This window comes from Corynebacterium sp. p3-SID1056, assembly GCF_025152525.1.
In the GTDB taxonomy this organism is placed as follows: domain Bacteria; phylum Actinomycetota; class Actinomycetes; order Mycobacteriales; family Mycobacteriaceae; genus Corynebacterium.
Genome location: NZ_JALXXL010000009.1, coordinates 1 through 55,147, shown reverse-complemented (window position 1 = coordinate 55,147; position 55,147 = coordinate 1). Strand labels below are relative to the sequence as shown.

The following is a 55,147-nucleotide window of genomic DNA, read 5'->3' as shown; positions in this document are numbered from 1 at the left end:
CCCATCACCGACCTGCTGCCGTACGTGGACGACCCGGAGGAGTTCGAGCGCGAGCTCCGCGCGTTGGACGTGCCTGCCGGTGAGGTCCGGCACCCTGCGGTGTTCGGGCCGCTCGGGCGCGACAAACCTCTGGTTGCCCACGAGGTCCGGTACCTGCAGTCCATCACAGATGCGCCGGTGAAGGTGTGCTTGCCGGGTCCTTACCTGCTGACCCGCACGATGTGGATGGAGTGCGTCTCTGACCGCGCGTATGCAAGCCGCGAGGAGATGGCCGCCGACATCGTGCGCGTGCTCCGCGAGGAGCTCCACGAGCTCTACTCCTTGGGCACGGCGCTCATCCAGATCGACGAGCCCGTGCTCACCGAGGTGGTCTACGGCCGCCACGACGGCGGCGGTCGCACGTTCATGTGCGGCGCGCTCGACGAGCTAGCCGGCAGTACAGACGACGAGCTCGCCTTCGCACAGTCGCTGCTTGCGCAGGTCACCGAGGGCTTTGACCCGGACCGGCTCGCGCTGCACGTCTGCCGCGGCAACTGGACGACGGACGAGTCGGCGGCGCTCGAGGGCGATTTCGCCCCCTTCGTCGACCTGTTCGCCGCGCTCAACGTGGGCACGCTCACGCTCGAGCTGGCCACGCCGCGCGCAGGCAGCCTGGATGCGCTGCGCGGGATCCGCGAGGACCAGCGGGTGTGCGTCGGGGTGCTGAACCAGAAGCAGCAGGCGCTCGAGCCGACCGAGGACGTTGTGGCGCGCATCGCCGCTGCCGTCGAGGCCTTCGGCAAAGACCGCGTGCTGCTCAGCACCGACTGTGGGTTCGCCACCTTCGCCGACAACCCGATCGTGGCCGACACCCTTGCGCAGCAGCAGCTCGCGCAGATCGTTGCCGCTCGCGATGCCTACCTGCAACAGGCAGGGGACGCGCAGTAGTGGGGGAGATGCAGCAACCGCCCGAGTCGCAGCACTATTGGAACGCAGAGGATATCGCGTGCGGTGATGTGCTCGTGCGGCTCTTCCTCCTCTTCCGCGACCAGCTCGGCGCGGGCGAGGTGCTCCACCTGCGCTCGGTCAACGAGGCCATCGACATCGATCTGCGGGCCTGGTGCGGGCTCACCGGCAACACGCTCTTGTACGCGGAGTCTCCGCACTACTACTTGCGTAAGCAGGATTAGGCCGCGCTCAAGCGTACTACCATTTCCCCGGGTAGAGTCGGGACTAAGTTCCCGACATCGTAAAGGATGGTTTCATGAGTACGCAGACCACCCCCGCGGAGATTCTGGTCGTCGGCTTTGGCATGGTGGGCCACCGCTTCGCCCAGGAACTCTCGCAGCGCCGCCCCGAGGCGCACATCACCATCATCAACCGCGAGACCGAAGACTACGCCTACGACCGCGTCCAGCTGTCGAGCTACGTGGGCAGCTGGGACCGCGAGGCACTCTACCTCGACACACTGCCGGACAATGTGACGGTGGTGCCGGGTCGCGCCGTGTCGATCAAGCCGGAGACGCAAGAGCTCGTGCTTGCCGACGGCCACGTGTTCTCCTACGAAGAACTCGTCCTCGCCACCGGCTCCCGCGCTTTCGTCCCGCGCTTGCCCGGCAACGACCTGCCGCAGGTGCACGTCTACCGCACGCTGGATGACATGGACGGCATCCGCGCCGCGATCGAGGGCGTGGTGGCCAAGCACGGCGAGGCGACCGCGGTCGTCATCGGCGGCGGCCTGCTCGGGCTGGAGGCTGCCGGTGCGGCCCAGCACATGGGCGCGAAAACGCACGTGGTGGAGATGGCACCGCGACTGATGCCGCTGCAGGTGGACGACGCCGGCGGCGAGATGCTTTCGCAGGCAATCCGCCAGATGGGCGTGGACGTGCACGTCGGCGCGACAAGCCGCTCCATTGCCCCTTCCACGGAGCGTGAAGGTGCCGTCGTTTTGGACCTGGGCGAGCAGGGCACGATTGAAACGGACCTGGTGATCTTTTCCGCCGGCATCCGCCCGCGCGACACGATGGGCCCGGACGCCGGCCTGGAGCTGGGCCCGCGTGGCGGATTCCTCACTGACCGGCAGTGCCGCACCTCCATCGACCACATCTCTGCAATCGGTGAGTGCGCTGCCGTTGACGGCAAGACGTACGGCCTGGTCGCGCCCGGCAACACCATGGCCGAGATCGTGGCCAAGCGCCTCGCAGGGGAGGAAGGCCCTGACTTCGAGGACCCGGACATGTCCACCAAGCTCAAGCTCATGGGTGTGGACGTGGCTTCCTTCGGCGACGCGTTTTCTACCGCCGCCGACCACAAGGAGCTGCACATCCAGGACCCGGTCTCTGGCGTGTACAAGAAGCTCATCCTGGACGCGGAAGGCAAGCGACTCATCGGCGGCATCCTCGTGGGCGAGGCCTCGAACTACTCGGTGCTGCGCCCCATGGTCGGCTCCGAGCTGCCGGGGGACCCGGTGAGCCTGATCGCGCCTGAGACCGGCACGGGCACCACAGCGATTGGCGCGGGCGACCTGCCAGACGCCACGCAGATTTGCTCGTGTAACAACGTGTCCAAGGGGGACCTGCGCGAGGCGATCGGGCAGGGCTGCCACTCTGTCGAAACACTGATGAGCGCCACTCGCGCGGGCACCTCCTGCGGGTCGTGCATCCCGCTGATGAAGGGCATCCTGGAGGCCGAGGGGATTGAGCAGTCCAAGGCGGTGTGCCCGCACTTTAGCCAGTCGCGCGCCGAGCTCTTCGAGATCGCCCGTTCCACTGGGATTACGGACTTCCCCACCTTCATCGAGCGCTTCGGCACCGGGGGCGGCTGCGAGGTATGCAAGCCGACCTTTGCCAACATCGTGGCCTCCATGCACACGGAAAACCACGTGCTGGAGGGGGAGACTGCGGGGCTGCAGGATACGAACGACCGCATGCTGGGCAACATGCAGAAGAACGGCACCTACTCCGTCATTCCGCGCCAGCCGGCCGGCAACGTCACCCCGGCGCAGCTGCAGGAGATGGGGCGCATTGCAGAGGACTTCGGCCTGTACCTGAAGATCACGGGCGCGCAGCGCATCGCCATGTTCGGCGCGCGCACGGAAGACCTGCCGGAGATCTGGCGTCGCCTGATCGACGTCGGCATGGAGTCCGGTCAGGCCTACGGCAAGTCGTTGCGCGCGGTGAAGTCCTGCGTGGGCACGGACTGGTGCCGCTTCGGGCAGCAGGACTCGGTGGCAATGGCCATCAACTTGGAGCTGCGCTACCGCGGTTTGCGTTCGCCGCACAAGCTGAAGATGGGCGTGTCCGGCTGCGCCCGCGAGTGCGCGGAGGCGCGCGGCAAGGACATCGGCGTGATCGCCACGGAACAGGGATGGAACCTGTATGTGGGCGGCAACGCGGGTGCCACGCCGCGGCAGGCGGAGCTTCTGGCCAAGGATCTCGACGACGCAACGCTGATCCGCTACATCGACCGCTACCTGGCCTTCTACATCCGCAATGCGGACCGGCTGCAGCGTACTGCTGCGTGGCAGGCTGACGTCGAGGGCGGGCTCGAGCACATCCGAGAGGTCGTGGTGGATGACTCCCTGGGCATCGCTGATGATTTGGAGGCCTTCATGGACCACCACGTGGCCAACTACTCCGACGAATGGCAGGACGTGCTCAATGACCCGGACAAGCTCAAGCGGTTTGTCTCCTTCATTAACGCGCCGGACACGCCGGACCCGACTGTGCAGTTTGAAGAGCACCCGCAGGGCGGCCGCAAGGTGCCGCTGATGACCCCGACCGTGGGCGCGGCGAAGTAGGAAGGAAGTTGAGAAAACAATGGCTGACACAGTAATTTGCGCACTCGAGGACCTCTCGGTGGGCGTCGGAGTGGCGGCGCTTCTGCCCGGTGCAACACAGGTGGCGATCTTCCGCCTGCACACCGCGGACGGCGAGCAGCTGTACGCGGTAGACAACGTGGACCCGTACACCGGTGCCGGCGTGATTTCGCGCGGCATCGTGGGGGAGGCCGAAGGGCGTCCCACTATCGCGTCGCCCCTGCTGAAGCAGAAGTTCTTCCTTGACGACGGCACATCGCTGCAGGGAGACGACCACGCCCTCGCCACCTACCAGGTGCGCCTGGAGGGTACCGGCGAGACGGCGAAAGTTGTCGTGTCCAATTAAGCGCGCGCGAACTCGGGGTATATGCCTGCCCCGTGTATCGTTGTCGTTATGTGTGGAATCGTTGGATATGTAGGTGACCCGGCGTCGGGCGAGCACGACGCGCTGGGCGTAATCATTGAGGGCCTGCGTCGTCTGGAATACCGTGGCTACGACTCGGCCGGTGTCGCAGTGATGGGGCAGGACTCCATTGAAAGCCGGAAGAAGGCCGGCAAGGTGGCGGACCTGGAGGCGGAGATTGCAAAGTCTCCGCTGCCGGACTCCCACCTTGGCATCGGCCACACCCGTTGGGCCACCCACGGTGGGCCGACCGATGAGAATGCGCATCCGCACGTGGTGGGCGGTGGCCGCCTCGCAGTGGTGCACAACGGCATCATCGAGAACTTCGCCACCCTGCGTAGCCAGCTGGAGGCCAAGGGCTACACCTTCATCTCCGATACCGACTCCGAGGTTGCAGCCACCCTGCTGCTCGACATCTACGACAACGAGGCCAACGGTGACCTGACCAAGGCGATGCAGCTGACCGCCAACCGCCTTGAGGGCGCGTTTACCCTGCTGGCTATCGAGGAGGATCACCCGGACCGTATCGTCGCGGCCCGCCTGAACTCCCCGCTGGTGATCGGCCTGGGCGAGGGCCGCAACTTCCTCGGCTCTGACGTCTCTGGCTTCATCGAGTTCACCCGCGACGCAGTCGAGGTTGATAACGGCCAGGTCATCACGCTGACCGCGAATGATTACCAGATCACCACCTTCGACGGCGAAAAGGCAGAGGGCAAGCCCTTCCGCGTTGAGTGGGACGTGACCGCCGCGGAGAAGGGCGGCTACAACTCCTTCATGGAAAAGGAGATCCACGACCAGCCGTCGGCAGTGCGCGACACGCTCTACGGCCGCTTCGACGAGCAGGGTGCGCTCACGCTGGACGAGCTGCGTATCGACGAGTCGACGCTGCGCTCCATCAACAAGATCATCATCGTGGCCTGCGGCACCGCCTCGTACGCCGGCCAGGTGGCTCGCTACGCCATCGAGCACTGGTGCCGCATCCCGACGGAGGTGGAGCTCGCCCACGAGTTCCGCTACCGCGACCCGATCGTGAACGAGCAGACGCTTGTCGTGGCAGTCTCCCAGTCCGGTGAGACCATGGACACGCTGATGGCGGTGCGTCACGCTCGCGAACAGGGCGCGAAGGTCATCGCGATCTGCAACACCGTTGGTTCCTCGATCCCGCGCGAGTCTGACGCAGTCCTCTACACGTACGCGGGCCCGGAGATCGCCGTGGCGTCCACCAAGGCGTTCATCTCCCAGATCGTCGCCTCCTACCTGCTCGCGCTGTACCTCTCGCAGGTACGCGGCAATAAGTACGCAGACGAGATCCGCAACGTGGTGGACGAGCTGCAGACCATGCCGGACAAGCTGCAGAAGGTCCTGGACAACGAGGACCAGGTCAAGCAGCTGGGCAAGGACCTCGCGAACTCAAAGTCGGTGCTGTTCCTGGGCCGCCACGTTGGCTTCCCGGTCGCGCTTGAGGGCGCGCTGAAGCTCAAGGAGGTCGCGTACCTGCACTCGGAGGGCTTCGCCGCCGGTGAGCTCAAGCACGGCCCGATTGCGCTGGTGGAGGAAGGTCAGCCGGTGTTCATCATCGTGCCTTCCAAGCACTCGCGCAATAACCTGCACGCCAAGGTGGTGTCCAACATCCAGGAGGTGCGCGCCCGTGGCGCCGTGACCATCGTGATCGCGGAGGACGGCGACGAGGACGTCACCGCCTACGCCAACGAGGTCATCCGCGTGCCCGAGTCCGCTGGTCTGTTGCAACCGATCCTGTCGACGGTGCCGCTGCAGATCTTCGCCTGCGCGGTGGCAGAGGCCCGCGGTCTGAACGTGGACCAGCCGCGTAACCTGGCGAAGTCCGTGACCGTGGAGTAACTCGCCGCAGGTTCTACTCGCCCCGCTGGAAGGCATGCACCTCTTCCAAGCGGGGCGTTTCTGCTCCGGTCCGCGAGACCGTGAGCGCCGCCGTCGACGTAGAAGGTGTAGGTGGCGGAGCCGTCGGCACCCAGGGTGATGGGCTCGCTGCCGGTGGGGCAGTTGGAAAGGTGCACGCCGGCGCCGAGCGCGGGTTGCAGCGGAGCGAGCGGATCTGCGGAGGTGGGGACAAGATCGACGAGCGCTTCGCCGTACACGGTAATCATGCTTCCCAAAGTAAACTCTTACACATGACGTACCGGCCGAAGTTCCACCTCACCCCGCCCCAGGGGCGCCTCAACGACCCGAACGGGCTGACCCTGATCGGCGACGAGCTCCACGTGTTTTACCAGCACGACCCAGCGTTTCCGCACACGCCGAAGCGCACGGGGTGGGGGCACGCGGTCACCCGCCTGGGCGATGGCCGTTTCTTTCACCTGCCGGACGCGCTGTACCCGGACTTTCCCTACGACGCGAACGGCTGTTACTCGGGTTCCTCGGTGGTGCACGAGGGGAAGATGCGCCTGTTTTACACCGGCAACCTGAAGGTGGACGGCCAGCGGGTGACCAGTCAGAACATCGTCGACGTGGAGGATGCGCAGGGCCCGCTGGGTGGTATCTACCGCCGGCGCGAGAACAACCCGGTGATCGAGGGCTTCCCGGAGGGGTTCACCGCGGACTTTCGCGATCCGCACGTGACACAGGCCCCGGACGGGTCGTGGCGGATGGTCATTGGCGCGCGCCGGGAAAACAACACGGGCGCGGTGGTGGTCTACACCTCCGACGACCTTGATACCTGGGAGCTTGCCGGACCCATCGAGTTCGTCGGCCTGGATTACAACACGGCCTCGGCGTACATGTGGGAGTGCCCGAACCTCGTGCGTATGGAGGACCAGTCCACCGGCGAGGTGCTCGATGTGCTGGTCTTCTGCCCGCAGTTTGTGGATTCGGACGAGTGTGGCTACGTCGTCGGCAAGCTCGACGGCTTGCGTTTCGAGGTGATCACCGGCTTTACCCCGCTCGATTACGGCCACCAGTTCTACGCCCCGCAGCTGATCCCCTTCGGCGCCGGTGCGCTCATGCTCGGCTGGATGGGCCTACCCGCGCGCGATGAGTCGCCCACGCTCGCCGCCGAGGGGTGGGTGCACCAGCTCACGCTGCCCCGCGAGCTCATGCTTGTCGACGCCACGTTGCACACCACCCTCCGCCTACCCAACAACCAGGACGAGATGGTGGTGTGGCACCGCGAGCTCGGGGACGCGCCGCTTGAGGCCGAACTCGTCGACGTGGAAGGCAACGTCGGCGCAACCGTGGCTTGGACGCCGCACGAGGGCGCGGAGCGTGGCACGCTTGCGCTGACCGTGGACGGGCTCGTGCGTTGGGCTGAGTGCGCGGCAGGCGAGCTGGTCTGCACGGCTGACGGTGCGGCGGTGGAGCTGACCGCGGGTGGCGGGGAAGTGGCGTTTTCCTCCGCCGTCTTCGCGCCAAACGGAAACGATTGGGCAACGTTTCGTTCCGTATAGTCCGGATTGGGGGAATTTTGTGTTTGGCATACGAAGGTATGGCCATCGCGTGGTTGACTGAGAGGTGACCTACTTTTCTCAGTTGAGCCGGGGTTGTCTGGCGGTGGTCACCTTCGTGCTCACCTTCGCGGCGGCCTACGGCCGACGCGCTGCGCGTCGTGTCCCGCTGACCGGCGAAGCAACGGCGCTTGCACCGCCCGCGAAGCTCTCCTTCGGTGAGCCGTGCTTTAACGTAGAGCCCAAGCCGGCGCCCGAGCCGGCCGAGCAAACCGCGGGAGTGCAAAAGGAGTAAGGCGTTATGGAACCGGTCAGCGCGCTGTTGTTGTTCGTGATGGCAATCATGGCGGGGGCAATCAACTCGGCAGTGGGCTCCGGTTCCTTGCTTACTCTGCCGGTGCTGATGGCGCTCGGGCTGCCGCCTGGGGTGGCGGTGCGTACCAACACCACCGGCATGGTTTTCGCCTCCTTCGGCTCGGTGCTGGGCTACCGCAAGGAGATCGCGCGGGAGCTGCCGTACCTCGCGCCTATGGTCGTCGTGACAATCCTGGCCTCGGCGACGGGCTCGCTTTTGCTGCTTGCCTCCCCATCGAGCACGCTCGACTTTGTCGTGCCGGTGTTGATCGTGGTGGCGCTGCTGATGGTGATCTTCCAGCCGAAACTCGCCGCGTGGCTGTCGCGGCGTTCAGCTGCCGCCACCGCGGAAGACGCGCCTGCGGCAGGCGCGCCGGTTGGGCAGGCATGGAAGCGCCCCCAGCTGATCGCGCCGATGGGGGCGGCGGCCATTTACGGGGGTTACTTCACCGCTGCCCAGGGCATTTTGTACATGGCGATCACGTCTGTGGCCACGGGGCGCTCGCTCAAAGACGTCAACCCCGTGAAGAACTTCCTCTCGCTGTTTGTCAATATCACCGCGGCCGTGGTCTACCTCGTGGCCTGGATTTGGTTTGACGCGGAGATTGTTTGGATTGGAGTGGCTATTGTCGCCGTGGGCGGCTTGATCGGCGGGGTAGGGGGCTCGCACATAGCAAAGCGCCTCCCAAACTCCGTGCTGCGCGGCATCATCGTCGTCGTTGCGCTGGCCGCGCTGGTAAGGCAGTTTGTGTAAGGCGCTCGGGATGCCAAGGGATTAGCCGGACTTGCGTGCCACCGATTGGCTGCCCTTAGGCGACACACCCTTGTTGAGCCAGGCGTAGACGCCGCCCATGAGCAGGCCGCCGCCGACGTAGTTGCCGAGCCACACGAACAGCCAGTTGGACAGGCCGTTGAACAGGGTGAAGCCCTCAAAGTGCTCCGGGCCAATACCGTAGCCGGAGAGGGAGAAAATGACGAAGGAAGCGATCGAGTGCTCGTAGCCCATGGCTGCGAAGGCCGGGATAACGAGGATGATGGCGAAGAGCTTCGCGGTGAAATCCTTACCGGCCTGCACGGCCATGAGGATGCCAATGTTGACCACGATGTTGGCGAAGATGCCCTCGAGGAAGAGGTGCTGCGGATCCTTAGCCAGCTTCACGCTGGTCAGCCCGGCGAGGAAGTTGTCGGGGTCGACCGCTTCAAAAGCGGTGGACTTGGTGATGAAGTAGGCGGTTAAGAGCACGCCGAGCAGGTTGAAGAGGGTGCACACCACAACGAGGGCGAAGCCGTTGAGCCAACCTAAGCGTTTGGTCACGGAGCCATAGGTGGAAAACATCATGTTGCCGGTGGCCAGTTCAGCGCCAAGCACGACCATGACGTAGAGGGCCGAGGCGAAGATCCCGGCGAAGACGAATTTGCCGAAGCCTGGTGCCTCAGCCTCGACTGCCGTGGCCGCTACGGCGGCAAACGCAGTAATGATCGTGAGGAACAAGCCGGCAAGCATGGAGCGTACGGCGAACTTGGGGAGTTCGTTGTTGAAGAGGTACGCCTTGAAGCCGATTGATTCGGCCAAAGTGCTGTCGAAGTTCATAGGTAGCACCATACGCGGAATTGTTAAGGAGTACCAATTCGATGTGGGTGATCTCCGCCACCGGATGGGCGCGGTACTGATTTGGTGTTTTGCCGCTCTACATGCTTTAATACTCCAGTTGTCTCTCGCTGGTCGGGCTTGCGGCGCGTTTCCGAGCTGAAAGCCCGAGACCCTTCGACCGTTACGTGGTTCGTCGATAAGCGAAGGCACAATGAGCACATGACCACGTGCGTACAGGACGGAAATCTGGCGCACATCGATCCAGGTCAGGAGACCAACTGTGATTCAGAAGGAATCGCGTCTGAAGGTCGCCGACAACACGGGCGCACGCGAAATTCTGTGCATCCGCGTCCTCGGCGGCTCTGTTCGACGCTTCGCCGGCATCGGCGACACGATCGTCGCCACCGTGAAGGAAGCTGCCCCGGGCGGCAACGTCAAGGAGGGCGAGGTTGTCAAGGCGGTCATCGTCCGCGCGACCAAGGAAACCCGTCGTCCGGACGGCTCCTACATCTCCTTCGGCGAGAACGCTGCCGTTCTGATTAAGAACGACACCGAGCCCCGCGGCACCCGCATCTTCGGCCCCGTTGCCCGCGAGCTGCGCGACAAGAAGTTCATGAAGATTGTTTCTCTCGCACCGGAGGTGATCTAACTAATGAAGATCAAGAAGGGCGACATGGTCCAGGTCATCGCCGGTAAGGACAAGGGCGCACAGGGCAAGGTCATCGAGGCCTACCCGAAGCGTGACAAGGTCCTCGTCGAGGGCGTGAACCGTGTGAAGAAGCACGTCGCAAACTCCTACAACGAGCGCGGCGCAGAATCCGGCGGCATCGTCACCCAGGAAGCACCGATCCACGTGTCCAACGTGATGCTCCTGGACTCCGACGGCACCCCGACTCGCGTCGGCTACCGCTTTGACGAGGACGGCAAGAAGGTCCGCGTTGCCAAGTCGAACGGGAAGGACATCTAGCATGAGCGAGAACTACACTCCGCGTCTGAAGACCCGCTACCAGGACGAGATCCGCACCAAGCTGAGCGACAAGTACGGCTACGACAATGTCATGCAGATCCCGGGTCTGACCAAGATTGTTGTCAACATGGGTGTTGGCGACGCTGCGCGTGACTCCAAGGTCATCAACGGCGCACTCGAGGACCTCACCGCGATCACCGGCCAGAAGCCGCAGATCCGTCGCGCAAAGAAGTCCATCGCTAACTTCAAGCTCCGTGAAGGCATGCCGATCGGTGCGAAGGTCACCCTGCGCGGCGACCGCATGTGGGAGTTCCTGGACCGTCTCCTGACGGTTGCACTCCCGCGTATTCGCGACTTCCGCGGCCTGAACGACAAGCAGTTCGACGGTGCAGGCAACTACACCTTCGGCCTGTCCGAGCAGACGATGTTCTACGAGATCGACATCGACAAGATCGACCGCCCGCGCGGTATGGACATCACCGTCGTCACCACTGCCACGAACGACGAGGAGGGTCGCGCACTGCTGACGCACCTCGGCTTCCCGTTCGCGGACAAGGACGGAAAGATGAAGCAGGCTTAAGTCTTCGCTTGAGCGCTCCACATCGGATGCCCCCCCGGTTCACTAGAAGAACCGGGGGCATTTTTCGCGTATGCGGACTACCTAGCTTTTCTGCGAGTCGGGCGGAAACGCGATATCGAGCAGTTCAATATCGGTGAGTGTTGCCGGGTTGTGCCACAATATGGATTCGATCCGCCCCTCCTCGTTGTAGAGCGTTACCCAGTGCTCGTAAAGGACAATTCCTGATCGCCCATCGTCGGCCCATGGTATGCCGAGGGCGTCGAGTTTTTCGGTAAACCTCGACGTGGGGATGTGGAACGGGACTCCGAGGAAACTTGCGTTGTTTTCCGGGCTGATCTCCAACTCAGTCACCACCCCGTCCTTTTCGGTTGCGCGGGCGGCAAACTTGTGTCCGCCGACGGTTACGCTCGCCCGGTATCCGTTTCCGAGGAATGCGTTCCAATTCATACGGTCGATGATGGGCTTCGGCTCAGGATTTCCCATCGCGTGTAATACGTCCGTGAAACTCAACGGGGCGTCGGTAGTGAAGTCGACGAGTGGCTCGTAGTTCGCCCGCTTTTCGGCAGGTTGAACAGGGGGTTTGGTGCGTGCTGCTGCCTCTGCTTCCAAGTTTGCGTCGTAGATGGCCCGTGCCGTGTTGACGTCTCCGACGATGGAGACCATTCCCGGCTCAGCGGCGACAGTGATGGTGGTTGCTTCTATGTCTGCGCGCTTGATCATCATGTCGGCCAATCGCGTGCTTACCGACGTCGCGCTCCCGCCCCTTACCTCCTCCGCCAGTGCCGGGGGAAGGAACTCCTCGAAGACAAACACGTTGCCCATGTCGTCGATCTCAGCGAAGTGGAGTGTTTCCCCGGTGACCCGGCTGCGTGCGGCGGCGAGCAGGCGAATGAAGTGGAGGTGGTCGTCTTTATCTGGCGACAATGCCACTCCTAACTGCTCCCAATACTTCACCGTGTTTGAAGCGAGATTTGCAACGGCATCCAATGCATTTGTGGCGATGAAATCAGACGGATCTGGGTCTTCGGGCCATGCATCATCTGCCGCCTTGTCGAGCTGCGCATAGCAATCGTCCATGCGCTCCTGGGCTGCTTGGGGAAGCGAGAAATACTTTGTCGCCTCATCGAACTCGATGCTGTTGATAATGGCGGTGACCTCCGGCCACCTTGCCGTGCAAGGGCGGGCGAAACCGTGGAGCAACACTTTCGCGGTCTGGAGGGCACCGAGGGCTCTAGTGGTGGCGGAACCGGCCTGTTGGAGCGCTTCGTCGTAAAACATCCCTGCCGTTGGCCTCCTCGGTTTCTTGCCAAGTGCGGCCCACCCTACCACCGGGTGTCTGGCACACGAGGGGTATTTTGCGCCCACCGTGCGGAGAGCATGAGGGCATCGGCGCAGGCTGTGAAAAATTTCGCATAGCGGATAGGCTAACTATATTGCATTTGCCCAGGTCGCCGTGAACCGGCAAAATTGCGTTGCGGGAAAATTCACGCCTTTCGAAACGCCTACCCCCGTGCGAAAGCGAGGCGCTGCGCAAAGCGCGCGTAGTCCTCGCGGATCTCGCCGAGCGGGGCGACCACGGTTTCCTCGGACGCGACGGCGATCTCTCGCCGCAGCGCCGCCTTCGTGCGCCTGCGCACCCCGGAACCGAGCACCCCGCCGAAGACCGCGCTGATCAGGCCGATCACCAGACCGGTGAGCAGGCCCGCCATGATGAGCAGGGTGGGAATGGGCCAGCCCTCGACATCCGGGACCAAGTCGCTGCCAAGCAGCGGGGTGAGAATCCCGGGGACGAACGCGACCACCAGGTACCACAGCACGCCGATGAGCGCGGCAACCAAGGCGAGCCACTGCACGACGGTCAGCAACGACCAGGCTTTGGAGGGCTGTGCAGGCACGCGGGTGCGCGCGATAGCCCGGTCGAGCGCCTCCGGGACCTGCTCGGCGGCCTGCCCTGCGCGGTCGGTCACCGCCGCTGCCCACTGGTGGGGCAGCCCCGCCGCGATCGCCTCGGCGTAGTCTCGCACGCCCCGGTTGGCCACGGCCTTGGACGCGGCGTCTAGCTCCGGCATGGAGGAGCGGTGAACCCCGACTTCGTCGGACTGGTCGCGCACGCCCATGCGCTTGAGCGGGTCCGGCCGGAAGCGGGTGATCCAGGAGGTCAGGAGCCACCCGGTGCGCTCGCGCAGTCGCTTGCGGTACGCGGCGGCGGCATTGTTGGCGAGCCGCTCGGCCCCGGCCGCTTCGGCGAGGATGGCGTCCATGTCTCGCTTGGCCTGCTTGTCCGGGCGCGTCTTCTTCTCCTGTTTTGCCAGCTGCTTGCCGGTGGCGGCAGGGAGCAAGTCCGCGGTCGCGGACTGGATGTCCGCCTCGATGCGTGCCGACTGCGCTGTGTGGGCCCGAGCGACGCGGGTGATGGCGGCGCGCAGGTCATCGATCCCGGCGTCCGTGCGGGTGGAGGTGGGGATGACGTGGGCGTTGGAGAGGCCGTCGTCAAGCAAAAGGCCCTTGAAGGATGCGCTGACGGTGGGGATGTCGTCGGGGGAGAGCAAGTCGGACTTGTTGAGCACGGCGAGCGTGACCGCGGCGTGGTCGGCGTGCGGGCGGATGAACTGCTCGTGGATGACGCTGTCGGCGTACTTTTCGGGGTCGGAGACCCAGACGAGCACGTCGACCTGGCCGGCGAGGCGCTCCGCGATCGCGCGGTTGGAAGCCTCGACCGAGTCGAAGTCGGGCAGGTCGAGCAGGATCAGCGGGCCCGCGCCCTTGGCAAACTCGCCGGGGCGGGTGCGGCGGTCCTCGACACCGAGCCAGTCGAGCAGCTCCTCGGACCCGGCAGGCTGCCAAATCGCGGCGAGTGGCGAGGATGTGGTGGGGCGGCGCGCGGCGGCCTTGCCCAGATCCTCGCCGACGATGGCGTTAAACAGGGAGGTCTTGCCGGAGCCGGTCGCGCCGAAGAAACCGACGACGGTGTGCTCGGCGGACAAGGCGCGGCGCTCGGCACCGGCGCGCGCGACCTGTTCCAATCGTTCGCGCTGAGCGGGGGAGAGGTAGCCGCGGCCGATTTCTGCGGCGTCTTTGAGCGCAGTGAGGCGCTCGCCAAGCGGGGGCTTAGTGCTCAACAGTGCCATTGGGCTCTCCTTCCGAACCTTCCGAACCTTCCGAACGCGGGCGGGTAAAGGAACCGCGCAGCTGGTCGAGCAGGCCGCGCAGCTTCGAATCAGATTCGGCCTCCGAGGGCTGCGCGGTCTCGCTGCGCGCGGGAACCGCCGGGGTAGCGGGAAGCGCTGGCAGCGTCTCGGGGAAGCGCGCGCGGGCCTGGGTGGTGGCCGCCTCCGCGAGGGTGCGCAGCTCGGCGGCGTCGGTGCCTGCGTGCAGCGGCGCCGTGATGTCCCGGTAGCGCTCGCGCTCGCTACCGAGCAGCGCTTCGAGGCGGGCGTCGAGATCCGTGCGCGCGTCTGCGGCCATGCGGCGGACCGTGTCCTCGCCGAAGATGGTTTCCAACAGCTTCTGCCCCACGACGGCGGAGCCGCCCGCGATCGCGACCTCCCCGCCGGTCAGGCCGGCGGTCGAAGCGAAGACCACGAGCATCAGCGCCACGGTGAGCACGTTGAGCCCGAAGGACATCACGCGGGCGCGTTGGCGCTTCTGGCCGGCGGTGTCTTGGATGCGTTCCAGCAGCGCCTGTTGCCACTTGCGCACGAGCGCGGCCGCGTCCTCGGAAATCGACTCGCTCGCCCGGGACAGCTGCGGCGCAGCGTGCGCGCGCAGCTCGGGGGCGACGGCACCCATGTGCGACCAGGACTTTGCGGCGGCGGTTTCGGCGGCGTCGACGATGACGGCGTGCAGCCCCGACTCGATCTCGGTTTCCACCTCGCGCAGTGGCGCGGGCTGGCCTGTAAAGAAGCTGCCCACCTTATCGACGGCCTGGGAGAACCAGCGCTCGATACCGCGGAAGGCATCCGAAGTGCCCACGACGTCCTGCCAGCGGTCCAGCACCTCGGTGCGCAGGAGCTTGCCGTCGCTGGTGGCGTCGATGACGTGGTCGCAGGCGCTGCGGTAGTGTGCGTCGATCGCCGCGTCGATCTGTGCGGCGAAGTGTTCCTGCTGCTCGCGGCGGCCCTGCAGCTTTTCGACGCGCGCCAGCGCCCCCGACAGCGCACCCGCCACCGTCTTGCCCGCCACCTCGCGGCGTGCGGCGGTATCGCCGGCCAGCCGGGTGAGGTACTCGCGCAGCTCGGCAACCATCGCATCTGGCAAGAACTCTGCGTCCGCGCCGGACTGCTCGCCGAGGTTGGTGACGAAGGGGACCTGGAATACGGTGGCGCCGCCCAGGCCCGCTTCCTCCATCATGCGGCGCAGGTCGGCGGGCACGGTTTCGGCCGAGGACTCGTCGAGCCGGTTGAGCACGACGACCACTTCGATGCCGCGCCCAGCGGCGTCGTTGAGGAAGTTCCACACCAGCTGGTCCGCGTAGCGCGCGGGTGTGGTGACGAAGATCCATAGGTCTGCGGCGGCAAGCAACTGGGTGGCCAGGGCCCGGTTGCGATCGTCGATGGAGTCGAAATCGGGGGCGTCGACAAGCGCGAGCCCCTCGGGGATGGTGGCCGTTTCCACGACTCGCAGCGTGGTGGATTGCTCGTCGCCCGCGCCGTGGGAGCGCGCCAGGCCCGGCAGGACCTCGGGCGAGTTGAACCAGTCCGCGTTGGCGGGGTTGGCAACCAGGATCGGCTGGCGGGTGGTGGGGCGGATGACGCCCGGGTTGGACACGCGCTCGCGCAGCACGGCGTTGACAAGGGTCGACTTGCCGGACCCGGTGGAGCCGCCGAGCACCGCCAACAGCGGGGCGTCGAGGTTGCTCAGGCGCGGCAGGATGTAGTCGTCGAACTGGTTGACCACGGCGTGGGCATCAGCGGCGGCCGTATCGTCGCTCGGCAGGGCGGTTGCAGCAACGGCGTCGCGCAGACCGCGGACCGCAGCGATCAGGTCGGCCGGCGACCCGGCGTCGGAAGAGGATTGGGGAGTGCTCACGCCCCCCATTCTGGCATAGCGGTGCCGCGTGGAATGACGGCGGGCGAGCGGGGCCGCAACTCCGGTTACCCCCGCGGATGCCCCCGTGGTGGGCGTAACATTGCCAGTCAATGCGTTAGCATCTTGCACTGTATTGCAAGCGCTTATTGAAGCGATGTCAAGATTTTTCTCTCAAGGAGGAGCCATGGCGCTCAATGACACAATTCAAGCCGGTGCAGGCAAGAAGGAGGAATTGCTGGACAACGAGCCCGCCCGCTTCTTCGTGCGTTCAATCCTCGGCGGTATCTACCTCATGGTGGGCACCGCTTTCGCCGCCGTGGTGGGCAACATGAGCGAGCAGCTCTTCCCCGGCTCCGGCGCAGTGGTCTTCGCCATGCTCTTCGGCCTCGGCCTGTTCGCCATCGTCGTGCTCGCGGCCGAGCTGGCCACCGGCGACATGATGTTTTCCTCCTGGGCCGCCACCGTGCGCCAGTTCTCCTGGGGGAAGGGCATTTGGATCGTCGTTGTCGCGACCGTGGGCAACCTGGTGGGCGCGCTGTTGATCGCCTGGATCCTCAGCCAGTCGGCCAAGTTCGGTTCGCTGGATGACACGCACCTGATCTCCACGCTTGTGGAGGGCAAGCTGAACAAGGGCCCGTGGGGCACGTTCATCGAGGCGGTCCTGGCGAACTTCGTGGTCAACATGGCTATCGTCGGCGCGCTGCTGTCCAAGGAGGTCATTTCCAAGTTCATCGTGATCCTGCCGATGATCGCCATCTTCGTCGGCCTCGGGCTCGAGCACGTCATCGCGAACTTCTGCCTGATGGGCATGGAGTTGTTCGCTGACCCGCAGACGGAGAGCTTCACCTTCGGCGCAGTCGCTCTGAACTGGGTCATCGTGTGGGTCGGCAACTTCGTCGGCGGCGGCCTGGGCATCGGCGCGGTCTACGCCTGGTTGAACAAGACCAACACCGTCTACAAGGACTAAACGTGAAAAAGGCCCCGCGGGGCCTTTTTGCTTATCGACGCCTACCTACCCCTCGCAGCATCGACGATATCGAACTCCGTGACGCGCGCGATGTCGCGCGGGTCCTGCTGGAAGGCGATGCCGAGGCGGTTGTAGCTGTTGACCCCGACCGCGCCGACAATGAGCGCGCGGACGTACTCCTCGCCGAAGGCGCCGGTTGCGCGCTCCCACAAATCCTCCGACAGGGACTCCGGGGTGTCCTCTAATTCGGTCAGCGCGTCGGTGAGCTCGAGGACCAGCGCCTCTGTCTCACTGAACTCGCCCGCGTGGCGCGTCCACTGCTCGACCTTGAGGATGTAGTCTTCACTCCAGCCGTGCTCGCGCGCGTTGCGGCGGTGGATCGCCGTGCATACCGGGCAGCCGTTGACCGCCGTTGCTCGCACGCACACCAGGTGCGCGTGGTCCGGTTCGGTGCGCTCCCGCAGCAGCTGCATCGGCGGGTAGAACATCTCAATGATTTCCTGGGGCACGTGGCGCGGAGTCATGCGTGAGATTCTACCGAACGCAGCGTGCCGGAGTAGAGATTGAACCGGCGGTTGCGCACAAACCCGGCCAGCGCCATATTGGCCTCGCGCGCAAGCTCTACCGCCAACGACGACGCGGCGGAGACCGCGACGAGCGCGGGGAATCCGGCCACCGCAGCCTTCTGTACGAGTTCGAAGGAGGCGCGCGAGCTCATCACGAGGATCATGCCGCGCGCCGGGAGCGCGCCTTCGAGCAGCAGGTGGCCGATGACCTTGTCGGCCGCGTTATGGCGGCCGATGTCCTCGCGCACGACGATCGGGTTGCCCTCGAGGTCGAAGGCCCCGGCGGCGTGAATGCCGCCGGTCTTGCGGAACTGCTTCTGCTCAGCGCGCAGCCGCTCAGGCAGCTCGACGATGAGCGCCGGGTCCAGTTCGATCGGCTCGATGGGGGTGCGTACCTTGTGCAGGAGTTCGCTAATGGACTGGGTTCCGCAGACCCCGCACGCGCTGGTGGTCGGGGTCAGCCGGATGAACTCCGGTGTGACCGGCTGCGCCGTGTCGGCGAGCTCCATGTCCAGCAGGTTGTAGGTGTTTTCGCCGTCCGGGCCGACCGCGCCGGCGCAGTAGCGCGCGGTACGCACGTCTTCGGCTGAGTTGATCAGCCCCTCGGCAAAGCACCACCCGTGGGCGAGTTCTACGTCGTGGCCCGGGGTGCGCATCGTCGAGGTCAGGGTTTGCCCTTGTGCGCGTATCTCTAAAGGTTCTTCCACTGTGACGGTGTCTGCGCGGGTGTCGGTGTAGAACTGTGGCCCGCCTTCCGCGTTGTCGTCGGCAAGCGTGACCTTGGTGATGGCGAAACGACGATTAATCCTGCTCATCCACGCCCTCATTCTCTGCGCCGTACCGCTGCAGGAGTGCGCTGGTTTGCGCAATGAGCGCGCGCACCTTTTCCGCCTGCTCCGCCTCGTCGTTCGGCAGGTCGGCCTGGCCCGCGGCAAGCCCCACGAGAAACGCGGTGGTGGGGGCGGCTGGACGCGATGGGCCGTTGTGCGCGACGTCGGCGGTGAGCTGCAGGATGTCTCCGACGAGAGAGCGCACCAGCGCTGGCGAGACCCCGAACTGCTCTGCAAGCGCTGCCAGCCAATCGTGGGTGGACTGCAGGCTTTCCTTCTGTGCCATGGGTACTCCTTTGCGTTGAATCTGTGGCTCCCACAGTAGCCCTCTGGGTCGGAGTTGCCCGGCAAGGTCCGGCAGGGAGACGTCGAGAAGGGATTTGCCCTGCGCGGTGGCCGAGGTATAGGGTTATCCGTCGGACTTGTGTGAGAAACACAAGCCGACAAGACCAAATGTACATCCAACTTTGTTGCAGGCCCCCCGCCGAAATGCGGACCGCGTGCAAGGGAGGCGGCGAGCGCCCCACGTTACTGAGCGTGGGGAGCGTGAAGTAGCCCCCGACAGACCACGCGGAAAACGCGACCTTTACGGGTCAGGTGGGTAGTTACACAAGGGAACCGCAACGAGAAAGGAACCGGTCACTCACTATGACCATGACTGATCCGATTGCGGACATGCTCTCTCGCGTGCGCAACGCAAACAATGCGCGCCACGAGACTGTGTCCATGCCGTCCTCCAAGATCAAGGTGAACATCGCCGAGATCCTGAAGCAGGAAGGCTACATCGCTGACTACAAGGTTGAGGACGCCAAGGTGGGCAAGACCCTGACCCTGGATCTCAAGTACGGCCCGACCCGCGAGGCTTCCATCGCTGGTCTGCGCCGCGTCTCCAAGCCGGGTCTGCGCGTGTACGCAAAGTCCAACGACCTGCCGCAGGTCCTCGGTGGCCTGGGCGTGGCAATCATTTCCACGTCCCACGGTCTGCTGACCGACCGACAGGCCCAAGAGAAGGGTGTAGGCGGGGAAGTCCTCGCTTACGTCTGGTAAAGGGGAGGTTGAATAGACTATGTCGCGTGTAGGTAATGCACCCATCGCAATTCCGAACAACGTCGAGACCAAGATTGACGGCCAGACCGTCGAGGTGAAGGGCCCGAAGGGCACCATGACCGTCGACATCCCGGCCCCGATCACCGCTGCCGTCGAGGACGGGCAGATCGTGGTGTCTCGTCCGGACGACCACCGTAAGAACCGCTCGCTGCACGGCCTGTCGCGCTCGCTGATCAACAACCTCGTTGTCGGCGTGACCGAGGGCTACAAGATCGACATGGAGATCTTCGGCGTTGGTTACCGTGTACAGCAGAAGGGCAAGGACCTCGAGTTCTCCCTCGGCTACTCCCACCCGATTTTGATCGAGGCTCCGGAGGGCATCGCATTCGCTGTCGACGGCAACACCAAGTTCTCGATCGAAGGTACCGACAAGCAGCAGGTTGGCCAGATCGCGGCGAACATCCGCCGTCTGCGCAAGGATGACCCGTACAAGGGTAAGGGCATCCGCTACGCAGGCGAGCAGGTACGTCGCAAGGTCGGAAAGACGGGTAAGTAATCATGAGCAATACTGCAGAGAACACCAAGCGCACCCCGGTTGGCAAGGACATTTCCTCCCGCCGCCGCGAGGCTCGCGCACGTCGCCACAACCGCATCCGCAAGACCCTGCGTGGCACCCCGGAGACCCCGCGTCTCGTCGTGCACCGCTCCTCCCGCCACATCCACGTCCAGGTCATCGACGACCTCGCCGGCCACACCCTCGTTGCCGCATCGTCGATGGAGCCGGACGTGCGCAACCTGGACGGGGACAAGAAGGACAAGGCAGCCAAGGTTGGCGCACTCGTCGCAGAGCGTGCCAAGGCAGCCGGCATCGAAGAGATCGTCTTCGACCGCGGTGGCTACAAGTACCACGGTCGCGTCGCAGCTCTTGCCGAAGCAGCTCGTGAAGGTGGTCTGAAGTTCTAATGATCACCGCAAACATCACCATCAACGGAAGGATCGCGTAATGGCCGAACGTGAACGGCGTGACGGCGGACGCTCCGCCGACAACCAGAACAACAAGGGCAACAAGAACGAGCGCGGTGGCCGCGGCCGCCGCGACGACCGCCGCAACCAGAACGACGACCGCGACAAGTACATCGAGCGCGTCATCACCATTAACCGCGTCGCAAAGACCGTCAAGGGTGGCCGCAACATGTCGTTTACCGCGCTCGTTGTCGTCGGCGACGGCCAGGGCATGGTCGGCGTCGGCTACGGCAAGGCAAAGGAAGTTCCCGCCGCAATCCAGAAGGGTGCAGAAGAGGCTCGCAAGAACTTCTTCCGTGTCCCGATGATTGCCGGCACCATCCCCCACCCGGTCCAGGGCGAAGAAGCCGCAGGCGTGGTCATGCTGCGCCCGGCTGCTCCCGGTACCGGTGTGATCGCCGGCGGCGCAGTCCGTCCGGTGCTCGAGTGCGCAGGTATTCAGGACATCCTGGCCAAGTCGCTCGGCTCCGACAACGCCCTGAACGTGGTTCAGGCAACCGTTGCCGGCCTGAAGGAACTGGTGCGCCCCGAAGAGGTCGCCGCGAAGCGTGGCAAGGACCTCGAGGACGTCGCTCCGGCCCGTATGCTGCGCGCACGTGCAGGACAGGAGGCGTAAACCACAATGGCACTGAAGATCACACTGCACCACGGTAAGGTTGGCGAGAAGCCGCAGACCCGCAAGAACCTCGAGGCTCTTGGTCTGCGCAAGATCGGCCAGTCCGTGATCAAGAAGGACAACGCCGCAACCCGCGGCCAGGTGCTCAAGGTGCGTCACCTTGTCACCGTCGAGGAAGTTGCAGGGGAGTAGATAGCACATGGCTGACATCATCAAGCTTCATGATCTGCGCCCGGCAAAGGGTGCGAACAAGCCGAAGCACCGCGTTGGCCGCGGTGAAGCCGGCAAGGGCGGCAAGACCGCCGGCCGCGGTACCAAGGGTACGAAGGCTCGCTACCAGGTTTCCGCAGCGTTTGAGGGCGGCCAGATGCCGCTGCACATGCGCCTGCCGAAGCTGAAGGGCTTTAAGAACCCGAACCGCGTCGAATACCAGGTTGTTAACGTCAACGACCTGGCCAAGGCCTTCCCGGACGGCGGTGCCGTGTCCATCGAGGACATCGTCGCAGCTGGCCTGGTTCGCAAGAACCAGCCGGTAAAGGTCCTGGGCAACGGCGACATCGACGTCAAGCTCGACGTCACCGCCAACAAGTTCTCCAAGTCCGCAGCCGAGAAGATCAAGGCTGCCGGCGGCTCCACCACCGAGGCCTAAGCGCTTCTAGGAGTCCGGCCCGCCGCCCCTTTCGTAAGGAAGGGGCGGCGGGCTTTTTTGCGTTGGCGCTGGGATTCGGCGGCGGGTTTTCCTGGCTGCTTGACCGTGGCCGCGCTAGATGTCGAGACCGGCAGGTCGAATTCATTGGTTTTTGCACGGGTACTCGACAACCCGGTCTCGACATTTGCGGTCGTTCCACGTAGATAGCGCAAGTTGGACAGCGTTTATCCCCGAAAAACGGGGAAAATCGACCTCCAACTTGCGCTAACCACGGGGGAGGCGGGCGCGCATCGGGCCGGGAGGCGCAACGCCGCCAGGCAAAAACACCGCACACACAAAAGCCGCCGACGCCTGGAAAGGCCCCGGCGGCAAAACCACACCAACTACGCTCGCGCGCGGTGCGCCAGCCTGTTGCCAAGCGACTGGATCGCCTGGACGACGATGATCAGGATGACCACCGTGGTGAGCATGGCCACGGAGTCGAACTGCTGGTAGCCGTAGGCGATCGCCAAGTCACCCACGCCCCCGCCACCGATGGTGCCGGCCATGGCCGTGGCAGAAATCAGGCCAACGGTCGCAGTGGTCACTGCGAGGATGATGGAGGACTTGGCCTCCGGAAGCAGGAAGTAGCGAATGGTCTGGCCCATGGTCGCGCCCATGGAGTCGGCCGCCTCGGTGATGCCAGGGTTGACCTCGAGCAGCGACTGCTCGATCAGGCGCGCGATAAACGGCGCGATGTAGAGCGTCAGCGGGACGAGTGCGGCGGTAGTGCCGATGGCGGTGCCGGCGATGACGCGCGTGAAAGGCGAGATCGCGACGAGCAGGATGATAAACGGCAGGGAACGAATGATGTTGACCACCACATTGAAGATGCCGTAGACCACCGAGTTGGGCTTCAGGCCGCCGGGGCGGGTGATCACCAGCGCGAGCGCCAGCGGGATGCCGATGAGTGCGCCGATGAACAGGGAGATGCCCACCATGTAGATGGTCTCGCCGAAGGAATCGACGTACATCGAGGGGGTGACGCGGGAACCGGTCGTGTCGCGCCACCAGGAGTTGAGCTGTTCCATGCGTTAAGCGTCCTTTCCGGTGATGCGGTTGATGGTCACGCCGTCCAGGCCGTGGAGCCACGCCAGCGCCTCGTCGGTCGATCCGTCGGCGCGTAGGCCAAGGATGGTGGCCCCGACGCTGGTGTCGGCGAGCTCGGTTTCGGCGGAGGATAACAGGTGCGCCTCGGTGCCGAAGCGGCTCGCGAGTTGCGAAAAGACGTCGGCGACGGCGTTGCCGGTGTGGATGAGCTGCACGACCGCGTCGTAGTCGCCCCGTTCGATCGCGGCGTGCACGCTGTCTGGCACCGCGCGGGGAATCACCGTTTCCACGAAGCGTTGGGTCAGCGTGGCCTGCGGGTCGGCGAAGACCTCGGCCACGGGCCCGGACTCGACCAGCTTGCCGGCTTCCAGTACTGCGACGGAGTCCGCGAGCCGCGCTACCACGTCCATTTGGTGCGTAATGAGCAGGATGGTCACCCCGAGCTTGGCGTTGATGTCGCGCAGGAGCTCGAGGATTTGGGTGGTGGTGAGTGGGTCGAGGGCGGACGTGGGCTCGTCGCAAAGCAAAATGCTCGGGTTGGTCACGAGCGCCCTGGCGATGCCCACGCGCTGGCGCTGGCCGCCGGAGAGCTGGCGCGGCTTGTGCTGGGCGCGGTCGCTGAGCCCGACCATCTCCAGGACCTCGGCGACGCGGCTTTTTACCTCGGCCTTCGGCGTTTTGGAAAGGAGCAGGGGCGTGGCGACGTTTTCTGCGACGGTCTTGGTTTCCAGCAGGTTGTAGTTCTGGAAGACCATGGAGACCTCGCGGCGTAGCTCGCGCAGCTGTTTCGCGCCGAGCTCGGCAGGTTGGCGGCCAAGGACGGTCACAGTGCCCGAGGTGGGCGTTTCCAGCCCATTGACCGTGCGGATGAGCGTGGACTTACCCGCCCCGGAGGTGCCCACGACTCCGGAGATGCCGCCGGTGGGCACGGTGAAGGTGATGTCATCCAGTGCGGTGAAGTCGCCCGAGCTCGTGTCGAAGACTTTGGACACGTGCTCGAAGGCGACCGCGGGTCCGGGCGTGGTGCCGGGGGAGTGGGTCATTGGAACCTTTCTGGGTTACTGCAGCGATTCCGGCAGGAACCAGTAGTTGTTCTCGTTGTTGGCGTCGAAGTACTCCTTGAACTCGTCGGAGCGGTAGGCCTCGGCGACGGCCTTCGCCCACGGCTCGTCGACCTTGTCCTCGGTGGTCACGGCCACGAGGATGAGTTCGGGGCGCAGGTTCTCCTGGAAGACCTGCAGCTTCGGGTCCAGGCCGGCGGAATACGACATGGAGCCCGGGATCACGGCCCAGTCGAGGTCCGGCAGGGAGCGCGAGAGGTTCGCCGAGTCCATTGGCTTGATGTCCAGGTTGTGCGGGTTCTCGGCGATGTCGGACTCGGCGAGCAGGGTCTCGTCGGCGTCGTCGCGCAGCGTGATCCAGCCGGCGTCGACAAGCAGGTGCAGGGCGCGCGACTTGTTGGAGCCGTCCATCGGGATGCCCACGGACTGCCCGTCGGCGACCTCTTCGATGTCGGTGTACTTCTCGGAGTAGAGGCCGGCCGGCACCGTCGGCACCTCGGTAATGGAGGCGAGGTTGCCGCCCTTTTCCTCATTAAACACGCCCATCCACGCGGAGTGCTGGTCCACGTTCAGGTCGGCGGAACCCTCGTTCAGCGCGGTGTCGGCCTGGGTGAGGTCGGTAAAGGAGGTGTATTCGACGGTGTAGCCGTCCTCCTCCAGGATCGGGCCCACGGCGTCCTCGAACAGCTCGGAGTAGGGCCCCGGCGAGGTGGCGACCCGGATGGTCTGGGAATCGCCCTCGGCGGCGGTGTCGCTCGATTCATCGCCGCACGCGCTCAGGCTCAGGGCGAGTGCGGTAGCGGTGGTCAGTGCTGCGAGTTTCTTCAGCATGGCGATCCTTTCAACTGCGTTTGTATAACACAAGGAACTCTAAACCTCTCGGTATGCAAATGCAAGACAGGTCGGTCTACTGCGGGCTTTTGCTTCTCGACGCTTACGTATCGCCCACCTTGTGCCCGGCTGAAAAAATGACAACGCGCTTCGGGTGGGATTGGAGCAGGCTTAAACCGGGCACGACTCTTGGGTTTCGCGTTCGGGCTGGTAGGGTAGTGGGGTCAAATATGTACGGGTGAGCTTTTGCATGCCTTTTTGGTAGGTAGGGCCAGCTCGTGACGAATACTGTTCGCAATCTCCTGCTTGTGTTTGCAGTGGGAGCCAGGAGGCTTTGTGTCCGCTATCTTTCAGGCGTTTAAGGACCATGATCTGCGCCGCAAGATTCTGATCACCCTTGCGCTGATGATTCTCTACCGCGTCGGTGCCCAAATCCCCACCCCGGGCGTGGACTACAACTTGATCCAGTCCCGCCTGCAGGACATTTCCCAGGGCGACCAGGCGACGATGTTCTCCATCATCGGTCTGTTCTCCGGCGGTGCGCTGCTGCAGCTGTCGATCTTCGCTATCGGCATTATGCCGTACATTACGGCGTCGATTATCGTCCAGCTGCTCACCGTGGTGATCCCGAAGTTTGAAGAGCTGAAGAAGGAGGGGCAGTCCGGCCAGGCGAAGATGACGCAGTACACGCGTTACCTCACCGTGGCGCTGGCCCTGCTGCAGTCCGCGGGCATCGTCGCGCTGGCTGACCGCGAGCAGCTGCTCGGGCAGGGCATGCCGGTGCTGGTGGAGGACCGCAACGTGTGGACCCTGCTGATGATGATCATCGTCATGACCTCCGGCGCGATCATCATCATGTGGCTCGGCGAGATCATCACCGAGAAGGGCGTGGGCAACGGCATGTCCCTGCTCATCTTCGCCGGCATTGCGACCAAACTGCCGTCCGAGGGCGCGATCATTTTGCAGAACTCCGGCGGCGTGGCACTCGCCATCGTGATCGCGGCGATCATCGCACTGGTCATCGGCATCATCTTCATCGAGCAGGGTCAGCGTCGCATTCCGGTGCAGTACGCCAAGCGCATGGTGGGCCGCCGCCAGTACGGCGGCTCCGCGACCTACCTGCCGCTGAAGGTGAACCAGGCGGGCGTGATCCCGGTCATCTTCGCCTCCTCGCTGATGTACGTGCCGGTGCTGATCACCCAGATCGTCAACATGAATAAGCCGACCCCGCCGGATAACTGGTGGATGAACAACGTGATGGCGTGGCTACAGAACCCGGGTTCCTGGCAGTACATCGTGGCCTACTTCGCCATGATCATCTTCTTCTCCTACTTCTACGTCTCGGTGCAGTACGACCCGATTGACCAGGCGGAGAACATGAAGAAGTACGGTGGATTTATTCCGGATATCCGCCCGGGCCGCCCGACTGCCGAGTACCTGGCGTACGTGATGAACCGCCTGCTCGTTGTCGGCTCGCTCTACCTGGCGTTCATTGCCATCCTGCCGAACCTGGCGCTGGATGCCGGTCTGGCAGGTTCTGGCCAGATGGGCATGAGTGCGTTCGGCGGTACGGCTATCCTGATTATGGTGTCCGTGGCCCTGACCACGGTCAAGCAAATTGAATCCCAACTCCTGCAATCCAACTACGAAGGACTTCTGCGATAATGCGTCTCGTACTTCTTGGCCCCCCTGGTGCCGGCAAGGGCACCCAGGCCGCAATTCTGTCTGAAAAGCTCGGCGTCCCGCACATCTCTACCGGCGACCTGTTCCGCGCCAACATCGGCGAGGGCACCCCGCTCGGTGTCGAGGCCAAGAGCTACATCGACGCCGGCAAGCTCGTGCCGACCGACGTGACCGCGCGCATGGTGGAGTCCCGCCTGAAGGAGGACGACGCCAAGGACGGCTTCCTGCTGGACGGCTTCCCGCGCACCGTGGAGCAGGCAGAGATCCTCACCGAGCTGCTGTCCAAGGCGGGCCAGAAGCTCGACGGCGTGCTGAACTTCGTGGTCGACGAGGACGTCGTGGTCGAGCGCATGCTCGCCCGCGGCCGCGCCGACGATAACGAGGAGACCATCCGCACCCGCCTCGGCGTGTACCGCGACGAGACCGCGCCGCTGATCGACCACTACGGCGAGGAGATCATCTCCATCGACGCAGTCGGCGACGTTGACGAGATCAACGCTCGCGCAATGGACAAGCTGAACGCGCTGAAGTAGCGCCAATACGGACAGGGGCCGGTGTATCGCCTACACCGGCCCCGTTTTCGTTTTTCGACCAAGGAAGGAAGCGCAATGGGCTTTCGCAAGCGCAAGATTGCAGCAAAATCGGCAGCGGAGTTGGATGCGATGGAGGCCGCCGGCCGCATCGTCGGTCTCGCACTCAACGCGGTGCAGGCTGCTGCGCGCCCCGGGGTGAGCACGCTCGAGCTCGACGAGGTGGCGGAGCGAGTGATCCGTGAGCACGGTGCCACACCGACGTTCAAGGGCTACCAGGGCTTCCCGGGCTCGATCTGCGCCTCGGTTAATGAGGTCGTGGTGCACGGCATCCCAAGCAAAGAAACAGTGCTTGCCGACGGCGACCTGGTCTCCATCGACTGCGGCGCCACCCTCGACGGCTGGGTGGGAGATTCGGCGCTGAGCTTCGGTGTCGGCACGCTTGCCCCCGAGGTCGACGCCCTCAACCGCGCCACCGAGTGGGTCCTGCACGAGGGGCTGAAGGCAATGGTGCCGGGCAACCGGCTTACCGACGTCTCGCACGCGCTCGAGCAGGCCACCTACCGCGCCGAGGAGCGCTTCGGCGTCACGCTCGGCATCCTCGATGGCTACGGCGGCCACGGCATCGGCCACACCATGCACGAGGATCCCTTCCTGGCCAATGAGGGCAAGCCCCACCGCGGCCCGGTGATCCAAAAAGGCTCCGTCCTCGCCATTGAGCCGATGCTCATCCTCGGCGGCGAGTTCGACTCGCGCGTGCTTGCCGACGGCTGGACGGTCGTCACCGCCGACGGCTCACCCGCAGCGCACTGGGAGCACACTGTGGCCGCGACCGAGCACGGTCCGCGTATCCTCACCCCACGCGAGGGGGACGCACCGCGCGCCTAACTATTCAAAATTGGCAATTGGTGGTTAGACTGCTGTCTATGTCTTACACACCTCGCCACGCGAAGCCCTCGGCTACCAAGCGCCGTGCCGCTGCTTTCGCCGCCGCCGCAGGCGTTTTCGCCTCGCTTGCTGTCAACCCGACCACCGCAGAAGCCGCGCCGGCCCCGCAGCAGCCTGTCAGCGGGTCTTCCATCGGCCAGCTGTCCTCGAACTCCGGCCTGGACGTGTTCTTGAAGAACGCGAACACCCAGCTGGAAAACCTGGGGTCTAGCGCCGATCAGTCGGTGCGCGACGCTGCGTGGAACCTGCGCAACAGCCTGCGCGCCCAGGCCGACGGCCTTGCCGCGATCAACCCGGAGCTTCCGGCGCAGGCAAAGGCCTCCATCGACCAGACCGTCGAGCGCCTCTTCCCGGGCCTGATCGCCGAGCGCACTCCGAAGCCGAAGCCCAAGCCGAAGCCGAAGCCGAAGCCGGCTCCGGCGCCCGCCCCGGCACCTGCGCCCGCGCAGCAGCAGCGTCCGGCCTTCGACTACGGCCCGTGCCCGAAGGACGCGAAGGCGTGCGTGGACGTTGACGGCCGCCGCTCCTGGCTGCAGAACAACGGCCAGGTCTACTACACCGCTGATCTCGTGGGCCCGGGCCGCCCCGGCCAGGAGACCCCGCGCGGTACGTTCTATGTCAACCGCAAGGTCAAGGACGAGATCTCCTACGAGTTCAACAACGCCCCGATGCCGTACGCGACCTACTTCACCTACAACGGCATCGCCTTCCACCAGGGCGACCCGACGATCCTGTCCGCCGGCTGCGTGCGCATGTACCAGGCTGACGCGCAGCGTTACTTCAACGATCTGCAGATCGGTGACAAGGTCTACGTGTACTAAACGGTTACTCAACGCGCAGCGTGAAAAGCGCGCCTACCTCACCCCGCCCGCCGCGAAAACGGCAGGCGGGGTTTGTGTTGTCGCAGGTGAAAGGATATAGTTGTCGGTTGGTGTGCAAGCACTGCTTGTTCTACACCGTGTAGCAGACGTGAAAAACGACTAGTACCTGCATAAATGCGGGGCAGTAGGAAGTGGATTGAATGGCAAAAGAAGGCGCAATTGAGGTCGAAGGCCGCGTAATCGAGCCGCTGAAGAACGCAACGTTCCGCGTTGAGCTTGATAATGGGCACACCGTCCTTGCTCACATCAGTGGCAAGATGCGCCAGCACTACATCCGCATCCTCCCTGAGGACCGCGTCGTCGTGGAGCTTTCCCCGTACGACCTGGACAAGGGACGTATCACGTACCGCTACAAGTAAGTACGTAAGCCTCCTTACCCAGACCTGACATCTGTCGGGTCGACTACCTCCGGCCACGGTGGCTGGAGCCGCGCGAACCGCAACCCATCCTCCGGCTCGGTCCGGACAAAGCGTTGTCTGGCGTGGACGGGTAGGGAGAAAACCACCGTAACAACCCGAAAGGAACGTAGCCACATGGCACGTCTCGCTGGTGTTGACCTCCCGCGCAACAAGCGCATGGAGATCGCTCTCACCTACATTTACGGCATCGGGGCTACCCGTGCTAAGGAACTGCTCGAAAAGACCGGCATTTCTCCCGACCTGCGTACGGACAACCTGAGCGACGATCAGCTCGCAGCGCTGCGCGACGCAATCGAGTCCTCCTACACCGTTGAGGGCGACCTGCGTCGTGAGGTGCAGGCAGATATCCGCCGCAAGATTGAAATCGGCTCCTACCAGGGTCTGCGCCACCGCCGTGGCCTGCCCGTCCGCGGCCAGCGCACGAAGACCAACGCGCGTACCCGCAAGGGCCCGAAGAAGACTATCGCAGGAAAGAAGAAGTAACTTATGCCACCGAAGACTCGTTCCGGCGCGCGCCGTCGCGTCGTAAAGAAGAACGTGGCCGCAGGCCACGCCTACATCAAGTCCACCTTCAACAACACCATCGTGTCCATCACGGACGCCAACGGTGCTGTCATCTCCTGGGCCTCTTCCGGCCACGTCGGGTTCAAGGGCTCCCGTAAGTCCACCCCGTTCGCTGCGCAGATGGCTGCCGAGAACGCTGCCCGCAAGGCAATGGATCACGGCATGAAGAAGGTTGACGTCTTTGTCAAGGGTCCCGGCTCCGGCCGCGAGACCGCTATCCGTTCGCTCCAGGCTGCTGGCCTGGAGGTGTCCTCGATCTCGGACGTGACGCCCCAGCCGTTCAACGGCTGCCGTCCGCCGAAGCGTCGTCGCGTTTAAGGCAGAAAGGAAAAGAGGTAAAACACCATGGCTCGTTATACCGGCCCTGCTACCCGTAAGTCCCGTCGCCTCCGCGTCGACCTCGTCGGCGGTGACATGTCCTTCGAGCGTCGCCCGTACCCCCCGGGGCAGGCTGGCCGCGCTCGCATCAAGGAGTCCGAGTACCTGCTGCAGCTGCAGGAGAAGCAGAAGGCTCGCTTCACCTACGGCGTGATGGAGAAGCAGTTCCGTCGCTACTACGAGGAGGCCAACCGTCTCCCCGGTAAGACCGGCGACAACCTGCTGATCCTGCTGGAGTCCCGCCTGGACAACGTCGTCTACCGCGCTGGTCTGGCACGCACCCGTCGTCAGGCTCGCCAGCTTGTCTCCCACGGTCACTTCACCGTCAACGGCAAGCGCGTCGACGTCCCGTCGTTCAAGGTGACCCAGTACGACATCATCGACGTCCGCGAGAAGTCCCGCGGCATGCTCTGGTTTGAGGATGCTCAGGACAACCTGCTCGACGCCGTCGTTCCGGCATGGCTGCAGGTCGTTCCGGACACCCTGCGCATCCTCGTGCACCAGCTGCCCGAGCGCGCTCAGATTGAGGTGCCCCTGCAGGAGCAGCTCATCGTCGAGCTTTACTCGAAGTAACCACTTCGCCCCGCGCCTTTTGCTTGTCGACGAAGCGTGGCGCGAAAACTTCCAACATCATCCGTTCCTACCGGCTTCATATAGCGGGAGCCGACAAAGGAGAAGTTCATGCTCATCTCTCACCGTCCGCAGTTGACCGAGGAGTACATCGATACCAACCGCTCGAAGTTCGTCATCGAGCCGCTCGAGCCTGGTTTCGGCTACACCCTCGGCAACTCCCTGCGCCGCACGCTGCTGTCGTCCATCCCGGGCGCGGCGGTGACCTCCATCAAGATCGATGGCGTGCTCCACGAGTTCACCACGATCGCTGGCGTGAAGGAGAACGTTTCCGAGATCATCCTCAACATCAAGGACATGGTCCTGTCGTCGGATTCCGACGAGCCGGTCGTCATGTACCTGTCGGTTGAGGGCCCCGGAGATGTCACCGCGGGCTCGATCGAGCCGCCTGCTGATGTCCAGATCCACAACCCGGATTTGCACATCGCCTCCCTGAGCGAGGGCGCTCGTCTGGAGATGGAGCTTGTTGTCGAGCGCGGCCGCGGCTACGTCCCGGCCATGCCGAACTCGGGCGGGGAGCCCGGCCGTATCCCGGTCGACCAGATTTACTCCCCGGTCACCCGCGTCGCCTACAAGGTTGAGGCGACCCGTGTCGAGCAGCGCACCGACTTTGACAAGCTGATCATCGACGTGGAGACCAAGAACTCCATGGCAGCACGCGACGCGCTGGCGTCGGCAGGCTCCACCCTGGTGGAGTTGTTCGGCCTGGCACGCGAGCTGAACACGGAGTCCGAGGGCATTGAGATCGGCCCCTCCCCGCAGGAGACCGAGTACATTGCCGCGTACAACACGCCGATCGAGGACCTGAACTTCACCGTCCGCTCCTACAACTGCCTGAAGCGTCAGGAGATCCACACCGTCGGTCAGCTCGCTGAGTGCACCGAGTCTGAGCTGCTGGATATCCGCAACTTCGGCCAGAAGTCTATTAACGAGGTCAAGATCAAGCTCGCTTCGCAGAACTTGACCTTGAAGGATGCACCGGAAGATTTCGACCCGACCCAGATCGAGGGCTACGACGCCGAGACCGGCGACTTCGTTGACCCGAGCGGGGACGAGACCGAGTAAAGCCGAGTCCATAAAAGAGCACGCGCTCAACTAACGCACACGAGGAGTACGAAAATGCCTACCCCGAAGAAGGGTGCCCGTCTCGGAGGGTCCGCTAGCCACCAGAAGCACATTCTGTCCAACCTGGCTATGGCTCTCTTCCAGCACGGCGCTATCACCACGACCGATGCGAAGGCACGCACGCTGCGTCCCTACGCTGAGAAGCTGATCACCAAGGCAAAGAAGGGCACCATCGCGGACCGCCGCGCCGTTGCCGCTGAACTGCCGAACAAGGAGGTCGTCGCTTACCTGTTCAACCAGCTGGCCCCGATGTTCGAGGGCCGCGAGGGCGGCTACACCCGCCTGATCAAGCTGGAGAACCGTCCGGGCGACAACGCTCCGATGACGCAGATCTCGCTCGTCCTCGAGCAGACTGCCGCCAACGAGGCTGAGCGCACCGCTCGCGCCGCAGCTTCCAAGAAGGCTGAGGAGGAGAAGGCTGAGGAGGCCGAATCCGCTGAGTCTTCTGAGGCCGCTGAGGCTGAAACCGAGGCCAAGGAGGACTAGTTCCCTCTCGCCTTGCCGCTTGGGCCCCACCCGCATCGTTCGGGTGGGGCCCTGCGCGTCTCTGAACAGCGCAAGTTGGAACTCGTTTATCGCCGATTTCCGGGGTTAAACGATGTGCAACTTGCGCTGTTTATCCGTAAAGCCCCAACGCCACGCCCACCGCCCACCTGCTAGCCTTATCCGAATGACCACACCGCCAGCATCGGGCACGGATATGCGCCTGCGCTTGGACATCGCCTACGACGGCACGGACTTCCACGGCTGGGCCCGCCAGACTTCCGGGGTGCGCACCGTACAGGAGACTATCGAGGACGCGCTCGCGCTCGTGCTGCGCACCCCGGTGTCGCTCACGGTGGCGGGGCGCACCGACGCCGGCGTGCACGCAAGCGCCCAGGTCGCGCACACCGATGTGCCGCGGGCGGCGCTGGACCAGCGCTCCCTCGACGGCGACCCCGCCAAGCTGGTACGCCGACTAGCCAAGCTCCTGCCTGCCGACGTGCGCGTGCTCGACGTCAGCGAGGCACCGCCGGCTTTCGACGCCCGGTTCGCGGCGCTGCACCGGTCGTACACTTACCGGGTGACCACCAACCCTGCAGGCGCCCTGCCCACCCGCCGCGCCGACACCGCCGTGTGGGGCAAGCCCGTCGACCTGAACCGCATGCAGGAGGCGGCCGACTTGCTCGTCGGGCTGCACGACTTCGCCGCCTTCTGCAAGCCGAAGCCGCACGCGACCACCATCCGCGATGTCCATGCGTTTACCTGGCACGACGTGAGCACGCAGCACGAGCGCGACGTCTACGAGGCGCGGATCACCGCGGACGCCTTCTGCTGGAACATGGTCCGCGCGTTGGTCGCGACCTGCCTGAAGGTAGGGGAGGGCAAGCGCGAAGAATCGTGGGTTGCGCAGCTGCTCGAGGCGACAAAGCGCGACTCCCGGGTGCCGCTCGCCCCGGCGTGCGGGCTCACGCTCACCGGCGTTGAGTACCCGCACCCAGACGCGTTTGCGAAGCGGGCCGCCGTGACACGCGACCGGCGCGCGTTGCCGGAGAGCTAAGGGCTTAGAATATTTTTCACGCGAACACATTCGAGGAGGACTCATGACACCAGCGGCGGCAGCTGTGTTTGCCCTACCGTTCTTCCTCCTCCCGGGGCTGGTATTTAACCTCGTCGCAGGCGTGAAAGGCCCGCACGCGATGGCCACGGCGCTGCCGGTCAGCTTCGGTATCTTCGGCATGAGCGCCTGGCTGTGGGGCCTGACCTCCGCGCCGCTGAACCTGTGGACCTACGCAGTGAGCTTGGTGTTTGCGCTGGCCGCGGCGGCGGTGTGGCGCTACGCCTTCGCCCGCAAGGCGCGGCGCGGAGGGCGCATCTCGTGGCGCCGGGCCCTGTTTCCGGGGCAGTGGAAGAAGGGCAGCATCCTCGACCCCTATTGGCTCTTGCCGACGGCCGGTGTGGTCGCCGGATCCTGGATGCTCATCTCGGACCGGCTGGGTTGGCTGGTACGCGCCCCGCACGGCACGTACAACATCGTGCAGGGCTGGGACGTGCAGTGGCACGCCAATCTGGTGCGCTTCATCATGGACACTGGCGTGGCCTCGCCAACACGGATGGGCGAGCTGCAGAACGTTGAGACCCACGCGCAGCTGCTGTACCCCTCCGCGTTCCACACCGGCATCGCGCTGTTTGGGCAGGCGGCGGGCCTGGATCCGATCCCGGCGCTGAACATCGGCATGATCGTGCTCACCGGCATTGCGCTGCCGATTACTGCGGCGTGCCTGGCGTTCGCGTTTACCCGCTCGCGCGGGCTGACCACGCAGATCGCGGCCGGACTTGCTGCCATCTTCGTCTACGGCGCGCCGCAGCTGGTGTGGGTCGGCGACTTTGTCGGCATGTGGCCCTACCTCTTCGCCATGTCGCTGACCGGTGCGGTGATCTATCAGTTCACGCGCATTCCCGCCCGCCACGCGGGTGCTTTGCCCGCCACGGTCGGGCTGCTCGGCGTGCTCACGGCGCACCCGGCGGCGCTGACCGTCGTGGTGCTGGGCGTGGGCCTGTACTGGCTCACCTCCACGCTGATTCGCCCGGAGGGCGGCCGCCTTGCCGACACGGTATGGATGGCCGCCCCCGGCGCCGTCGCCGCGGTGGCGTACCTGCCGCAGGTGTTCGCAGGTTCGGCGCAGGCCGAGGAGGTCTCCGGGTGGTCTACCCCGGAGAGCAGGAGTGCAGACAGCGGGTGGGACATCGCTTTCACGCTGCAGACGCGTCACGTGCACGAGTTCTTCCACGATTACGACGCCACGGTGTGGCTGTGGCTGGCCGGGTTCGGCGCGCTCGCCTGCCTGGTGTGGCGCCGCCAGGTGTGGCCGGTGCTGTTCTACGCATTGTCGCTGACCATTACCGCCAACGCGATTGCGCCGGTGGCGGGACCGCTTAGCGGGCTGCTCACGCTGGCGGGCAACCTGCACTACAACACCGCCCACCGCCTGATCATCCCGGTGGTGCTCAGCGTGTTGGTGGCTGCCGCGATCGGGGTCGCCGCGATGATCCGGCTGCTTACGCTCGCGCCGGTTGCCGCGCGGTTGGGGTCTCAGGCGTGGGAGCGGGGGACGGGTGTGGCGTCGATAAGCATGGCCCTTGTGGTGGCGATGCTTGCCGCGCCGACGGTGCGCACGGACGCACTGGCCGGCGCGCAGTCGGCATTTTTGGACACGCGAGTGGAAGACCGCATGGTCAGCGACGACGACCGCGCGGCCTGGGATTGGCTGGCCACGCAGCCGGCGGCCTGGGAGGGCAGGATTTTTGGTGATCCGGCCGACGGGCACAGCTGGGGCTACGCCTACAACGGGCTGCCGATGCTGTCGCGGCACTACCTGTGGCCGACCGGTGGGCTGGGCTCGAACACGGACATTGCGTATTGGCACGCGCGCGAGCTCGGCGAGGGCCTGCGCGGTGATGCGGGCGCGGAGAACGTGGTGGATCGTGCCGCAGCCGAGCTGGGGATCAAGTTCTACATGCTCAGCCCGTCGGCATTCTGGCCGTTCCAGCTCGAGCGGCTGCAGATGCAGCGCGGCTTCTGGACCTCGCGCGGGCTCACGCCCGTCTACCGCAAGGGCGATGTGGTGATCTTCGCGGTGAACAAGGAGTTCACCGAGGATGAGCTTGAGCGCATGCTTGCCGACGCCCACTCGCACGGCTCCGACGACCTCTTCGTTGAGGCACCAGCTGACACTGCGGAGTCTGCGTCGCTGCAGTAGGATGAGGCAACCTGGCTCGGGGGAGCCGGGGTAATACTGCTTGAGGGGGACAATCCAATGGCGCGTTTGCTGCCAACGACAAAGACACAGGTTTCCGGGCACCGATTTTTGCGACGCAGGGTGGAGCACGGCCTGATCCTGGGCGATATCCGCATGATCCACGACCCGCTTTCCTCGCGGCGTCGCGCCATGATTTTCGGGGTCGTGGCGGTGGTGATGATCTCCGGTGTCATGGGACTGTTCGCCTGGATGCGACCAAACCCGAACCCGGGAGAGGCGGCGATTATCCGCGCGGCAGACGGCAGCCTGTTTGCCAGGGTGGACGAGACCGTGCACCCGGTCACCAACCTGACTTCGGCACGCCTGATCGTGGGCGGGCCGGAAGACCCGGTGCGAGCAGGCGACGAGCACCTGGCGACGCTCGCTCGCGGCGTGCCCGTCGGTATCGGGGTGGCACCTTCGGTGTTCGCACCGGAGGACGCGGCGGATACGTACTGGTCGGCGTGCACGGTGCCCGTACCGGATGCGAAACCCGAGGTAGTCGTGCGCGCCGTCGACGCGCGGGTTCCGGCACTTGCTCCGGAGAGCGCGATCGTGGCGGAGGTGGATCACCGCGACTGGCTGGTCACCGCGCAGGGACGCACGCAGTTGCCGCCGTCGACAAGCCGCGACGGCCGGGTCGTGCGACGCGTCTTAGACATCGACGCGTCCACGCCCCGCTGGCGCCCGCCCGCCGACCTCTTTGGCGCGCTGCAGGAGCAGCCCGCGTTTGCGCTGCCGGATACACTGCCGCGTGTGTTGCGCACCAGCGAGCGCGAATGGGCCGAGACATCCGGCGGTGTCCAGCCGATCACCAGCGTGCAGGCGGAGATACTGGTAGAAGCAGGCGCACAGGTATCGGAGGTGCCCGCCCAGGCCGTGGCGGACAAGCCCGACGCGGAGAACCCGGTGTCCATCCATCTGCCAGAGGATCGGATGCGCCTGCTCGACCCGGCGGGCGAGCCCACAGACGAAGCCGAGGCGACCTGTGTGACCGAAGCGGGTGGGGCGGCGATGCTGTCGGTTCCGGAGGCGATGGCTGGCCACGTGCGCCTTTCCGGCGCGGGCCCGGCCTCCTACTTCGTCGGGCTGTCGGCAGGTGCCGTGGCCGTGGACACCGGAAACGGCTACCACGTGGTGGATCAAACCGGCCTGCGACACGGGGTGCCCGACGCGGCGACGCTTGAGACCATCGGCGCCGCCAAGGTGGAGCAGGTGCCGTGGCGGCTGGTCAAACTGCTGCCGCGTGGGGAAGCGCTAGAGCGAACTGCGGCGCTGACGGCGACGTACTAAGCCTTGACTTGGCTCAAATTAGTGCCGAAGTGTCGGGCCGGTTTTGGGGTCTTCCGCGGTCGCAAAAGGCTGACAGCGCACACCCGACGGCGCTGGTCCAAATGGAGCTAGCTCCATTTAGGAAGATCGGCGACCTGCGACCTGGGGTTTTGTAACTGGGGTTAGCCCAAATGGAGCTAGCTCCGTTTAGGAAGCCCGTTTAGGAACCTCGGCGACCCGCGACCTGGGCGCGCACCAGCGGGGCTGCGAACAGGCAGACCACCAGCATCGCCGCCGCGAGTAGTACGTTGCCCAACTTGCTTATCGACGCCGACACCGCCTCGGCAGCCGGCTTCAGGGCCAGTGGCTCCGCGTCCGAGGAAGACTCCGGCGGCAACTGGGTCACAGCAGCGAGCGGATCGAGCGCGCCCCCGCTGGGCTGCGATGCGGCGTAGAGGTGCGCGCGTACTTCGGCGGGGTGCAGGTGCGGGTAGCGCTGCATGAGCAGGGCCGCGGTGCCGGTCACAACCGGGGCGGCGAAGCTCGTGCCTGCGTACGGGGCGGGGCCGTTGTCGCTGTGGGTGCCTGTGGCAAAGCCGGTGCCGTCGGAAGCTAGCGCGAGCGGCATCGTGCCCTGCGCGGACAGCGCCGGACCCGGCACGCGGATGGAGTAGCCCGCGATGTCGTGTGAGCCCTCGCGGGCGGCGACGGCGAGCACGGTGGGCGAGTGTGCGGGGAAGACGGTGTCGCCCTGGGTGCACTCGCCGGACTCGTTGCCCGCCGCCGCGACGACCAGGACGCCTTCGGCCTCGGCGCGCGCCAGGGCTTCGTCTAAGGGCTGGGTGTCGATGCGCTCGGCGATCTTTGGCGGTTGGCAGGAGACGACGGAGATGTTGATGATATCGGCGCGTTCCTCGATGGCGTTGTGGATGGCGTGAGCAAGCGTGGCCAGCGAGCCCGCGCTGGGGTCGTCGCTGTCGCGGTCGCGGTAGTGCGCGGAGGTCTGGCGGATGGCGATGAGTTCCGCGTCCGGGGCAATACCGTGGTTTTTACCGGCGATGATGCCCGCGACGACGGTGCCGTGCGAGTCGCAGTCGGCAAACGGGTCGGGGTTGTCGGGGTCCACGAAGTCGCGCCCCGGGGTCAGGCGTTTGAGCTCGGGGTGCGGGTGCACACCGGTGTCGATGACGGCGATGCGTACCCCGCGGCCGGTGGCGAAGCGGTGCGCGCGGTCGACCGGGTTGGTGCGCGCCTGGCGTGCCTGCTCGTCCACGCTCAGCGGTGCCGGCGGGCTGGCGTGGACGGGTACGGCGCAGGCGTAGTCCTGGGCACGCGCGTGCGTGGCGGCAAGCGGCAGCGGGGCGCACAGGAGCGCGGCCATGGCTCCGACGGTGAAACGTTTCATGCTCACAGCCCCCGGATCAGTGCGAAGAGCCCTGCAACGTGGAGCGCGAGCGGGAGCGCTGCGATAATCGCGGCGGTCTCGGCGCGCTCGAACCACACCACGGTGGTGGGCTCCAGCTCGGGGACCTTGGCCACCCAGAGCACGGCGGTCGCGGCGGTAAGCGTGGCCAGCAGCGCTACCCCGATTGCCACCGGGTGCGGGTGGTCGGTGCGCGCCACCGCGAGCGCGCACGCGCACACCGCGCCGAGGGCGGCGGTGACCAGCGCGGCCCGGGGCACCGGGTAGTGGTGGCGGGTGGCGTAGATGCCGAGTGCTCCGGCGGTACACACGCTCAACGCGCATGCCCACGCCCCGCCAGCCCAGGAGGTGGCGAAAAGCGCGGGGAGCATGCAGGCGGCCACCGCGCACGAGATGGCGGCGACGAGCGTGATCGCACGTTGGCTGCGCTCGTCGACATCCGGCTGGTAGCCGTCGGCAGTCGCGAAAGCCTCGCCCGCGGTGGGCACGCGCGGGACCTTCAGGCCTGCGGCGCGGGTGGCCACAGCCGGGGTGGACAGGACGGTGAGCAGCCCGGCGAGCACCGTGAGCGCCGCCGGAGCCTGCGCACTCGGCAGCCACACTCCGCAGGCACCGATGCTGAGCAGGACGCTCAGCGTCACGGTGCACGCGGCGGCGAACGTCCCGGCCAGCCCCAGCACTGCGCCGAGTAGGACGAGCGCGCAGGCGGTGGCGGCACCCGCGAAGACGCCGAGCGCGACATCGACAGACTCCCACGCCCCGGGCAGACCTGCGACCCAACAGGCCACAGCGATGGCCGCAACGCCCGGCAGCGGGGCATACACCGCGCTCGAGCGCGACAGCACCGCAAGCGCGAAGAGGGCGAGCGCGCCTATACCGAGTGCTACGGCAAGGGAGGTGAACATCCCGGCGAGGACCGTGAGCGCACACACCCCGGCGAAGCTGGCCAGGTGGGCAAGACCCGTGGTGTCGCGGGTATCAACCGCCGCCGCGGCAAGCGATTCGGCGGCGTCGCGCACCACGGGCGGCTCGATTGACTCTTGGGGGCGAAGGACGGTCACGGCACCGTCGCGAAGCTTGAGCTTGTGCAGCGGGGTGTGCATATCCAGCGGCGCGCCGCCGACGGTGGTGGCCTCCCAGGGGCGGTGGATGCGCGGTAGGTCGATAAATGTGGCCAGCTCAGGCAGGACTTCCGCGAAGGTGGATGACGTGGGAAGTGTGAGATCGATGTCGCGGTGGAAGGACACGGCGGAAACACGCACGGTCATGCGAACAATGTGATGGGCAGATGTAGCTACCAAGGAAAACCCCCGAAATGTGTGGGCGCGGACCCCCAATTGCCGCGCGGTGGTTCCAAGTATGGCGTAAACTGCCGGGCACGTCCACAGCTCGATGAGTCTGGTTCGGGGGAACTAGCGGCTGTGGCATACCAGGGGGGATTTTTTCGTGCTTGGAGTCGACCACAATCCGGTACTCGTGCCCACGCGCATGCAGCTTGCCGACGCCCCGCCGCTGCCCAGCGGCGCACTGCGCGCAGAGGCCGTGCCCAATGCACAGAAGCACCAGCCGCTGCCACTGTTTCGTATCCTGCTGCCGATCGTGATGATGGTGGCCGTCGGCGCGGTCATGGCGCTCATGCTGCTTTCCGGCAGGGCGATGGGGCCGATGATGCTGGTCTTCCCGCTGATGATGGCCTTCGGGCTCATCGCCATGTTCCAGCCGCAGGAGCAGCAGAGCGATATCGATGAAACGCGCCGGGTCTACCTGCGCCACCTCGATGCGCTGACGAAACGGGCGCGGGCCAACGCGGTCAAGCAGCGCGCTCACTTTTCCTACCTGCACCCGGAACCGGCGATGCTGCTCACCGGGGTGGACAGCGCCCGGGTGTGGGAGCGCGGCGCGGGCACGGCGGAGTCGCTGCAGGTACGCCTTGGCACAGGCGCGATGGCGCTGTGCACGCCGGTGGAGGTGGACGATCCTGGCTCACCGGAGGACCTCGACCCGGTGTGCGCGGTGAGCTTGCGCCGGGCGGTCGCGGCGGTGGGCACGGTGCCCGGGATGCCGATCGTGGTGCAGCTGGGTGCCTTCCCCGCGGTGACGCTCGCGGGCCCGCGCGCCCACGACGTGGCGAGCGCCGTGGTCGCGCAGCTGGCCTTCTTCCACGGCCCGGAGACGGTCGGTCTTGAGCTGGAGCACGCGGCAATGCCCTGGGCGAAGTGGCTGCCGCACACCCGCGAGCCGGAACGCGCCCAGTTCCGCGTCGTGGTTGCGCAGGCGCGCCGGGGTGCCGACGATGCTGCGTTCGCGCCCGCGCACGCCACCGCCGACTGCGTGATCACGGTGGATGAGGACCCGGACGCCTTTGTCAGCGAGCACGCCTTCCACGTCGTGTGTGCCGAAGAGCTGGCCGCGGTCACCGAGTCGGGCCGCGAGTACCTGGGCGTGCCCGACCCGTTCAGTGCGGAGGAGGCGGCGTTGATCGCGCGCCATTTGGCCTTTTACCGACGCCCCACTGGCACCAGCAGCGCGCGCAAGACCGGGGGCGACCTGCTCGCCATGCTGGGCATCGACGATGTGGACGCGCTCGATGCGGCCGCCATGTGGCCGGGCCGGGAGGGCACGCGCCAGCGCTTGACGGTGCCGATCGGCGCCACGCCCGAGGGCGAGCCCGTCTACCTGGACCTCAAAGAAGCCGCCCACGGCGGTATGGGCCCGCACGGGCTGTGCATCGGGGCGACGGGGTCCGGGAAGTCCGAGCTGCTCAAAAGCCTGGTCGCGGCACTTGTGGCCACGCATTCACCGGAGGAGATCAACCTGGTGCTCGTCGACTTCAAGGGCGGGGCGACCTTCTTGGGCTGCGAGGGGCTGCCGCACACCGCGGCGGTGATCACCAACTTGGAAGACGAGGCCGTGCTGGTCGAACGCATGTATGACGCGATCTCGGGGGAGATGCACCGTCGTCAAGAGCTGCTGCGCACCGCCGGTAACTACGCGAATATCACCGACTACACCGCCGCCCGCCTGCGCGGCGAGGCGCTCGACCCGCTGCCGGCGCTGGTGATCATTGTCGACGAGTTCTCCGAGCTGCTCACCCAACACCCGCACTTCGCGGAGCTGTTCGTCGCCGTGGGCAGGCTCGGCCGCTCGCTCGGGGTGCACCTGCTTTTGGCCTCCCAGCGCTTAGAAGAGGGCAAACTGCGCGGGCTGGATTCGCACCTGTCGTACCGGATCGGTCTGAAGACCTTCTCCGCCGGCGAGTCGCGCCAGGTTCTCGGCGTGCCGGATGCCTACGAGCTGCCGGGCGAACCCGGCTCGGGCTTTCTCAAGGCGGGCTCGCCGGACTTAGTGCGCTTCCGCGCCTCCTACGTCTCCGGCCCGCTGACCCGGCGCGTCGCGGCGCGCGGTAGTGCGGAGGCCCCGGCAGTGCGCCCGTTCCACGGGTGGGAGACGGCAGCCGCCGAAGCGGAGGCGGTGGACACAGTGGACACGGTTGAAACCGTGGAGACGAGCACGACCTTTGCAGCGATCGTGGACAAGGCGGGCGAGCTTGCCGCAGCGGACGGGATGCGTGCGCACCAGGTGTGGCTGCCGCCGCTGCCGGATACGCTCGCGCTGCACACGGTAAGTTCCGACGTGCCGAAGGCCGCGCCGCTCACCGCGCCGGTTGGCCTTATCGACCTGCCCTATCGCCAGCGCCAGGATCCGCTGCTCATTGATCTCGGCACAGCCGGCGGCCACATCGCGATCGCGGGCGGGCCGCAGACCGGCAAGTCCGCCGCGCTGCGCACGATCGCGGCGGCGCTGGCGCTTGCGCACACAACCGACCAGCTCGCCATCTACGGCATCGACGCGGGCTCGGGTGGCCTCGACGACCTTGAGCGGCTCCCGCACGTCGCTGGCATCGCGCTGCGAACGGACGAGGAGCGCGTGCGCCGCGTCGTCGATGAAGTGGTGGAGCTGTTGGACGCGGGGGAGGGGCAGCGGGGCGTCGAGAAGCACACGCTGCTGCTTCTCGACGGCTGGCACACCCTGTGCGCACCCGACTCCAAATTCGAGGACCTGAAGGAGCCGCTGGCGCGCATCGCCTCCGAGGGGCCTGCGGCCGGGGTGCACCTGGTGGTGACGACGCAGCGCTGGAACGCGATCCGGCCGAACGTGCGCGACCTCATCGGCACCCGCTACGAGCTGCACCTGACCGAACCGATGGACTCGCTCATCGACCGCAAACTGCAGCAGAAGCTGCCCGCGAAGCCGGGCCACGGACTGACCCCAGACGGCACGCACTTGCTGTTCGCGCACGCGAACGCGCAGGACCTTGCGCACATCGCCGCCACCGCCGCAGGGCAGCAGCCGGTGCCGAAGCTCAAAGTGCTGCCCGCCCACGTGCGCACCGCGGAGCTGCTGTCCGAGCAACCGCACGAGCTGCCGATCGGTATCGGCGGGCCGCGGCTGGCACCACTGCACAGCCAATCCGGGCACCTGCTGGCCATAGGGGCCGGCGGGGCCGGAAAATCTACCGTGATCGCCAGCGCCATCACCGCGATTGAGGCGATGGGGCGCGCAGAGGCCCGCATGGTCATCTGCGACCCGCGCCGGGCCCACCTCGGGCGCGCCGCCGAAGAGATGACCGCCGCCTACGCCGCCTCGTCCACCGCGATTGCCGAGGCGCTGCGCGCGCTGGTGACCACGATGCGCGAGCGGCTGCCCGGCGCGGAGGTGACGCCCGCCCAGCTTGCCGAGCGCTCCTGGTGGTCAGGCCCCGACATCTACCTCGTCATCGACGACCTCGAGCTCGTCGGCGAGGAACACTTGCGCGAAGTGATAGCGCTGTTGCCGCACGCGCGCGACATCGGCCTGCACGTGGTTGCCGCCCGCAAGTTCGGCGGGGTGGCGCGCGCGATGTTCGGCGGCTTCCTCGGCGCGCTCAAGGACACCCACCCGGACGTGCTCATCATGGACGGCACCCGCGAGGAGGGGGCGCTGTTCGGTGTGAAGCCGAAGCCGCAGGCCCCCGGCCGCGCAACACTCGTGCAGGCCGGGTCTGTGCAAGGCACCGTGCAATTGTGCGCGCCCTATGAGGAAGGAGCATCCCTATGACCCGCGCTGAGACTACCCACGACACAGCCACCCTGCAGGTGCGCGTCACCGAGAGTGTCACCGTGTTTTCCGGGGCCGCCAACCTGCGCCGCTGTGATGCGCCGACACCTTTGGAGATCGCGAGCTTTATCCGCAGCGTCTTTGGCGACGAGCCTCACGGCGCGCACGTGCATCTCATCGCCAAGGAGCAGGCGGTGCGACTCATTGACCAGGCGCTCGCGGACTACGGCATCCACCTCACCGCCGAGCTCCCCAGCGACGAGACACCCACCACCACGATGCCTGCCGTGCCGGGCCCGCTGCCGGTTGCGCGCCCGCGCGCTGACAATTCCGAGGCCCACGAATCGGACCGGGGCGGGTGGCTCATCGTCGGCCTCGTCGTGGTGGTCGCCGCCGCCTGCGCGGCCGCCCTGTGGTGGACGTTCGGGCCTTCGCTTCACGACGCCCACGGCAACGGCCCTGAGACCATCCAGGAAGCCGCCGACGAGGTGGCTCCCGTTGAGTCGAGCTCAGTTGCACCAGAACCAGAACCGGAAGTGCTCGCAAAAGAAGGGCTGAGCGTGCAACTGCCGGCAGGGTTCACCATTGAGGAGGACGGCGACATGTGGCGCGCCGTCGGCCCCGACCCTGACTTCCGCCTGCAGCTGAGCGTGGACGAGCGCTACAACGTACCCGCCCAGGCGCTCGCCGAACAGTTGCGCGCAGACATCGAGCGCGACCCGGAGGTGGAGCTGGTGGGCACCGATGGACACTCCGTGACCTACCTCGAGCGCGCAGCGGACGGCTCGCAGGCGCTGTGGAAGACGTGGCCGGACGGTGCCGTGCAGCTCTCGGTTGGGTGCCACACGCGGAATGCACCCACCAAGGTGCAGCAAGCTACGTGCACGATGGCGATGAATTCCGCCCGCTATGCGCCGGAAAAGCGCAGCTCAGAAGGGGAGGAGGGGGTGGTTGCCTTGGAAGGTTAAAAGTTTTTTCGCCTGTGAGGGAACCGCAGGGCGTTTCACTGCGTCCAATATATGAACGGGAAACCGCCACCGGCGGTCACTGTTTGCAACCAGACATATTCCACGCATTCTACGAGGGGGAACCATGAGCAATTTTCAGACCGAAGCCGATGTGATGCGCTCCACGGCCGACCACGCTGACAACGTCAACGCCGACGTCAACCGTGAAATCGAACGCATTCAGGGGGTCGCAGAGTCTGTCCGCACGTTCTGGCAGGGCAGCGCGCAGCGCAGCTTCGACGGCTTGATGGCACGTTATGACGATGCCCAGCGCCGACTGACGGAGGCGCTGACGGACATCTCGCACAACATCCGCGACAACGCCAAGCACTACGAACACGCCGACGTCTCCACGACCGAGAACCTGGACAGCCTCTCCGGCTCCGCCGGCCTGGCCCTGTAACCACGCAATCACACGCACCGAAAGGACACCGCTGACATGCACATCAAGTACGACTTCGGCCAGATCGGCAACACGGCACAAGACATCCGCAGCTCCGCGGCCAACATCAACGGCCAGCTGAGTGAGCTCAAGGAGGTCATCCGCCCGATGACCCAGACCTGGGAAGGCGAGGCGGCCACCAGCTACATGGCGCACCAAGCCAAGTGGGACCAGGCCGCCGCCGACCTCAACGAGATCCTCAACCAGATCGCCAACACCGTTGAAGACGGCAACAACACCATGCACGCAGTCAACAACGCCGCGGCGAATAGCTGGGGCTAGCGCCTTGACTGTTCACCGGGCTGGAAACGTAGAAAGGAGGTGAGGCCAATTACTTGCGCTGCTGCGGGGGAGGTAGCGCGGGTACACACCAATGCGATTGTTTGTGAGTGATCATAGCTTCGGCGCCGCCGTTGGGATTGGGGGATCCCGCGGCGGCGTTGGGCTGTCTGCAATGAGGTTGAGGTACTGCGGGGACAGCGCGGCGTCGGCAAGCGAAAGCCCTTTTTGGAGCTGGGCCGGACTTCGCGTAAGCTTATGCCCCTGTGTGTCCTGCCAACTTTGGTTGGCGCCACGCCCATCGGGTCTCCACCGGCCGCCGTTGGGAGTGTGGGCGCAAAAGCTATGGCCGGCAGCCATCTAGACAGACTTTAAGGAGTCATGCATGTCTACTTACCACCCGAAGAGCGGTGACATTACCCGTAAGTGGTACGTCATCGACGCAACCGACGTGGTGCTGGGCAAGCTCGCTTCCACCGCAGCTGACATCCTGCGTGGCAAGCACAAGCCGCAGTTCGCACCGAACGTCGACACCGGCGATCACGTTATCGTGATCAACGCCGACAAGATCCACATCTCCTCCAACAAGCGCGATCGCGAGATGCGTTACCGCCACTCCGGCTACCCGGGTGGTCTGAAGTCCATGACCCTGGGCCGCGCGCTGGACGAGCGTCCGGACCGCGTGATCGAGGAGGCTGTGAAGGGCATGATGCCGCACAACAAGCTTTCCCGTCAGTCCATCAAGAAGCTGCACGTCTTCGTCGGCGATGAGCACCCGTACGCTGCTCAGAAGCCGGAAACCTACGAGTTTAAGCAGGTGGCACAGTAATGACCGAGCCGAACACCAACGCAGAGAACAACGTTGCAGACGCTGGCGACATCGACGCCGCCACCGCCGCAACCGAGGAGTTCAACTACACCATCGGCGATGCAGTCGCACCCGAGGTTGACGAGTCCGAGGAGGCCGTCGCCGAGCCGGTGAACCTGCACGAGGGCCCGATCCAGACCGTGGGCCGCCGTAAGCGCGCCATCGCACGTGTGACCGTCACCGAGGGCGACGGCACCATCACCGTCAACGGCCGCGAGTTCGAGGACTACTTCCCGAACAAGCTGCACCAGCAGGACATCCTGACCCCGCTGACGCTGCTCGAGCGCGAGGGCCAGTTCAACATCAAGGCCACCCTCAACGGTGGCGGCCCGACCGGCCAGGCTGGCGCACTGCGTCTGGCTATCGCCCGCGCACTCAACGTGTACAACCCGGCTGAGCGCCCGACCCTGAAGAAGGCCGGCCTGCTCACCCGTGACGCACGTGCCGTCGAGCGCAAGAAGGCAGGTCTGCACAAGGCCCGTCGCGCACCGCAGTACTCCAAGCGTTAATCGCTTCTACTGCCAAGCACTACGCCGTCGCCCCGCGTACCGGGGAGGCGGCGTTTTGCCATCTGTGGGTGCCCCGTGCCTGACCGTTGTCGGCGAGTACTGCATAATTGTGCCTATGACTCGAATGTTTGGAACTGACGGTGTCCGTGGACTGGCAAACGAGAAGCTCACGGCACCTTTGGCAATGAAGCTCGGCGCGGCGGCCGCGACCGTGCTCACCCGCGACCGACGCTCCACCAAGCGCCGCCCGACCGCGCTGATCGGGCGCGACCCGCGCGTCTCCGGCGAGATGCTCGCCGCAGCGATGGCGGCGGGCATGGCCTCGAAGGGCGTCGACGTGCTGCGCGTCGGCGTCATCCCCACCCCGGGCCTGGCATTTCTTACCGACGACTACGGTGCCGACATCGGCGTGATGATCTCCGCCTCGCACAACCCGATGCCGGACAACGGCATCAAGTTCTTCTCCGCCGGCGGCAAGAAGCTGCCGGATGCCGTGGAGGACGAGATTGAGCAGACGATGGCCACCCTGGATGAGACTGGCCCGACCGGCACCGGCATCGGGCGTGTGATCGAGGAGGCCCCCGATGCGCAGGAGCGCTACCTGTCGCACCTGGCCGAGGCGATGACGACGGACCTCTCCGGCATCAAGGTCGTGGTGGACTGCGCCAACGGCGCGGCCTCCGAGGTCGCACCGAAGGCCTACGCAGCCGCGGGCGCCGAGGTGGTTGCCATTTACAACACCCCGAACGCCTTCAACATCAACGACGGCTCCGGATCCACCCACATGGACCAGGTGCAGGCGGCCGTCGTAGAGCACGGTGCCGACATCGGGCTGGCTCACGACGGCGACGCGGACCGCTGCCTGGCCGTCGATGCGCAGGGCAATATTGTCGACGGCGACCAGATCATGGCGATCCTGGCCACCGGCATGAAGGAGCGCAACTCGCTGACCGACAACACGCTCGTGGCCACCGTGATGAGCAACCTAGGCCTGAAGCTCGCTATGGAGCGCGAGGGCATCCACGTCGAGGAGACCGCGGTGGGCGACCGCTACGTGCTCGAGGCGCTCAACCGCGGCGACTTCTCGCTCGGCGGCGAGCAGTCCGGCCACATTGTCGTTCCCGCGCACGCCACGACTGGCGACGGTACGCTGTCCGGCCTGTTGCTCATGGCCCGCATGGCGGAGACCGGCAAGACGATTGCCGAGCTGGCCGAGGTCATGCAGGTCCTGCCGCAGCAGCTGATCAACGTTCCGGTCTCCGACAAGTCCGCTATTTTGCAGAACCCGGAGGTCATCGCGGCGAAGGAAGCAGCCGAGGCGGATCTGGGAGACACCGGCCGCGTCCTTTTGCGCCCGTCTGGCACCGAGGAGCTGTTCCGCGTGATGGTGGAGGCTTCCGACGAGAAGCACGCCCGTGAGGTCGCCGGTCGCCTCGCGGCAGTGGTCGCCGCAGTGTAGTCTGCGGGCGAGGAACCTCGTCCCCGAGCGGAGCTTGAGGGGGCTAGAGAAATCTTTCGGGGACGAGGGAACCCAAGGGGGTCTGGCTGCGTCTAATAGGGGCCAGGAAAAATTTTTACAGGGCCCACAACGGTGGGCTGGGGGAATATTCGGGGGTGGAACTATGAGCGCATCGCAACACGGCGTTGATGTCGACGTCGACGCAGTACGCGCACGCTACACACGCGCTATCGGTGCCTATCGTGCTGCCGGGGAAACACTTGCGGCGAATCCGGCGCAGGTTGCGCCGGACAGTTTCGGACAGGGGTTTGCACCCCAGGGCGCGCGGATTGCGGAGGCGCTGTCGCGCATGGACGAAACGACGGCCGCCTACTTGTCCACGCGGGCGCGGAACTGGGAACAGATCGTGCGGCTCAGCGGTGACGTTGCGCATGCCGATACAGGCAATGCCGCAAGCTTTGCTTTCGGGGAGGCGCAGCTATGAGTGCCGTTGAAGCAGAAGTACAGCGCGTCATGTCGCTGATCTGCGCGGCCCCTGCCTCGCCGGGGAAGCAAGCAGTGGCGCAGGGGATCGCGGATGACCTGCTGCAGCAGATCGATCGGCTGCGTGGGCAAGACTTACACGGGTTCGCCTCCACGGGCGCGCGCCTGCAAGGCCGCTTCCAACTCAGCGGGAGCGGCTCGGTATACACCGGCCTGGATCGAACACAAGCCAGGGCTGACGGCGCAATTGCGGACTTCATCTTCGGCGAGCCCGGGGCCAACCCAGGGGCCGAAGCGCAGTGGTTCGAAGAGTTGGGGATTACGCAACGCGAGGCGGAAGACGCAGACCGCGAGGCCGAGCACTTCAACAAGGTTGACGAGGTCGGCGGGCAAATACAAGCCTGCTGCACAACCATCGAGGAAGTCTGCACCACCGGCGACATTGCCATGCAGGAGATGCTCTCACCGGCGTGCCGGATGCTGGAAATGATTGTGAAGTTTGGGTTCCCGCAGCTGACCGACCAAGTCGTCGACGTGGCCATTGGCGCGCTCACCCAGGCGAACGCTACCGCCAAAGACCGCAACTGCGTGATCGAGGACTGCCTCGAGGCCATCGCGCAGTGCGTGGAAGACGTGGCCGTGCAGCAGCCCGCGCCGCCGGTGGAGTACGGCGGCGGTTGCGAATGTGAGAGTGGCGGTACGGCTGTGACCGAGCCAGCGCAGACGCCTCCGCCGAAGCCGGTGCCTGAGTGTGAACCGGAGCCGGCACCTAAGCCGGCTGCGCCTGTTGATCCGCCTGCCCCGCCTCCGGCACCGGAGCCGAAGCCAGCACCGGAGCCGCGGGTGACGCAGTGTCCACGCCTGGAAACACGCTGCGTCGACACCGCAAGTGTTGGCACTGCAGCTGCTTCCGCGGAGGCGGGAGTGGTCGGCCAGCCCGTAAACGTGGAGCTCAACTTCAACTTTGACATCGACGGAGCAATCAACGCGGGCCTCGAGACCGTGGACTGCGAGACTGTGGATCAGTTCCAACCCGCGGCAACGCAGACTGACACCTCAGCGTGGGTGGGCACGCTGGTGCAAACCGGGGCGGCGGCCGTGATCGAGGGGCTGGACTGCTTCGCAGCCTCGTTGGAGGCGGTCGCGGAGTGCCCAGGGGCCGAGTGCTGCACGCACGAGGTGCCTGAATGCCCTGAACCGGAGCCGGTGCCGGAACCGGAACCTGAACCAGAGCCTGTGCCGGAACCTGAACCAGAGCCGGATGACGGTGTGATCCCTCCGCCTCCGGAATTATCACAGGTTGAGGAGCCTGCACCGCCGCCGGAAAAGCTAGAGCACATCCAGCCTCCAGCTACTGAAGCGGCGCAGGTCCCGCCAGATCCGGCACCTGCCGACGCGGCCGATCAGATTGAAAGCACTGAAAACACCGAGACGAACGAAGACGATACACCGGCTGCTGCGGACTCTGCGGAGCCGTGGGCCATGAAGAAGACAGGGGAATGGTAATGGATTTCGCAGAGTTTGCCGAGCAGTACCGGCGACGCACAGAGAAGCGCATGCTGGATTTCGAAGCGATGCTTCGAGACAACCAGCGCAAAATGGCCCAGACGGCTAAGTATCACGCGATGGCGCAGGCGAACCCGGACAAGCCACCGCTGGTCGTGCCGCGCGGTGAGTACAGTTACCCGCTGCGGAATTCAAAGCTGCTGCAGCCTCCGGAAGATGGCAAGAAGCCGATCCGCGCGGTGTTGCGCCGGGAGCCGCCGAACGGGAGGCGTCCACGTTAGGGGGATATGCGGAGAGTTTCTCGGTCTGGGGGATCCGCAAAATATGGCACGCGATGAACCATGAAGGCTTTCATTTTGGTCGCGACAAGACCTCCTGGTTATTGAAGCTCGCAGGTGTCAGATGCGGGCTTCTGGTACCGGTGTTCCGAAGACTCGGTACTGCCGCCTTCCGAGCAGTTGGTACCGGCACCGGGGGTCGGCCGACCGTGGCGTGCCAGCTGAATGCATACTGCTCAAGGATAGAAATATATTTCGCCATACCATCCCAATCTGGCAACTCCCCATCCGCAGTAGGAAGTTCGAGAGCGTCAGGCCGAGGGGATCGCCCGAGCGAAAGAACGCGGGTGTACAAGGGGCGCGCACGCGCGCTGACTGATGAACAAGTGGCTCAGGCGCGCGAGCGGGTGGCTGTTGGTGTACCGAAAGCAGAGATTGCGGGGCGTTTGAAGGTAGGACGAACGACGCTGTACGGCTACCTTGGCAAGCTGAATTAAACTGGAGACTTGATTAAAAAGAAATAATTTTCACGTAAAGTTGGGGCGGGAAAGTTATCCGCACGTGAATTGATAATCAGGCGACTTTGGGAGTGTAGTAGTTGTAGCCATAAAAGAGTCACCTAATCGCTCTATTTTTGATTTTTGGGAAGTTTCATCATATCCAGTAAGGGGAATTTCTTCTCCAGTGCAGCGTGGATTCTTTAGATCAATGGTAAGTACGGCTTGCTTGTTTTCAAATCGGTCTGGCCGGGTGACCAAGAACGCTCTATGATCTTCGAATGTGATAGAGATTGGTGATGGTCCACTAATGTTAAGTGGTTGACTGTACTCAAGATCCCCGGTACTGATGTTTACGGCGGTTAGTATGTTTTCTTTATCCAATGAATACAGTGTATTTTGAAACACTGTAGAGAATCTTGCCATTGCCGGGGGTGGAATAGATGGAAGCGCTACAGTATTCTTTACCGATGTCTCTTTTCCGTGATTTTCTAAGATAAGCGATATAGGTTTTCCATTTTCATCTTCGCTTATGATTGTGCTTGAAGAGGAATCGCACGATAGATGATTTTCGTGCCCGGGTTCATAGTGAAAATTCCAAAGTATGTCAGAAGTTTCAACTGCCCCGTTGCTACTCCAGGTAACTATTTTTGCAGTCCCGGCACCTCCTACTTTTTCACTGTCTTGCGGGAGGAACTCAATCCATTTTATGGTGCCGTCATTACAAGCAGTGAGGGCGCTAACATGTTCTTCTCTATCAATGCTTCGTGCGCCATTCGGGCTTACTGCAACCACCTTTCCTGCATTTGAGCGAGTTGAATCGCTGGTGTTAAAAAGGAAAGCTCCGTGGCTATGATCAAGTGAGTTCGCCGAAGCGCTTTGAGTTCCTACTTTTAGATCGGGTACCGGAAGGAGCTTCTTTTCCTGGAGATTTTGATCGACCAAGAGAATCGAATTTTCATCAGGAGTCGCAAATCCTCTCCCGATCCTAAGAAGCGAGGGGAAATACGTTGGGGCTGTCGAAAAAGCTACACCACCTGAACCTGATTCGGAAGTCCAAAAAAGGTTGTTTCGATCGTTTAAGGTTAGGCTTCCGCTGGTTTCAGTTGAGATGCCTATAAAAGCGGCATTTTCAGCTCCAGCCCCTGTTGTTTTTGGTGCAGATGGCAAGTATTTCCATAGCAGAATTGATCCTGCTGCTAGCAAGGTTAATGTCAGCAGAATCGCAATGGTGGTCTTTCTATTCATCAATTGAACGCGGTTGTGTTATGTGAAAGAAGGATATCCAATGGGTATACCGCAGGTTGGTATGGCTCGTAAGGGTACCTTTCGCCAATATCTAGGCCGCCGCCAGAAGCGTGCTTATAAGCTGCCCAGATGAGTTGAGAACAATTGTAGGAATCTCTATCGATCTTTCCGATTCTTGTAGTCGCAAAGTTGCTTTCGTATCCCTTTCCTACCTTGCTTTCTGCCCAGCTGGCGGCTTGGTCTCGCGTTGAGTTGTCAGTATTAACAGAAAGGTATGTTGGCTGACATACGCCTAGGCGCTCACTACCTCGTAGAAGCTGAACTCCGGAATCAGCTCCAACTGCTTCAACGGTAGATATTTTTCTCGGATCAGCATTTCCTTGGGTTACGAAAATTCCGGTATGTCCGTGGTTGATGATTCGTGCTCGGACAGCTTTCGAATAGAAAACGTCACCTCGGTTAGTTCGTTCGTTCCCTGGTGGGGCAAATTCAGATTTATCACAGCTAGTCGCAGGGGTAGATGCGTCATTTAGTGCATAAGTGTTGATCTGATTTTGAGCAGGATTGTACGTGAATGTTGTAAACTCCAAAGATTCTTTCGCTCGTCGGTAAGATTCTTGAAACCCGTCCCGAAGGGGAATCTGGTGAGACCTGAAATCTTCACTGAGCTGTGTGTATAGGTCATCTATCTGATTGCCTTTTAGGTCCAAAATTTCAGCGATTTCAGGTATGGGCGATTTGTACCCTTGAAGGGTTCCTCGTTGGAACTTTTGAGTTATTTTGAATCCATCGTCGCCCTTAGGATCCTCGACAGGGTATCCGTAGCTACTTTTTTCGAAACCAGATTTGCCCCACTCTGTGAGGATAGAGCCGAGAACAGCATGTGCCCCATGTCGTGGAGTCCAGTAGATCATTCCGCGTTCGAAGACGTTGTAGCGTCCGACACCATCCGGGGTGGTTAGCTCATCACTGATGGGGTAGCCAAGTTCACTGTTTTGAGCTCCCATGGATTGCCATTTGTCATAAATTCGGCCTTGAATGCTGGCCTGCGTTGCTGGCAATGCATTGTGAGTGTAAACATATCCACCTTGGAAGTTTTGTTTAAACCACTGGTTTCCTAAAGCCATATCGCTGGTAGTGGGGTACCCAAGGAAGCCCTTTTCCCAGCCGTGACGTTCCCAGACTTTAGCTGCTGGGAGACTAACTGTATGTGCTCCTGTCTTGGGGTGCCAGTAAATATATCCATTGACAAACTCAGAACGCTTTCCGATTCCGTCTGGATTGGTGAGCTCATTAGATTTTGGAAGAAGAAGGAAGCTGGTTGGGCCGCCTACCTTATCGTATTTTTCTTTAATTAAACCGCATACTTCAAAGGGGGAGGGCCAGTACACTTTACACCCTGGCCGAGCATTCAGCGTTGGAGTATCAGGGTTGGCAAGTTGTGCTTCTCGTATTTCTGCCTTGTCGGCTTCGTTCTTGTCGATACCGGCAGGAATCTCTTCCCTGTCGGAGCGCATTTGACCAGGAATAACTTCACTGTTGGGATTGGTAGTCGGATGCCATTCTTTCAGCCCTTGCGGGTTGAGCTCGTCATTTGTGGCTTGGTTGACTTCATATCCTTCTGCCCCTGGAGGAGTTGGGATTCCCCACTGGGCAAATGGACCATCGACTACTTGTGGCGAAGTCGTATCACGGTGATTAGAGGGGTAAAAATCGTTGTCGGCAGGCGGAGTTTCAGATGCTTGAATTTTTGATTGTTGTTCATCTCGTATCGATGATCCAAGAAGTGATGATTGCGCGACTGCAGTACCGGGAGTGGTGCTGATTAATAAGCTTGCTGAGACGAAAGCAAGGAGTTTGCGTGAGAGAGCTTTCATGGCGGTCCTTAGACGAGAGTGGAACAAGGAATTGTTCTACTAGGTCAGCTTATAGCTTGATGGCAGGCTACGCTGGTTAAGTGAAAAAGCTCTCCTTTCTAATCTCGTGGGGTACCGATGAAAATAGTTAAACTCGGTCTTTCTTCTCTAGCCTGCGCATTTACTGCGCTAGGAGCTTGTTCTGCCATGGCCTCCGCTGCAGATAATGACTTCGCTTCATTGCAGGCAAGCAGTACTGTGCCGGTGAATGATAATCGTATTGCGGCTTTGTGGTCGGTCACTCCGAGTTTGGACGACTCACAGCAACAGCGTGTTCGGCGTGATTGCACGGCAAGCTATGTGGGGGATAATTTTTGGTTGACCGCGCATCACTGTGTGTCTAATTCACCTTTTATGGATGGTTTTCTCCGCCAATCAGATGGTGAAGTAGCAGGTATCGCTGCTATCTATATCAAGTCTTCTACTGAAGATGTTGCGCTTATTAAAGTCGGTGATGGAATCAATGCCGATTCATTTACCTTGGCCACAGAGCCGTTGAAGATCGGGGATCAAGCCGTACTTACTGGTTATGGTCAACCTCATGACTATGCTTCTTCGGCGTCAACAGTCATTTCCGAAAAAGTAGGCTCCTTGAACTTTGGAAACGTTACGTATACCGATCTGTTCAAAGGGAAATCGTCAACGCTTTCACGCTCCTGTGGTGGAGATTCAGGAGCACCTATCTACAAAAACAACACTCTCTACGCAGTACACACTGCCGGCGGCTTTAACCCAGAATGCATCGATGGGCAAGATAGGCCCATGTGGCATACAAACCTCCCTCCGAGGGCTCACTGGGTACATGAAACTATCCACTCTAACGTGGGACTTTCCCCTCAAGAAAAAGTTAAAGCAGAAAACGGCCTTAAGTATGCTCCTCCTGTAGCTCATCCGCTCGTTGACCCCCATACCCCAGACACTCATAAAGAAACACGAAAAAACTCTTCTGATATGTCCTCACTATCAAGCTCAAGTCATTTTTAAAACATCGATACCCCGAGTAAAAGAAGTAGCTCTATATAGTTCCTGGAATACTAGTTGGAATAGCTTTTATCTTATTCTTACAGTAGTGAGCTGGTTCCTTGGGACTGTATGGCGAAAGATTCAAC

Annotated in this window: 57 protein-coding genes (1 of these 57 cut by a window edge); 43 read left to right on the top strand and 14 right to left on the bottom strand. The window is 63.9% G+C overall.

Translation table 11 applies throughout. The annotated features are described in order from the left end of the window. The 8 genes from M3G14_RS08930 to M3G14_RS08895 all read left to right on the top strand — a co-directional run. Positions 1-927, top strand: the 3' portion of a protein-coding gene (locus M3G14_RS08930; RefSeq protein ID WP_259926191.1) for a hypothetical protein. The gene continues 666 nt to the left of window position 1, outside the view; 927 of the gene's 1,593 nt are visible here — the last part of the coding sequence; the start codon falls outside the window, past its left edge; the stop codon is at positions 925-927. 8 nt (positions 928-935) lie between these two features. Further along, complete coding sequence (locus M3G14_RS08925) at positions 936-1,169, top strand: hypothetical protein (RefSeq protein ID WP_259926190.1); 234 nt, start codon at positions 936-938, stop codon at positions 1,167-1,169. A gap of 74 nt (positions 1,170-1,243) precedes the next feature. Then, a complete protein-coding gene (gene nirB / locus M3G14_RS08920) occupies positions 1,244-3,778 on the top strand; it encodes a nitrite reductase large subunit NirB (protein WP_259926189.1) in 2,535 nt (844 codons plus the stop codon). A gap of 19 nt (positions 3,779-3,797) precedes the next feature. Next, the gene (gene nirD, locus M3G14_RS08915) at positions 3,798-4,142 is read left to right on the top strand and encodes a nitrite reductase small subunit NirD (RefSeq protein WP_259926188.1); all 345 of its coding nucleotides are present in this window, start codon (positions 3,798-3,800) and stop codon (positions 4,140-4,142) included. A 48-nt stretch (positions 4,143-4,190) separates the two neighbouring features. Beyond that, positions 4,191-6,059 (top strand): glutamine--fructose-6-phosphate transaminase (isomerizing), encoded by a 1,869-nt coding sequence (gene glmS, locus M3G14_RS08910; RefSeq protein WP_259926187.1) that lies wholly within the window; start codon positions 4,191-4,193, stop codon positions 6,057-6,059. Positions 6,060-6,349: 290 nt separating this feature from the next. Continuing rightward, entirely contained in the window at positions 6,350-7,621 is a 1,272-nt protein-coding gene (locus tag M3G14_RS08905; RefSeq protein WP_259926186.1) for a glycoside hydrolase family 32 protein, read from the top strand. A gap of 82 nt (positions 7,622-7,703) precedes the next feature. Then, the gene (locus M3G14_RS08900) at positions 7,704-7,913 is read left to right on the top strand and encodes a hypothetical protein (protein ID WP_259926185.1); all 210 of its coding nucleotides are present in this window, start codon (positions 7,704-7,706) and stop codon (positions 7,911-7,913) included. 6 nt (positions 7,914-7,919) lie between these two features. Continuing rightward, positions 7,920-8,726: a sulfite exporter TauE/SafE family protein gene (locus M3G14_RS08895; protein ID WP_259926184.1), complete on the top strand. Its 807-nt coding sequence runs from the start codon at positions 7,920-7,922 to the stop codon at positions 8,724-8,726. 21 nt (positions 8,727-8,747) lie between these two features. Here M3G14_RS08895 and M3G14_RS08890 read toward each other — a convergent pair whose 3' ends face one another. Next, on the bottom strand, positions 8,748-9,563 hold the full coding sequence (locus tag M3G14_RS08890) for a formate/nitrite transporter family protein (RefSeq protein ID WP_259926183.1): 816 nt from the start codon (positions 9,561-9,563) through the stop codon (positions 8,748-8,750). A 280-nt stretch (positions 9,564-9,843) separates the two neighbouring features. On the opposite strand from M3G14_RS08890, the gene rplN reads away from it, so the two are divergent. Genes rplN through rplE form a run of 3 tightly spaced genes read left to right on the top strand, consistent with a single transcriptional unit; the run spans position 9,844 to position 11,110 of the window. Then, complete coding sequence (rplN, locus tag M3G14_RS08885) at positions 9,844-10,212, top strand: 50S ribosomal protein L14 (RefSeq protein ID WP_038588343.1); 369 nt, start codon at positions 9,844-9,846, stop codon at positions 10,210-10,212. Positions 10,213-10,215: 3 nt separating this feature from the next. Then, a complete protein-coding gene (rplX, locus tag M3G14_RS08880; RefSeq protein WP_259926182.1) occupies positions 10,216-10,530 on the top strand; it encodes a 50S ribosomal protein L24 in 315 nt (104 codons plus the stop codon). A gap of 1 nt (position 10,531) precedes the next feature. Continuing rightward, complete coding sequence (gene rplE, locus M3G14_RS08875) at positions 10,532-11,110, top strand: 50S ribosomal protein L5 (protein WP_259926181.1); 579 nt, start codon at positions 10,532-10,534, stop codon at positions 11,108-11,110. Between the two features lie 81 nt (positions 11,111-11,191). Here rplE and M3G14_RS08870 read toward each other — a convergent pair whose 3' ends face one another. The 3 genes from M3G14_RS08870 to M3G14_RS08860 all read right to left on the bottom strand — a co-directional run bounded on the left by M3G14_RS08870 (position 11,192) and on the right by M3G14_RS08860 (position 16,138). Beyond that, on the bottom strand, positions 11,192-12,388 hold the full coding sequence (locus M3G14_RS08870) for a hypothetical protein (RefSeq protein WP_259926180.1): 1,197 nt from the start codon (positions 12,386-12,388) through the stop codon (positions 11,192-11,194). A gap of 224 nt (positions 12,389-12,612) precedes the next feature. Continuing rightward, a complete protein-coding gene (locus M3G14_RS08865) occupies positions 12,613-14,238 on the bottom strand; it encodes a GTPase family protein (RefSeq protein WP_259926179.1) in 1,626 nt (541 codons plus the stop codon). Then, positions 14,219-16,138, bottom strand: a complete 1,920-nt coding sequence (locus tag M3G14_RS08860) for a GTPase domain-containing protein (protein ID WP_259926178.1) — start codon at positions 16,136-16,138, stop codon at positions 14,219-14,221. The genes M3G14_RS08865 and M3G14_RS08860 overlap by 20 nt, the downstream gene beginning before the upstream one ends. Positions 16,139-16,322: 184 nt before the next feature. Here M3G14_RS08860 and M3G14_RS08855 point away from each other — a divergent pair, with 184 nt between their 5' ends. Beyond that, a complete protein-coding gene (locus tag M3G14_RS08855; protein ID WP_259926177.1) occupies positions 16,323-17,105 on the top strand; it encodes a formate/nitrite transporter family protein in 783 nt (260 codons plus the stop codon). A gap of 41 nt (positions 17,106-17,146) precedes the next feature. Here M3G14_RS08855 and M3G14_RS08850 read toward each other — a convergent pair whose 3' ends face one another. Genes M3G14_RS08850 through M3G14_RS08840 form a run of 3 tightly spaced genes read right to left on the bottom strand, consistent with a single transcriptional unit; the run spans position 17,147 to position 18,787 of the window. Then, on the bottom strand, positions 17,147-17,629 hold the full coding sequence (locus M3G14_RS08850; RefSeq protein WP_259926176.1) for a carboxymuconolactone decarboxylase family protein: 483 nt from the start codon (positions 17,627-17,629) through the stop codon (positions 17,147-17,149). After that, positions 17,626-18,486: a formate dehydrogenase accessory sulfurtransferase FdhD gene (fdhD, locus tag M3G14_RS08845; protein ID WP_259926175.1), complete on the bottom strand. Its 861-nt coding sequence runs from the start codon at positions 18,484-18,486 to the stop codon at positions 17,626-17,628. The genes M3G14_RS08850 and fdhD overlap by 4 nt, the downstream gene beginning before the upstream one ends. Further along, positions 18,473-18,787: a DUF6457 domain-containing protein gene (locus M3G14_RS08840; RefSeq protein ID WP_259926174.1), complete on the bottom strand. Its 315-nt coding sequence runs from the start codon at positions 18,785-18,787 to the stop codon at positions 18,473-18,475. Before M3G14_RS08840 ends, fdhD begins: the two co-directional genes overlap by 14 nt. A gap of 362 nt (positions 18,788-19,149) precedes the next feature. On the opposite strand from M3G14_RS08840, the gene rpsH reads away from it, so the two are divergent. The 6 genes from rpsH to rplO are packed head-to-tail and all read left to right on the top strand — an operon-like array spanning position 19,150 to position 21,836. Beyond that, positions 19,150-19,548 (top strand): 30S ribosomal protein S8, encoded by a 399-nt coding sequence (rpsH, locus tag M3G14_RS08835; RefSeq protein ID WP_259926173.1) that lies wholly within the window; start codon positions 19,150-19,152, stop codon positions 19,546-19,548. 19 nt (positions 19,549-19,567) lie between these two features. Further along, the gene (gene rplF, locus M3G14_RS08830; RefSeq protein WP_259926172.1) at positions 19,568-20,104 is read left to right on the top strand and encodes a 50S ribosomal protein L6; all 537 of its coding nucleotides are present in this window, start codon (positions 19,568-19,570) and stop codon (positions 20,102-20,104) included. 2 nt (positions 20,105-20,106) lie between these two features. Further along, positions 20,107-20,511, top strand: coding sequence for a 50S ribosomal protein L18 (gene rplR, locus M3G14_RS08825; RefSeq protein ID WP_259926171.1), 405 nt, complete (start codon positions 20,107-20,109; stop codon positions 20,509-20,511). A gap of 40 nt (positions 20,512-20,551) precedes the next feature. Then, positions 20,552-21,187 (top strand): 30S ribosomal protein S5, encoded by a 636-nt coding sequence (gene rpsE / locus M3G14_RS08820; protein ID WP_259926170.1) that lies wholly within the window; start codon positions 20,552-20,554, stop codon positions 21,185-21,187. 6 nt (positions 21,188-21,193) lie between these two features. Next, positions 21,194-21,379, top strand: a complete 186-nt coding sequence (gene rpmD / locus M3G14_RS08815; protein WP_038588398.1) for a 50S ribosomal protein L30 — start codon at positions 21,194-21,196, stop codon at positions 21,377-21,379. Positions 21,380-21,386: 7 nt separating this feature from the next. Next, complete coding sequence (gene rplO / locus M3G14_RS08810; RefSeq protein ID WP_259926169.1) at positions 21,387-21,836, top strand: 50S ribosomal protein L15; 450 nt, start codon at positions 21,387-21,389, stop codon at positions 21,834-21,836. A gap of 383 nt (positions 21,837-22,219) precedes the next feature. Here the strand turns inward: rplO and M3G14_RS08805 are convergent, their stop codons facing one another. The 3 genes from M3G14_RS08805 to M3G14_RS08795 are packed head-to-tail and all read right to left on the bottom strand — an operon-like array spanning position 22,220 to position 24,817. Then, a complete protein-coding gene (locus M3G14_RS08805; protein WP_259926168.1) occupies positions 22,220-22,906 on the bottom strand; it encodes a methionine ABC transporter permease in 687 nt (228 codons plus the stop codon). A 3-nt stretch (positions 22,907-22,909) separates the two neighbouring features. Continuing rightward, positions 22,910-23,968 carry a methionine ABC transporter ATP-binding protein gene (locus M3G14_RS08800; RefSeq protein WP_259926165.1) on the bottom strand — a complete coding sequence of 353 codons (1,059 nt, stop codon included), beginning with the start codon at positions 23,966-23,968 and terminating at the stop codon, positions 22,910-22,912. A 15-nt stretch (positions 23,969-23,983) separates the two neighbouring features. Next, the gene (locus M3G14_RS08795) at positions 23,984-24,817 is read right to left on the bottom strand and encodes a MetQ/NlpA family ABC transporter substrate-binding protein (RefSeq protein WP_259926164.1); all 834 of its coding nucleotides are present in this window, start codon (positions 24,815-24,817) and stop codon (positions 23,984-23,986) included. A 336-nt stretch (positions 24,818-25,153) separates the two neighbouring features. On the opposite strand from M3G14_RS08795, the gene secY reads away from it, so the two are divergent. From secY to eccB, 13 genes are all read left to right on the top strand, one after another. Further along, positions 25,154-26,482 (top strand): preprotein translocase subunit SecY, encoded by a 1,329-nt coding sequence (gene secY / locus M3G14_RS08790; RefSeq protein ID WP_259926163.1) that lies wholly within the window; start codon positions 25,154-25,156, stop codon positions 26,480-26,482. Then, a complete protein-coding gene (locus M3G14_RS08785; RefSeq protein ID WP_259926162.1) occupies positions 26,482-27,033 on the top strand; it encodes an adenylate kinase in 552 nt (183 codons plus the stop codon). Before secY ends, M3G14_RS08785 begins: the two co-directional genes overlap by 1 nt. Positions 27,034-27,108: 75 nt before the next feature. Next, positions 27,109-27,918 (top strand): type I methionyl aminopeptidase, encoded by an 810-nt coding sequence (map, locus tag M3G14_RS08780; protein ID WP_259926161.1) that lies wholly within the window; start codon positions 27,109-27,111, stop codon positions 27,916-27,918. Between the two features lie 38 nt (positions 27,919-27,956). Further along, on the top strand, positions 27,957-28,799 hold the full coding sequence (locus tag M3G14_RS08775) for a L,D-transpeptidase (protein ID WP_259926160.1): 843 nt from the start codon (positions 27,957-27,959) through the stop codon (positions 28,797-28,799). A 200-nt stretch (positions 28,800-28,999) separates the two neighbouring features. After that, entirely contained in the window at positions 29,000-29,218 is a 219-nt protein-coding gene (infA, locus tag M3G14_RS08770; RefSeq protein WP_038588435.1) for a translation initiation factor IF-1, read from the top strand. 174 nt (positions 29,219-29,392) lie between these two features. Continuing rightward, positions 29,393-29,761 carry a 30S ribosomal protein S13 gene (rpsM, locus tag M3G14_RS08765; RefSeq protein WP_038588440.1) on the top strand — a complete coding sequence of 123 codons (369 nt, stop codon included), beginning with the start codon at positions 29,393-29,395 and terminating at the stop codon, positions 29,759-29,761. A gap of 3 nt (positions 29,762-29,764) precedes the next feature. Next, positions 29,765-30,160 (top strand): 30S ribosomal protein S11, encoded by a 396-nt coding sequence (gene rpsK / locus M3G14_RS08760; RefSeq protein WP_038588443.1) that lies wholly within the window; start codon positions 29,765-29,767, stop codon positions 30,158-30,160. A gap of 27 nt (positions 30,161-30,187) precedes the next feature. Next, complete coding sequence (gene rpsD, locus M3G14_RS08755; RefSeq protein WP_259926159.1) at positions 30,188-30,793, top strand: 30S ribosomal protein S4; 606 nt, start codon at positions 30,188-30,190, stop codon at positions 30,791-30,793. A 108-nt stretch (positions 30,794-30,901) separates the two neighbouring features. Continuing rightward, positions 30,902-31,915 carry a DNA-directed RNA polymerase subunit alpha gene (locus M3G14_RS08750; RefSeq protein ID WP_259926158.1) on the top strand — a complete coding sequence of 338 codons (1,014 nt, stop codon included), beginning with the start codon at positions 30,902-30,904 and terminating at the stop codon, positions 31,913-31,915. Positions 31,916-31,969: 54 nt separating this feature from the next. Further along, entirely contained in the window at positions 31,970-32,461 is a 492-nt protein-coding gene (gene rplQ, locus M3G14_RS08745; RefSeq protein ID WP_259926157.1) for a 50S ribosomal protein L17, read from the top strand. A 184-nt stretch (positions 32,462-32,645) separates the two neighbouring features. Then, positions 32,646-33,515: a tRNA pseudouridine(38-40) synthase TruA gene (truA, locus tag M3G14_RS08740; protein WP_259926156.1), complete on the top strand. Its 870-nt coding sequence runs from the start codon at positions 32,646-32,648 to the stop codon at positions 33,513-33,515. Positions 33,516-33,558: 43 nt separating this feature from the next. Then, a complete protein-coding gene (locus M3G14_RS08735; RefSeq protein WP_259926155.1) occupies positions 33,559-35,715 on the top strand; it encodes a DUF6541 family protein in 2,157 nt (718 codons plus the stop codon). A gap of 57 nt (positions 35,716-35,772) precedes the next feature. Next, complete coding sequence (eccB, locus tag M3G14_RS08730; RefSeq protein ID WP_259926153.1) at positions 35,773-37,047, top strand: type VII secretion protein EccB; 1,275 nt, start codon at positions 35,773-35,775, stop codon at positions 37,045-37,047. A 199-nt stretch (positions 37,048-37,246) separates the two neighbouring features. On the opposite strand, the gene M3G14_RS08725 is transcribed toward eccB, so the two are convergent. Continuing rightward, a complete protein-coding gene (locus M3G14_RS08725) occupies positions 37,247-38,431 on the bottom strand; it encodes a S8 family serine peptidase (protein WP_259926152.1) in 1,185 nt (394 codons plus the stop codon). Positions 38,432-38,433: 2 nt separating this feature from the next. Continuing rightward, on the bottom strand, positions 38,434-39,717 hold the full coding sequence (eccD, locus tag M3G14_RS08720) for a type VII secretion integral membrane protein EccD (protein WP_259926151.1): 1,284 nt from the start codon (positions 39,715-39,717) through the stop codon (positions 38,434-38,436). 178 nt (positions 39,718-39,895) lie between these two features. On the opposite strand from eccD, the gene eccCa reads away from it, so the two are divergent. From eccCa to M3G14_RS08665, 11 genes are all read left to right on the top strand, one after another. After that, positions 39,896-43,546 (top strand): type VII secretion protein EccCa, encoded by a 3,651-nt coding sequence (eccCa, locus tag M3G14_RS08715; protein WP_259926150.1) that lies wholly within the window; start codon positions 39,896-39,898, stop codon positions 43,544-43,546. Then, positions 43,543-44,514, top strand: a complete 972-nt coding sequence (locus tag M3G14_RS08710; RefSeq protein WP_259926149.1) for a type VII secretion-associated protein — start codon at positions 43,543-43,545, stop codon at positions 44,512-44,514. The genes eccCa and M3G14_RS08710 overlap by 4 nt, the downstream gene beginning before the upstream one ends. A 124-nt stretch (positions 44,515-44,638) precedes the next feature. Continuing rightward, complete coding sequence (locus tag M3G14_RS08705) at positions 44,639-44,956, top strand: WXG100 family type VII secretion target (RefSeq protein ID WP_259926148.1); 318 nt, start codon at positions 44,639-44,641, stop codon at positions 44,954-44,956. 36 nt (positions 44,957-44,992) lie between these two features. After that, positions 44,993-45,277 (top strand): WXG100 family type VII secretion target, encoded by a 285-nt coding sequence (locus M3G14_RS08700; RefSeq protein ID WP_259926147.1) that lies wholly within the window; start codon positions 44,993-44,995, stop codon positions 45,275-45,277. 382 nt (positions 45,278-45,659) lie between these two features. Then, positions 45,660-46,103 (top strand): 50S ribosomal protein L13, encoded by a 444-nt coding sequence (gene rplM / locus M3G14_RS08695; protein WP_038588493.1) that lies wholly within the window; start codon positions 45,660-45,662, stop codon positions 46,101-46,103. After that, a complete protein-coding gene (gene rpsI, locus M3G14_RS08690) occupies positions 46,103-46,651 on the top strand; it encodes a 30S ribosomal protein S9 (protein WP_259926146.1) in 549 nt (182 codons plus the stop codon). The genes rplM and rpsI overlap by 1 nt, the downstream gene beginning before the upstream one ends. A gap of 115 nt (positions 46,652-46,766) precedes the next feature. Beyond that, positions 46,767-48,110 carry a phosphoglucosamine mutase gene (gene glmM, locus M3G14_RS08685; RefSeq protein ID WP_259926145.1) on the top strand — a complete coding sequence of 448 codons (1,344 nt, stop codon included), beginning with the start codon at positions 46,767-46,769 and terminating at the stop codon, positions 48,108-48,110. Between the two features lie 163 nt (positions 48,111-48,273). Continuing rightward, positions 48,274-48,594: a hypothetical protein gene (locus M3G14_RS08680; protein WP_259926144.1), complete on the top strand. Its 321-nt coding sequence runs from the start codon at positions 48,274-48,276 to the stop codon at positions 48,592-48,594. Next, positions 48,591-50,099, top strand: coding sequence for a hypothetical protein (locus tag M3G14_RS08675; RefSeq protein WP_259926143.1), 1,509 nt, complete (start codon positions 48,591-48,593; stop codon positions 50,097-50,099). Before M3G14_RS08680 ends, M3G14_RS08675 begins: the two co-directional genes overlap by 4 nt. Continuing rightward, positions 50,099-50,380, top strand: coding sequence for a hypothetical protein (locus tag M3G14_RS08670; RefSeq protein ID WP_141757819.1), 282 nt, complete (start codon positions 50,099-50,101; stop codon positions 50,378-50,380). The genes M3G14_RS08675 and M3G14_RS08670 overlap by 1 nt, the downstream gene beginning before the upstream one ends. 140 nt (positions 50,381-50,520) lie before the next feature. Continuing rightward, the gene (locus M3G14_RS08665) at positions 50,521-50,874 is read left to right on the top strand and encodes a helix-turn-helix domain-containing protein (RefSeq protein WP_259926245.1); all 354 of its coding nucleotides are present in this window, start codon (positions 50,521-50,523) and stop codon (positions 50,872-50,874) included. A gap of 54 nt (positions 50,875-50,928) precedes the next feature. Here the strand turns inward: M3G14_RS08665 and M3G14_RS08660 are convergent, their stop codons facing one another. Both M3G14_RS08660 and M3G14_RS08655 read right to left on the bottom strand, forming a co-directional pair. Continuing rightward, complete coding sequence (locus M3G14_RS08660) at positions 50,929-52,122, bottom strand: hypothetical protein (protein WP_259926142.1); 1,194 nt, start codon at positions 52,120-52,122, stop codon at positions 50,929-50,931. Beyond that, positions 52,122-53,999: a hypothetical protein gene (locus M3G14_RS08655; protein WP_259926141.1), complete on the bottom strand. Its 1,878-nt coding sequence runs from the start codon at positions 53,997-53,999 to the stop codon at positions 52,122-52,124. Before M3G14_RS08655 ends, M3G14_RS08660 begins: the two co-directional genes overlap by 1 nt. A gap of 186 nt (positions 54,000-54,185) precedes the next feature. Between M3G14_RS08655 and M3G14_RS08650 the strand changes: the two genes are divergently transcribed. After that, complete coding sequence (locus tag M3G14_RS08650; RefSeq protein WP_259926140.1) at positions 54,186-55,022, top strand: S1 family peptidase; 837 nt, start codon at positions 54,186-54,188, stop codon at positions 55,020-55,022. The last annotated feature ends 125 nt before the right edge of the window (positions 55,023-55,147 follow it).

Bases quoted from the DNA above. Each gene is read 5' to 3' on its own strand.
- M3G14_RS08925 (WP_259926190.1), top strand. From the start codon at position 936: ATGCAGCAACCGCCCGAGTCGCAGCACTATTGGAACGCAGAGGATATC.
- nirB (WP_259926189.1), top strand. From the start codon at position 1,244: ATGAGTACGCAGACCACCCCCGCGGAGATTCTGGTCGTCGGCTTTGGC.
- nirD (WP_259926188.1), top strand. From the start codon at position 3,798: ATGGCTGACACAGTAATTTGCGCACTCGAGGACCTCTCGGTGGGCGTC.
- glmS (WP_259926187.1), top strand. From the start codon at position 4,191: ATGTGTGGAATCGTTGGATATGTAGGTGACCCGGCGTCGGGCGAGCAC.
- M3G14_RS08905 (WP_259926186.1), top strand. From the start codon at position 6,350: ATGACGTACCGGCCGAAGTTCCACCTCACCCCGCCCCAGGGGCGCCTC.
- M3G14_RS08895 (WP_259926184.1), top strand. From the start codon at position 7,920: ATGGAACCGGTCAGCGCGCTGTTGTTGTTCGTGATGGCAATCATGGCG.
- M3G14_RS08890 (WP_259926183.1), bottom strand. From the start codon at position 9,563: ATGAACTTCGACAGCACTTTGGCCGAATCAATCGGCTTCAAGGCGTAC.
- rplX (WP_259926182.1), top strand. From the start codon at position 10,216: ATGAAGATCAAGAAGGGCGACATGGTCCAGGTCATCGCCGGTAAGGAC.
- rplE (WP_259926181.1), top strand. From the start codon at position 10,532: ATGAGCGAGAACTACACTCCGCGTCTGAAGACCCGCTACCAGGACGAG.
- M3G14_RS08870 (WP_259926180.1), bottom strand. From the start codon at position 12,388: ATGTTTTACGACGAAGCGCTCCAACAGGCCGGTTCCGCCACCACTAGA.
- M3G14_RS08865 (WP_259926179.1), bottom strand. From the start codon at position 14,238: ATGGCACTGTTGAGCACTAAGCCCCCGCTTGGCGAGCGCCTCACTGCG.
- M3G14_RS08855 (WP_259926177.1), top strand. From the start codon at position 16,323: ATGGCGCTCAATGACACAATTCAAGCCGGTGCAGGCAAGAAGGAGGAA.
- M3G14_RS08850 (WP_259926176.1), bottom strand. From the start codon at position 17,629: ATGACTCCGCGCCACGTGCCCCAGGAAATCATTGAGATGTTCTACCCG.
- fdhD (WP_259926175.1), bottom strand. From the start codon at position 18,486: ATGAGCAGGATTAATCGTCGTTTCGCCATCACCAAGGTCACGCTTGCC.
- M3G14_RS08840 (WP_259926174.1), bottom strand. From the start codon at position 18,787: ATGGCACAGAAGGAAAGCCTGCAGTCCACCCACGATTGGCTGGCAGCG.
- rpsH (WP_259926173.1), top strand. From the start codon at position 19,150: ATGACCATGACTGATCCGATTGCGGACATGCTCTCTCGCGTGCGCAAC.
- rplF (WP_259926172.1), top strand. From the start codon at position 19,568: ATGTCGCGTGTAGGTAATGCACCCATCGCAATTCCGAACAACGTCGAG.
- rplR (WP_259926171.1), top strand. From the start codon at position 20,107: ATGAGCAATACTGCAGAGAACACCAAGCGCACCCCGGTTGGCAAGGAC.
- rpsE (WP_259926170.1), top strand. From the start codon at position 20,552: ATGGCCGAACGTGAACGGCGTGACGGCGGACGCTCCGCCGACAACCAG.
- rpmD (WP_038588398.1), top strand. From the start codon at position 21,194: ATGGCACTGAAGATCACACTGCACCACGGTAAGGTTGGCGAGAAGCCG.
- rplO (WP_259926169.1), top strand. From the start codon at position 21,387: ATGGCTGACATCATCAAGCTTCATGATCTGCGCCCGGCAAAGGGTGCG.
- M3G14_RS08805 (WP_259926168.1), bottom strand. From the start codon at position 22,906: ATGGAACAGCTCAACTCCTGGTGGCGCGACACGACCGGTTCCCGCGTC.
- M3G14_RS08800 (WP_259926165.1), bottom strand. From the start codon at position 23,968: ATGACCCACTCCCCCGGCACCACGCCCGGACCCGCGGTCGCCTTCGAG.
- M3G14_RS08795 (WP_259926164.1), bottom strand. From the start codon at position 24,817: ATGCTGAAGAAACTCGCAGCACTGACCACCGCTACCGCACTCGCCCTG.
- M3G14_RS08785 (WP_259926162.1), top strand. From the start codon at position 26,482: ATGCGTCTCGTACTTCTTGGCCCCCCTGGTGCCGGCAAGGGCACCCAG.
- map (WP_259926161.1), top strand. From the start codon at position 27,109: ATGGGCTTTCGCAAGCGCAAGATTGCAGCAAAATCGGCAGCGGAGTTG.
- M3G14_RS08775 (WP_259926160.1), top strand. From the start codon at position 27,957: ATGTCTTACACACCTCGCCACGCGAAGCCCTCGGCTACCAAGCGCCGT.
- infA (WP_038588435.1), top strand. From the start codon at position 29,000: ATGGCAAAAGAAGGCGCAATTGAGGTCGAAGGCCGCGTAATCGAGCCG.
- rpsM (WP_038588440.1), top strand. From the start codon at position 29,393: ATGGCACGTCTCGCTGGTGTTGACCTCCCGCGCAACAAGCGCATGGAG.
- rpsK (WP_038588443.1), top strand. From the start codon at position 29,765: ATGCCACCGAAGACTCGTTCCGGCGCGCGCCGTCGCGTCGTAAAGAAG.
- rpsD (WP_259926159.1), top strand. From the start codon at position 30,188: ATGGCTCGTTATACCGGCCCTGCTACCCGTAAGTCCCGTCGCCTCCGC.
- M3G14_RS08750 (WP_259926158.1), top strand. From the start codon at position 30,902: ATGCTCATCTCTCACCGTCCGCAGTTGACCGAGGAGTACATCGATACC.
- rplQ (WP_259926157.1), top strand. From the start codon at position 31,970: ATGCCTACCCCGAAGAAGGGTGCCCGTCTCGGAGGGTCCGCTAGCCAC.
- truA (WP_259926156.1), top strand. From the start codon at position 32,646: ATGACCACACCGCCAGCATCGGGCACGGATATGCGCCTGCGCTTGGAC.
- M3G14_RS08735 (WP_259926155.1), top strand. From the start codon at position 33,559: ATGACACCAGCGGCGGCAGCTGTGTTTGCCCTACCGTTCTTCCTCCTC.
- eccB (WP_259926153.1), top strand. From the start codon at position 35,773: ATGGCGCGTTTGCTGCCAACGACAAAGACACAGGTTTCCGGGCACCGA.
- M3G14_RS08725 (WP_259926152.1), bottom strand. From the start codon at position 38,431: ATGAAACGTTTCACCGTCGGAGCCATGGCCGCGCTCCTGTGCGCCCCG.
- eccD (WP_259926151.1), bottom strand. From the start codon at position 39,717: ATGACCGTGCGTGTTTCCGCCGTGTCCTTCCACCGCGACATCGATCTC.
- M3G14_RS08710 (WP_259926149.1), top strand. From the start codon at position 43,543: ATGACCCGCGCTGAGACTACCCACGACACAGCCACCCTGCAGGTGCGC.
- M3G14_RS08705 (WP_259926148.1), top strand. From the start codon at position 44,639: ATGAGCAATTTTCAGACCGAAGCCGATGTGATGCGCTCCACGGCCGAC.
- M3G14_RS08700 (WP_259926147.1), top strand. From the start codon at position 44,993: ATGCACATCAAGTACGACTTCGGCCAGATCGGCAACACGGCACAAGAC.
- rplM (WP_038588493.1), top strand. From the start codon at position 45,660: ATGTCTACTTACCACCCGAAGAGCGGTGACATTACCCGTAAGTGGTAC.
- rpsI (WP_259926146.1), top strand. From the start codon at position 46,103: ATGACCGAGCCGAACACCAACGCAGAGAACAACGTTGCAGACGCTGGC.
- glmM (WP_259926145.1), top strand. From the start codon at position 46,767: ATGACTCGAATGTTTGGAACTGACGGTGTCCGTGGACTGGCAAACGAG.
- M3G14_RS08680 (WP_259926144.1), top strand. From the start codon at position 48,274: ATGAGCGCATCGCAACACGGCGTTGATGTCGACGTCGACGCAGTACGC.
- M3G14_RS08675 (WP_259926143.1), top strand. From the start codon at position 48,591: ATGAGTGCCGTTGAAGCAGAAGTACAGCGCGTCATGTCGCTGATCTGC.
- M3G14_RS08670 (WP_141757819.1), top strand. From the start codon at position 50,099: ATGGATTTCGCAGAGTTTGCCGAGCAGTACCGGCGACGCACAGAGAAG.
- M3G14_RS08660 (WP_259926142.1), bottom strand. From the start codon at position 52,122: ATGAATAGAAAGACCACCATTGCGATTCTGCTGACATTAACCTTGCTA.
- M3G14_RS08655 (WP_259926141.1), bottom strand. From the start codon at position 53,999: ATGAAAGCTCTCTCACGCAAACTCCTTGCTTTCGTCTCAGCAAGCTTA.
- M3G14_RS08650 (WP_259926140.1), top strand. From the start codon at position 54,186: ATGGCCTCCGCTGCAGATAATGACTTCGCTTCATTGCAGGCAAGCAGT.